This is a genomic window from Streptomyces sp. NPDC048751 (genome assembly GCF_043198595.1).
Classification (GTDB): domain Bacteria; phylum Actinomycetota; class Actinomycetes; order Streptomycetales; family Streptomycetaceae; genus Streptomyces.
On record NZ_JBICUX010000006.1, the window covers coordinates 337,565 to 395,235 of the forward strand.

Annotated in this window: 53 protein-coding genes (1 of these 53 cut by a window edge); 13 read left to right on the forward strand and 40 right to left on the reverse strand. The window is 70.8% G+C overall.

Going from position 1 to position 57,671, the window contains the following annotated elements:
• The 3 genes from ACGFNV_RS21315 to hisI form a co-directional block, all read right to left on the reverse strand.
• On the reverse strand, positions 1-173 hold the 5' portion of the coding sequence (locus ACGFNV_RS21315) for a TIGR02234 family membrane protein (protein ID WP_393624521.1). The gene continues 478 nt to the left of window position 1, outside the view; the window shows 173 of its 651 coding nt (coding positions 1-173); the start codon lies at positions 171-173; the stop codon falls past the left edge of the window.
• Positions 174-253: 80 nt separating this feature from the next.
• Positions 254-1,732 carry an anthranilate synthase component I gene (locus ACGFNV_RS21320; RefSeq protein ID WP_393624522.1) on the reverse strand — a complete coding sequence of 493 codons (1,479 nt, stop codon included), beginning with the start codon at positions 1,730-1,732 and terminating at the stop codon, positions 254-256.
• Positions 1,733-1,743: 11 nt separating this feature from the next.
• A complete protein-coding gene (gene hisI / locus ACGFNV_RS21325) occupies positions 1,744-2,139 on the reverse strand; it encodes a phosphoribosyl-AMP cyclohydrolase (protein WP_393624523.1) in 396 nt (131 codons plus the stop codon).
• Positions 2,140-2,280: 141 nt separating this feature from the next.
• Between hisI and ACGFNV_RS21330 the strand changes: the two genes are divergently transcribed.
• Complete coding sequence (locus ACGFNV_RS21330) at positions 2,281-2,916, forward strand: TIGR03085 family metal-binding protein (RefSeq protein WP_393624524.1); 636 nt, start codon at positions 2,281-2,283, stop codon at positions 2,914-2,916.
• Between the two features lie 28 nt (positions 2,917-2,944).
• On the opposite strand, the gene ACGFNV_RS21335 is transcribed toward ACGFNV_RS21330, so the two are convergent.
• From ACGFNV_RS21335 to hisD, 10 genes are all read right to left on the reverse strand, one after another.
• Positions 2,945-4,198: an MFS transporter gene (locus ACGFNV_RS21335; RefSeq protein WP_393624525.1), complete on the reverse strand. Its 1,254-nt coding sequence runs from the start codon at positions 4,196-4,198 to the stop codon at positions 2,945-2,947.
• Between the two features lie 22 nt (positions 4,199-4,220).
• Positions 4,221-4,811 (reverse strand): ArsR/SmtB family transcription factor, encoded by a 591-nt coding sequence (locus ACGFNV_RS21340; RefSeq protein ID WP_393624526.1) that lies wholly within the window; start codon positions 4,809-4,811, stop codon positions 4,221-4,223.
• 127 nt (positions 4,812-4,938) lie between these two features.
• Entirely contained in the window at positions 4,939-5,694 is a 756-nt protein-coding gene (gene hisF / locus ACGFNV_RS21345) for an imidazole glycerol phosphate synthase subunit HisF (RefSeq protein WP_393624527.1), read from the reverse strand.
• Positions 5,691-6,086: a RidA family protein gene (locus ACGFNV_RS21350; protein ID WP_393624528.1), complete on the reverse strand. Its 396-nt coding sequence runs from the start codon at positions 6,084-6,086 to the stop codon at positions 5,691-5,693. The genes hisF and ACGFNV_RS21350 overlap by 4 nt, the downstream gene beginning before the upstream one ends.
• The gene (priA, locus tag ACGFNV_RS21355) at positions 6,083-6,808 is read right to left on the reverse strand and encodes a bifunctional 1-(5-phosphoribosyl)-5-((5-phosphoribosylamino)methylideneamino)imidazole-4-carboxamide isomerase/phosphoribosylanthranilate isomerase PriA (protein WP_393624529.1); all 726 of its coding nucleotides are present in this window, start codon (positions 6,806-6,808) and stop codon (positions 6,083-6,085) included. Before priA ends, ACGFNV_RS21350 begins: the two co-directional genes overlap by 4 nt.
• The gene (hisH, locus tag ACGFNV_RS21360; protein ID WP_393624530.1) at positions 6,805-7,446 is read right to left on the reverse strand and encodes an imidazole glycerol phosphate synthase subunit HisH; all 642 of its coding nucleotides are present in this window, start codon (positions 7,444-7,446) and stop codon (positions 6,805-6,807) included. Before hisH ends, priA begins: the two co-directional genes overlap by 4 nt.
• Positions 7,443-7,607 carry a hypothetical protein gene (locus ACGFNV_RS21365; RefSeq protein WP_166662469.1) on the reverse strand — a complete coding sequence of 55 codons (165 nt, stop codon included), beginning with the start codon at positions 7,605-7,607 and terminating at the stop codon, positions 7,443-7,445. Before ACGFNV_RS21365 ends, hisH begins: the two co-directional genes overlap by 4 nt.
• 4 nt (positions 7,608-7,611) lie before the next feature.
• Entirely contained in the window at positions 7,612-8,205 is a 594-nt protein-coding gene (gene hisB / locus ACGFNV_RS21370; protein WP_015661105.1) for an imidazoleglycerol-phosphate dehydratase HisB, read from the reverse strand.
• Positions 8,202-9,341 (reverse strand): histidinol-phosphate transaminase, encoded by a 1,140-nt coding sequence (locus tag ACGFNV_RS21375; RefSeq protein ID WP_393624531.1) that lies wholly within the window; start codon positions 9,339-9,341, stop codon positions 8,202-8,204. Before ACGFNV_RS21375 ends, hisB begins: the two co-directional genes overlap by 4 nt.
• Entirely contained in the window at positions 9,338-10,663 is a 1,326-nt protein-coding gene (gene hisD, locus ACGFNV_RS21380; protein WP_393624532.1) for a histidinol dehydrogenase, read from the reverse strand. Before hisD ends, ACGFNV_RS21375 begins: the two co-directional genes overlap by 4 nt.
• Positions 10,664-10,831: 168 nt before the next feature.
• On the opposite strand from hisD, the gene ACGFNV_RS21385 reads away from it, so the two are divergent.
• The 4 genes from ACGFNV_RS21385 (at position 10,832) to ybaK (ending at position 14,878) form a co-directional block, all read left to right on the forward strand.
• Entirely contained in the window at positions 10,832-12,409 is a 1,578-nt protein-coding gene (locus ACGFNV_RS21385) for an oxidoreductase (RefSeq protein ID WP_393624533.1), read from the forward strand.
• 159 nt (positions 12,410-12,568) lie between these two features.
• A complete protein-coding gene (locus ACGFNV_RS21390; protein ID WP_393624534.1) occupies positions 12,569-13,612 on the forward strand; it encodes a hypothetical protein in 1,044 nt (347 codons plus the stop codon).
• 11 nt (positions 13,613-13,623) lie between these two features.
• Positions 13,624-14,364 carry an LON peptidase substrate-binding domain-containing protein gene (locus ACGFNV_RS21395; protein ID WP_393624535.1) on the forward strand — a complete coding sequence of 247 codons (741 nt, stop codon included), beginning with the start codon at positions 13,624-13,626 and terminating at the stop codon, positions 14,362-14,364.
• A gap of 16 nt (positions 14,365-14,380) precedes the next feature.
• On the forward strand, positions 14,381-14,878 hold the full coding sequence (ybaK, locus tag ACGFNV_RS21400; RefSeq protein WP_393624536.1) for a Cys-tRNA(Pro) deacylase: 498 nt from the start codon (positions 14,381-14,383) through the stop codon (positions 14,876-14,878).
• Between the two features lie 130 nt (positions 14,879-15,008).
• On the opposite strand, the gene ACGFNV_RS21405 is transcribed toward ybaK, so the two are convergent.
• From ACGFNV_RS21405 to ACGFNV_RS21420, 4 genes are all read right to left on the reverse strand, one after another.
• Complete coding sequence (locus ACGFNV_RS21405; protein ID WP_393624537.1) at positions 15,009-15,701, reverse strand: AAA family ATPase; 693 nt, start codon at positions 15,699-15,701, stop codon at positions 15,009-15,011.
• A gap of 34 nt (positions 15,702-15,735) precedes the next feature.
• Positions 15,736-16,557: an ABC transporter permease gene (locus ACGFNV_RS21410; RefSeq protein WP_393624538.1), complete on the reverse strand. Its 822-nt coding sequence runs from the start codon at positions 16,555-16,557 to the stop codon at positions 15,736-15,738.
• 64 nt (positions 16,558-16,621) lie between these two features.
• The gene (locus tag ACGFNV_RS21415) at positions 16,622-17,593 is read right to left on the reverse strand and encodes an ABC transporter ATP-binding protein (RefSeq protein WP_393624729.1); all 972 of its coding nucleotides are present in this window, start codon (positions 17,591-17,593) and stop codon (positions 16,622-16,624) included.
• Positions 17,594-17,696: 103 nt separating this feature from the next.
• Complete coding sequence (locus tag ACGFNV_RS21420) at positions 17,697-18,929, reverse strand: NYN domain-containing protein (RefSeq protein ID WP_393624539.1); 1,233 nt, start codon at positions 18,927-18,929, stop codon at positions 17,697-17,699.
• 224 nt (positions 18,930-19,153) lie between these two features.
• Here ACGFNV_RS21420 and ACGFNV_RS21425 point away from each other — a divergent pair, with 224 nt between their 5' ends.
• On the forward strand, positions 19,154-19,315 hold the full coding sequence (locus tag ACGFNV_RS21425) for a hypothetical protein (RefSeq protein WP_393624540.1): 162 nt from the start codon (positions 19,154-19,156) through the stop codon (positions 19,313-19,315).
• Between the two features lie 84 nt (positions 19,316-19,399).
• Here the strand turns inward: ACGFNV_RS21425 and dnaE are convergent, their stop codons facing one another.
• On the reverse strand, positions 19,400-22,939 hold the full coding sequence (gene dnaE / locus ACGFNV_RS21430; protein WP_393624541.1) for a DNA polymerase III subunit alpha: 3,540 nt from the start codon (positions 22,937-22,939) through the stop codon (positions 19,400-19,402).
• A gap of 181 nt (positions 22,940-23,120) precedes the next feature.
• Here dnaE and ACGFNV_RS21435 point away from each other — a divergent pair, with 181 nt between their 5' ends.
• The 4 genes from ACGFNV_RS21435 to ACGFNV_RS21450 all read left to right on the forward strand — a co-directional run bounded on the left by ACGFNV_RS21435 (position 23,121) and on the right by ACGFNV_RS21450 (position 27,875).
• A complete protein-coding gene (locus tag ACGFNV_RS21435; RefSeq protein ID WP_133926943.1) occupies positions 23,121-24,446 on the forward strand; it encodes a DUF2252 domain-containing protein in 1,326 nt (441 codons plus the stop codon).
• A gap of 68 nt (positions 24,447-24,514) precedes the next feature.
• A complete protein-coding gene (locus ACGFNV_RS21440; RefSeq protein WP_393624542.1) occupies positions 24,515-25,207 on the forward strand; it encodes a hypothetical protein in 693 nt (230 codons plus the stop codon).
• A gap of 75 nt (positions 25,208-25,282) precedes the next feature.
• Positions 25,283-26,095 (forward strand): thioredoxin domain-containing protein, encoded by an 813-nt coding sequence (locus ACGFNV_RS21445; protein ID WP_393624543.1) that lies wholly within the window; start codon positions 25,283-25,285, stop codon positions 26,093-26,095.
• A gap of 112 nt (positions 26,096-26,207) precedes the next feature.
• Positions 26,208-27,875, forward strand: a complete 1,668-nt coding sequence (locus ACGFNV_RS21450; protein ID WP_393624544.1) for an alkaline phosphatase D family protein — start codon at positions 26,208-26,210, stop codon at positions 27,873-27,875.
• A 34-nt stretch (positions 27,876-27,909) separates the two neighbouring features.
• Here the strand turns inward: ACGFNV_RS21450 and ACGFNV_RS21455 are convergent, their stop codons facing one another.
• Entirely contained in the window at positions 27,910-28,479 is a 570-nt protein-coding gene (locus tag ACGFNV_RS21455; protein WP_393624545.1) for a dienelactone hydrolase family protein, read from the reverse strand.
• Positions 28,480-28,601: 122 nt separating this feature from the next.
• On the opposite strand from ACGFNV_RS21455, the gene ACGFNV_RS21460 reads away from it, so the two are divergent.
• A complete protein-coding gene (locus ACGFNV_RS21460; RefSeq protein WP_393624546.1) occupies positions 28,602-29,756 on the forward strand; it encodes a mechanosensitive ion channel family protein in 1,155 nt (384 codons plus the stop codon).
• Positions 29,757-29,843: 87 nt separating this feature from the next.
• Here ACGFNV_RS21460 and ACGFNV_RS21465 read toward each other — a convergent pair whose 3' ends face one another.
• The 5 genes from ACGFNV_RS21465 to ACGFNV_RS21485 form a co-directional block, all read right to left on the reverse strand.
• Entirely contained in the window at positions 29,844-31,430 is a 1,587-nt protein-coding gene (locus ACGFNV_RS21465) for a Na+/H+ antiporter (protein ID WP_393624547.1), read from the reverse strand.
• Between the two features lie 82 nt (positions 31,431-31,512).
• Positions 31,513-31,983 carry a GNAT family N-acetyltransferase gene (locus tag ACGFNV_RS21470; protein ID WP_393624548.1) on the reverse strand — a complete coding sequence of 157 codons (471 nt, stop codon included), beginning with the start codon at positions 31,981-31,983 and terminating at the stop codon, positions 31,513-31,515.
• Positions 31,980-32,924 (reverse strand): RluA family pseudouridine synthase, encoded by a 945-nt coding sequence (locus ACGFNV_RS21475; protein ID WP_133926935.1) that lies wholly within the window; start codon positions 32,922-32,924, stop codon positions 31,980-31,982. The genes ACGFNV_RS21470 and ACGFNV_RS21475 overlap by 4 nt, the downstream gene beginning before the upstream one ends.
• Positions 32,925-33,017: 93 nt before the next feature.
• Positions 33,018-33,707, reverse strand: coding sequence for a signal peptidase II (lspA, locus tag ACGFNV_RS21480; protein WP_393624549.1), 690 nt, complete (start codon positions 33,705-33,707; stop codon positions 33,018-33,020).
• Between the two features lie 79 nt (positions 33,708-33,786).
• Entirely contained in the window at positions 33,787-34,998 is a 1,212-nt protein-coding gene (locus ACGFNV_RS21485) for a TraR/DksA family transcriptional regulator (RefSeq protein ID WP_393624550.1), read from the reverse strand.
• A 615-nt stretch (positions 34,999-35,613) separates the two neighbouring features.
• Here ACGFNV_RS21485 and ileS point away from each other — a divergent pair.
• Positions 35,614-38,751 carry an isoleucine--tRNA ligase gene (ileS, locus tag ACGFNV_RS21490; protein ID WP_393624551.1) on the forward strand — a complete coding sequence of 1,046 codons (3,138 nt, stop codon included), beginning with the start codon at positions 35,614-35,616 and terminating at the stop codon, positions 38,749-38,751.
• A 181-nt stretch (positions 38,752-38,932) separates the two neighbouring features.
• Here ileS and ACGFNV_RS21495 read toward each other — a convergent pair whose 3' ends face one another.
• The 16 genes from ACGFNV_RS21495 to rsmH all read right to left on the reverse strand — a co-directional run bounded on the left by ACGFNV_RS21495 (position 38,933) and on the right by rsmH (position 56,734).
• Positions 38,933-40,123, reverse strand: a complete 1,191-nt coding sequence (locus ACGFNV_RS21495; protein ID WP_393624552.1) for a DivIVA domain-containing protein — start codon at positions 40,121-40,123, stop codon at positions 38,933-38,935.
• Between the two features lie 53 nt (positions 40,124-40,176).
• Positions 40,177-40,461, reverse strand: coding sequence for a YggT family protein (locus tag ACGFNV_RS21500; protein WP_393624553.1), 285 nt, complete (start codon positions 40,459-40,461; stop codon positions 40,177-40,179).
• Between the two features lie 74 nt (positions 40,462-40,535).
• Positions 40,536-41,177 (reverse strand): cell division protein SepF, encoded by a 642-nt coding sequence (locus tag ACGFNV_RS21505; protein ID WP_393624554.1) that lies wholly within the window; start codon positions 41,175-41,177, stop codon positions 40,536-40,538.
• A 128-nt stretch (positions 41,178-41,305) separates the two neighbouring features.
• Positions 41,306-42,025, reverse strand: coding sequence for a YggS family pyridoxal phosphate-dependent enzyme (locus tag ACGFNV_RS21510; RefSeq protein WP_393624555.1), 720 nt, complete (start codon positions 42,023-42,025; stop codon positions 41,306-41,308).
• Between the two features lie 6 nt (positions 42,026-42,031).
• Positions 42,032-42,760, reverse strand: a complete 729-nt coding sequence (gene pgeF / locus ACGFNV_RS21515) for a peptidoglycan editing factor PgeF (protein WP_393624556.1) — start codon at positions 42,758-42,760, stop codon at positions 42,032-42,034.
• Positions 42,757-43,950: a cell division protein FtsZ gene (ftsZ, locus tag ACGFNV_RS21520; RefSeq protein WP_393624557.1), complete on the reverse strand. Its 1,194-nt coding sequence runs from the start codon at positions 43,948-43,950 to the stop codon at positions 42,757-42,759. The genes pgeF and ftsZ overlap by 4 nt, the downstream gene beginning before the upstream one ends.
• Positions 43,951-44,237: 287 nt before the next feature.
• The gene (locus ACGFNV_RS21525; protein ID WP_393624558.1) at positions 44,238-45,032 is read right to left on the reverse strand and encodes a cell division protein FtsQ/DivIB; all 795 of its coding nucleotides are present in this window, start codon (positions 45,030-45,032) and stop codon (positions 44,238-44,240) included.
• 26 nt (positions 45,033-45,058) lie between these two features.
• A complete protein-coding gene (gene murG / locus ACGFNV_RS21530; RefSeq protein ID WP_133926925.1) occupies positions 45,059-46,147 on the reverse strand; it encodes an undecaprenyldiphospho-muramoylpentapeptide beta-N-acetylglucosaminyltransferase in 1,089 nt (362 codons plus the stop codon).
• Between the two features lie 6 nt (positions 46,148-46,153).
• Positions 46,154-47,527, reverse strand: a complete 1,374-nt coding sequence (gene ftsW, locus ACGFNV_RS21535) for a putative lipid II flippase FtsW (RefSeq protein ID WP_393624559.1) — start codon at positions 47,525-47,527, stop codon at positions 46,154-46,156.
• A 150-nt stretch (positions 47,528-47,677) separates the two neighbouring features.
• Entirely contained in the window at positions 47,678-49,102 is a 1,425-nt protein-coding gene (gene murD, locus ACGFNV_RS21540) for a UDP-N-acetylmuramoyl-L-alanine--D-glutamate ligase (protein WP_393624560.1), read from the reverse strand.
• Complete coding sequence (gene mraY, locus ACGFNV_RS21545) at positions 49,084-50,157, reverse strand: phospho-N-acetylmuramoyl-pentapeptide-transferase (protein WP_133926922.1); 1,074 nt, start codon at positions 50,155-50,157, stop codon at positions 49,084-49,086. Before mraY ends, murD begins: the two co-directional genes overlap by 19 nt.
• On the reverse strand, positions 50,154-51,569 hold the full coding sequence (gene murF, locus ACGFNV_RS21550) for a UDP-N-acetylmuramoyl-tripeptide--D-alanyl-D-alanine ligase (RefSeq protein WP_393624561.1): 1,416 nt from the start codon (positions 51,567-51,569) through the stop codon (positions 50,154-50,156). Before murF ends, mraY begins: the two co-directional genes overlap by 4 nt.
• Before the next feature lie 4 nt (positions 51,570-51,573).
• On the reverse strand, positions 51,574-53,265 hold the full coding sequence (locus ACGFNV_RS21555; RefSeq protein ID WP_393624562.1) for a UDP-N-acetylmuramoyl-L-alanyl-D-glutamate--2,6-diaminopimelate ligase: 1,692 nt from the start codon (positions 53,263-53,265) through the stop codon (positions 51,574-51,576).
• Positions 53,266-53,291: 26 nt separating this feature from the next.
• Positions 53,292-55,241: a peptidoglycan D,D-transpeptidase FtsI family protein gene (locus tag ACGFNV_RS21560; RefSeq protein WP_393624563.1), complete on the reverse strand. Its 1,950-nt coding sequence runs from the start codon at positions 55,239-55,241 to the stop codon at positions 53,292-53,294.
• 5 nt (positions 55,242-55,246) lie between these two features.
• The gene (locus tag ACGFNV_RS21565) at positions 55,247-55,723 is read right to left on the reverse strand and encodes a hypothetical protein (protein ID WP_393624564.1); all 477 of its coding nucleotides are present in this window, start codon (positions 55,721-55,723) and stop codon (positions 55,247-55,249) included.
• A 54-nt stretch (positions 55,724-55,777) separates the two neighbouring features.
• On the reverse strand, positions 55,778-56,734 hold the full coding sequence (rsmH, locus tag ACGFNV_RS21570) for a 16S rRNA (cytosine(1402)-N(4))-methyltransferase RsmH (RefSeq protein ID WP_393624565.1): 957 nt from the start codon (positions 56,732-56,734) through the stop codon (positions 55,778-55,780).
• 285 nt (positions 56,735-57,019) lie between these two features.
• Between rsmH and ACGFNV_RS21575 the strand changes: the two genes are divergently transcribed.
• On the forward strand, positions 57,020-57,628 hold the full coding sequence (locus tag ACGFNV_RS21575; protein ID WP_393624566.1) for a beta-class carbonic anhydrase: 609 nt from the start codon (positions 57,020-57,022) through the stop codon (positions 57,626-57,628).
• Positions 57,629-57,671 lie beyond the last annotated feature (43 nt).

The following is a 57,671-nucleotide window of genomic DNA, read 5'->3' on the forward strand; positions in this document are numbered from 1 at the left end:
GATCCGCCGGCCACCGTCGCCGTGCCCTCCGACCAGCGCTGCCGGGTCGAGAGCAGGGCCACGGCCGCGCCCAGCGCACCGCACATCAGGGCGAGGGCGAGACTCCGGCGGCCGGACCGGGCGGGGGCGGCGGCTTCGGAACGGGGGTCAGGTACAGCAGTCACGTACCCCACTATCGCCTGAACCCCGGGCGAACCATCACCCGGGGCTCACGTGAGAAGCGCCCCACTTTCCCCGAAGCGCCGCAAGCGCCCTACTTGCCCAGCCGGTTGGCCGTGTGGACGGCGCGCAGGACCGCCGCCGCCTTGTTACGGCACTCGGTGTCCTCGGCGACCGGGTCGGAGTCGGCGACGATGCCGGCGCCGGCCTGGACGTAGGCGGTGCCGTCCCGCAGCAGGGCCGTACGGATGGCGATGGCGGTGTCGGAGTCGCCCGCGAAGTCGAGGTAGCCGACGCAGCCGCCGTACAGACCGCGCCGGGAGGGCTCGAGTTCGTCGATGATCTGCATCGCGCGGGGCTTGGGCGCGCCGGAGAGGGTGCCGGCCGGGAAGCAGGCGGTCAGGACGTCGAAGGCCGTGCGGCCCGCCGCCACCTTGCCGGTGACGGTCGAGACGATGTGCATCACGTGCGAGTACCGCTCGACGGACATGAAGTCGACGACCTCCACCGAGCCGGGCTCGCAGACCCGGCCGAGGTCGTTGCGGCCGAGGTCGACGAGCATGAGGTGCTCGGCGCGTTCCTTGGGGTCGGCGAGGAGTTCGTCGGCGAGGGCCTGGTCCTCCTGCGGGGTGGCTCCGCGCCACCGCGTACCGGCGATGGGGTGGACCATCGCCTGCCCGTCCTCGACCTTGACGAGGGCCTCGGGGGACGAGCCGACGACGTCGAAGCCGTCGAAGCGGAACAGGTACATGTACGGCGACGGGTTGGTCGCGCGCAGCACCCGGTAGACGTCCAACGCGCTCGCGGTGCACGGCGTTTCGAAGCGCTGGGAGGGGACGACCTGGAAGGCCTCGCCCGCGCGGATGCGCTCCTTGATGTCCTCGACGGCCTCCTGGAAGTCGGGGCCGCCCCAGAGCGCGGTGTACTCGGGGAGTTCGGAGGGCGGGAGGACGGCCGGGGGCTGCGCGACCGCGCGCGAGAGGTCCGCCTCCATGGCGTCGAGGCGGGCGACCGCGTCCGCGTAGGCCTCGTCGACGCCCGTGTCGAGGTCGTTGTGGTTGATCGCGTTGGCGATCAGCAGGACCGAGCCCTCCCAGTGGTCCATCACAGCGAGGTCGCTGGTCAGGAGCATGGTCAGCTCGGGCAGCTTCAGGTCGTCGCGCTCGCCGGGGCCGATCTTCTCCAGGCGGCGCACGATGTCGTAGCCGAGGTAGCCGACCATGCCGCCGGTGAAGGGCGGCAGGCCCTCCTGGTGAGGGGTGTGGAGGGCCTCGATGGTGGCGCGCAGGGCGGCGAGGGGGTCGCCGTCGACGGGGACGCCGACGGGCGGGACGCCGAGCCAGTGGGCCTGGCCGTCGCGCGCGGTGAGGGTGGCGGCCGAGCGGACGCCGACGAAGGAGTACCGGGACCAGGACCGGCCGTTCTCGGCGGACTCCAGCAGGAACGTGCCGGGGCGTTCGGCGGCGAGCTTGCGGTAGAGGGCGACCGGGGTGTCGCCGTCGGCGAGGAGCTTGCGGGTGACCGGGATGACCCGTCGGTCGGTGGCCAGCTTGCGGAACGTCTCGAGATCCATGGCGGCTGACCTTACTGATCCGAGGGGGTGGCACTGGAATCAGCGCCGTCCTTGAGGAGCACGTCCTCGTCGAAGCAGGTCCGCGCGCCGGTGTGGCAGGCGGCGCCGACCTGGTCGACCTTGACCAGCACGGTGTCGGCGTCGCAGTCGAGGGCGACGGACTTGACCCACTGGAAGTGGCCGGAGGTGTCGCCCTTGACCCAGTACTCCCGGCGGCTGCGCGACCAGTAGGTGCAGCGGCCGGTGGTGAGCGTGCGGTGCAGCGCCTCGTCGTCCATCCAGCCGAGCATGAGCACCTCACCGGTGTCGTACTGCTGGGCGATGGCGGGGAGGAGCCCGTCGGCGCTGCGCTTGAGGCGCGCGGCGATCTCGGGGTCCAGGCTCGGCTGGGCGGGCATGCTGGTCATGGGTGCCATTGTGCCGCGCGCCACTGACAGTTCCGGCGTGGTGTCCACCGATTGGAAGGGGGCGGCGCAAATGCGCCCCGGTGAGGGGTGGTGGCCGGGCGACGGGTGGGCGGATCATGGAGCCGGTCGTAGGCTGGCCGCATGTCGACCTTCGCCAAGCGTGAACGGCTCCTTCTCGCGGACCTCTTGGAGACCTCCGGCCCCGACGCCCCCACCCTGTGCGAGGGCTGGCGGACCCGCGAGCTCGCCGCGCACGTGGTGGTGCGCGAGCGCCGCCCCGACGCGGCCGGCGGGATACTGATCAAGCAGCTCGCCTCCCGCCTGGACAAGGTGATGGAGGAGTTCACGGACAAGCCGTACGAGGAGCTGATCCAGCTGATCCGTACCGGCCCGCCGCGCTTCTCGCCCTTCCAGCTCAAGCAGATCGACGAGGCGTCCAACATCATCGAGTTCTACGTCCACACCGAGGACGTGCGCCGCGCCCAGCCCGAGTGGTCGCCGCGCGAGCTGGACCCGGTCTTCCAGGACGCCCTGTGGTCGCGCCTGGAGCGCACCGCCCGGCTGATGGGCCGCGGCTCCCCGACCGGGCTGGTGCTGCGCCGCCCGGACGGCCGTACGGCGGTCGCCCATCGCGGTACGCCGGTCGTGACGGTGACGGGTGAGCCGTCGGAGCTGCTGCTGTTCCTCTACGGCCGGCAGAGCGCCGCGAAGGTGGGGCTCGACGGCGACGAGGACGCCATCGCCAAGGTGCACGAGGCGAAGCAGCTCGGGATCTGAGGGCTGCTCCCGCGTACCGTGCCTACGCTCAGCGGGGCAGTTCCGCGCGGCGCAGCGGGGCCGAGACGAGGGCCACGACGCCGCTGAGGGCGCAGATCGCGGCGCAGGCCGTGAAGACCGGGCCGGTGCCGTACGAGGCGATCGCCCAGCCGACGACCGGGAAGGTGAGCGGGGCGACGCCGAAGCTGACCAGGGTGGAGACCGAGGTGACGCGGCCTACGTAGGCGGCACCCGCTCTGCCCTGCACCAGCGCTCCGGCCAGGGCACCGCCCAGTCCCGCGACAAGTCCGACGAGCAGGGCCACGCAGGCCGCTCCGGCGACGGACGGCACCCGGGCGAGGGCGCCGATGGCCACGGCTCCGGCGATGCTCGCCACGGCCATCACGCGTCCCGCGCGGGGCACCCGGCCGCGCCAGGCGAGCAGCGACGAGGCGGCCGCGGCGCCCACGCCGAAGCCGGCGAGCACCCACCCCATCCCGGCGGAGCCCCAGCCGCGCTCCTGCGCGAGGAGGGTCAGCCCGAGGTTCATGGGCCCGACGAAGCCGAGGTCGCCGAGCGCGATGGCGACGATCAGCGGGAGCAGTACCCGGTCGTGCCGGATGTGCCGCAGGCCGTCCCGCAGTTCGGCGAACGCGGCACCGCGCGTCTTGTCGTCGTCGTGCGGCAGCTGTCCGACCCGCACGGTCAGCAGCACCGGCAAGGACGCTCCGATCAGCAGCGCGGCGAGGCCGAAGGCACCCGCGGTGCCGCCCAGGGCGACGCCGATGCCGCCCAGGGGGCCGCCGAGGACGCTGGAGAGTCGCACCGCGAGGCCGCGCATGCCCTGGACGCGGGCGAGCTGGCCGCGGCCGGTGATACGGGCGGGCAGGGCGCCGGCGGCGGGCAGGAAGACGGCGTCGACGACACCGAAGAGGACGGCCACCGCGCCCAGCGCCCACAGGCCGGGGCTGGTGACGAGGAGGAGTAACGCGGCGACGATCACGAGGGCGCAGCGCACGCCGGTGCTGCCGACGACCACCCGGCGCGGCCCGAAGCGGTCGGCGACCACTCCCCCGCCGAGCATCAGCAGGGCGCGCGGCACGGCGCTCGCGGCCGTCACCAGGCCGGCCTGCGTGGGGGTGCCGGCCTGGACGGCGGCCCAGGACAGGGCCATGTAGTAGACGTTGTCGCCGATCGCGGACGAGGTGTACCCGCCGAGCCAGCGCAGGACGTTGGGGTCCCGGTGGGCGGGGCGCTCGGCCGTCTCGGCGACGGGGGCCGTGGGCTGCAGGGTCGACGTCATGGGGAGCCTCTCGTACACGGGATCAGATCCGGAACGGGAACGCGTACGTGTGCACCGCGACGTTCTCGCGGCCCTCGGTGTCACCGGCGGCGTCGGCGGCCGCGCCCTGCTCGTCGTAACGGCGGATCAGGGCGAGCATCTCCCTGGTCAGCTCGCCGAGTTCGGCCGGTGTGAGCCGCAGGGTGGCCTCGCTGGACTCGGCCGCGGTGTTCCAGGCCTCGCCCCAGTGGCCGCGCTCGTCGAGGAAGCGGCGGTACATGTCGGCCCGCTGTTCGAAGAAGAGCCGGCTCGCCGCCGTGTGCGCCGCCGCCTTCTCCGGGGCGTCGCGGAAGTCCTCGTCGCGGATGCTCACCCCGTCGGAGGCGGGCTGCCACCAGCGCTCCCGGCCGTCGGCGCTCTGCGGTTCCGCCTCCTCGACGAGTCCGTGCTCGGCGAGCTTGCGGAGGTGGTAGCTCACCAGGGAGACGGCCTCGTCGACCTGTTCGGCGAGCTGGGAGGCGGTGGCGACGCGGGCGATGGTCAGGCCGCGGTACAGCTTCATCCGCAGGGGGTGGGCGAGGGCCTTGAGCGTGCCCAGGTCCGTGATCCGGCGGTCTCTTTCCTTGCCTGTCATGTCCCCACCCTAGTTACGAAAGAAAAGTTGCACAATATTTTTTGCGCAACTTCTCTTTCGTATCTGCTCATGAGAAAGCCCCGGCCGCTCACCGGCCGGGGCTCCGCGAGACGTCTTCGGGGAGACGTCAGCGCACGGCGTGTCCCGCCTCCCGCAGCGTCTCCTTCACCTGCCCGATCCGCAGATCGCCGAAGTGGAACACGGAGGCCGCGAGCACCGCGTCCGCGCCCGCGGTGATGGCCGGCGGGAAGTCGGCGAGCTTGCCGGCGCCGCCGGAGGCGATCACCGGGACCGTCACGTGCTTGCGGACGGCGGCGATCATCTCGAGGTCGTAGCCGTCCTTGGTGCCGTCCGCGTCCATCGAGTTGAGCAGGATCTCCCCGGCGCCCAGTTCGGCGGCCCGGTGGGCCCACTCGACGGCGTCGATGCCGGTGCCCCGGCGGCCGCCGTGCGTGGTGACCTCGAAGGAGCCGGACTCGGTGCGCCGGGCGTCCACCGACAGCACCAGGACCTGACGGCCGAAGCGCTCCGCGATCTCCTTGATCAGCTCCGGGCGGGCGATCGCGGCCGTGTTGACGCCCACCTTGTCCGCGCCCGCGCGCAGCAGCTTGTCCACGTCCTCGGGGGTGCGCACACCGCCGCCGACGGTGAGCGGGATGAACACCTGCTCGGCCGTGCGGCGCACCACGTCGTAGGTGGTCTCCCGGTTGCCCGAGGAGGCGGTGATGTCCAGGAACGTCAGCTCATCGGCGCCCTCGGCGTCGTACACCTTCGCCATCTCGACGGGGTCGCCCGCGTCGCGCAGGTTCTGGAAGTTGACGCCCTTGACGACCCGGCCGTTGTCCACGTCCAGGCAGGGGATGACGCGTACGGCCAGGGTCATGCGGGTGCCCCTCGGAACGCCTCCACCTCGACCTCGACGACCAGGCTGGGGTCGACGAAGCCGGAGACGATGACCAGCGACGTGGCCGGCCGGACGGACTCGAACAGCTCCTTGTGAGCGCGCCCGATGTCGTCCACGTCCCGGGCGTGGGTGATGTACATGCGCGTGCGCACGACGTCGTCGCGGCCGAGACCCAGTTGCTCCAGCGCCGCGAACGCGACGTTGAAGGCGTTGATCGCCTGCTCGTACGGACCGCCTCCGGCGATCTCGCCGTCCACTATCGAGGTGCAGCCGGACACCAGCACCAGACCGTTCGGCAGCTCCACCGCGCGGGAGTAGCCGAAGGCGTCCTCCCAGGGCGCGCCGGTCGTCACACGTCGTACGTCGCTCACTGGGCTACCGCCTCCAAGGCCTCTTCAAGGGTGAACGCCTTCGCGTACAGCGCCTTCCCGACGATGGCGCCCTCGACACCGAGAGGTACCAACTCGGCGAGGGCCCGCAGGTCGTCGAGCGACGACACGCCACCGGAGGCCACGACCGGGCGATCGGTCGCCGCGCACACGTTCCTGAGCAGCTCCAGGTTGGGGCCCTGGAGGGTGCCGTCCTTGGCGATGTCCGTCACCACGTACCGGGCGCAGCCCTCGTTGTCGAGGCGCTCCAGCGTCTCGTAGAGGTCGCCGCCGTCGCGGGTCCAGCCGCGGCCGCGCAGGGTGGTGCCGCGGACGTCGAGACCGACGGCGATCTTGTCACCGTGCTCGGCGATGACCTTGGCGACCCACTCGGGGGTCTCCAGGGCGGCCGTGCCGAGGTTCACGCGCCTGCAGCCGGTGGCGAGGGCCGCCGCCAGCGAGGCGTCGTCGCGGATCCCGCCGGACAGCTCCACCTTGATGTCCATCGCCTCGGCCACCTCGGCGATCAGCGCCCGGTTGTCGCCCGTCCCGAACGCGGCGTCCAGGTCCACCAGGTGCAGCCACTCGGCGCCCGCCCGCTGCCAGGCGAGGGCGGCCTCCAACGGGGAGCCGTACGACGTCTCGGTCCCGGACTCGCCGTGCACGAGGCGGACGGCCTGGCCGTCGCGGACGTCGACGGCGGGAAGGAGTTCGAGCTTGCTCACAGTGTTCCGATCCAGTTGGTGAGGAGCTGGGCTCCGGCGTCGCCGGACTTCTCGGGGTGGAACTGCGTGGCCCACAGGGCGCCGTTCTCGACGGCGGCCACGAAGGGCTTGCCGTGGGTGGACCAGGTGACCTTCGGGGCCGCCATCGCCGCGTTGTGCGTCTCCAGGTGCCAGTCGTGGACGGCGTAGGAGTGCACGAAGTAGAAGCGCGCGTCCGCGTCCAGGCCGGCGAACAGCTGGGAGTCGGCCGGTGCCTCGACGGTGTTCCAGCCCATGTGGGGCACGACGTCGGCCTGGAGCGGCTCGACGGCGCCGGGCCACTCGTCGAGGCCCTCGGACTCGACGCCGTGCTCGATGCCGCGCGCGAACAGGATCTGCATGCCGACGCAGATGCCCATCACGGGACGGCCCCCGGACAGCCTGCGGTCGATGATCCAGTGCCCGCGGGCGTCGAGCAGCCCCTTCATGCAGGAGGCGAACGCGCCGACGCCGGGCACCAGCAGGCCGTCGGCGTTCATGGCCTTGTCGTAGTCACGCGTGATCTCGACATCGGCCCCCGCGCGCGCGAGGGCACGTTCGGCGGAGCGGACGTTGCCGAAGCCGTAGTCAAAGACGACGACCTTTTTGGGTGCGCTCAATTCCACACCTCCAGCCTCAGGACGCCGGCGACGAGACACATCGCCGCGCCGATCGACAGCAGCACGATCAGGCTCTTGGGCATCTGCTGCTTGACGAAGGAGTAGATGCCGCCGGCCAGGAAGAGGCCGACGACGATCAGGATGGTCGAGAGTCCGGTCATGGCTTTACAGCGCGCCCTTCGTGGAGGGGAGGATGCCGGCCGCGCGCGGGTCGCGCTCGCTGGCGTAGCGCAGAGCTCGCGCCAGCGCCTTGAACTGGCACTCCACGATGTGGTGCGCGTTGCGTCCGTACGGCACGTGCACGTGCAGGGCGATCTGGGCCTGGGCGACGAAGGACTCCAGGATGTGCCGGGTCATCGTGGTGTCGTACTCGCCGATCATCGGCGCCATGTTCTCGGGCTCGGTGTGCACCAGGTAGGGGCGGCCACTCAGGTCCACCGTCACCTGGGCGAGGGACTCGTCCAGCGGGACCGTGCAGTTGCCGAAGCGGTAGATGCCCACCTTGTCGCCGAGGGCCTGCTTGAAGGCGGCGCCGAGCGCGAGGGCAGTGTCCTCGATGGTGTGGTGCGAGTCGATGTGCAGGTCGCCCTCGGTCTTCACGGTCAGGTCGAACAGACCGTGCCTTCCGAGCTGGTCGAGCATGTGGTCGTAGAAGCCGACGCCGGTCGACACGTCGACCTTGCCGCTGCCGTCGAGGTCGATCTCGACGAGGACCGAGGTCTCCTTGGTGACTCGCTCCACGCGTCCTACGCGGTTCATGCGCTCTGCTCCTTCGGGGGTGTGGGGATGTCCCCCACAAGACACTTCACGTCACGTACCGCATCGAGGAACGCGTCGTTCTCTTCGGGGGTTCCGGCGGTGACCCGCAGCCAGCCGGGCACGCCGTTGTCCCGGACCAGGACACCCCGGTCGAGGATCTGCTGCCACACGGTGTGGGCGTCGTCGAACCTGCCGAACTGTACGAAGTTGGCGTCGGAGGCGGTGACCTCGTAGCCGATCGCCCGCAGCTCGGTGACCAGCCGGTCGCGCTCCGCCTTCAGCTGCTCCACGTACTTCAGCAGCGTGTCGGTGTGTTCCAGCGCGGCCAGCGCGGTCGCCTGGGTGACGGCCGACAGGTGGTACGGCAGCCGTACGAGCTGGACCGCGTCCACCACCGCCGGGTGCGCGGCGAGGTAGCCGAGGCGCAGGCCCGCCGCGCCGAACGCCTTGGACATCGTGCGCGAGACGACGAGATTCGGCCGGCCTTCGAGCAGCGGCAGCAGCGAGGCGCCGTGGCTGAACTCGATGTACGCCTCGTCGACCACGACCATCGACGGCTTGGCGGCCTGGGCCGCCTCGTACAGCGCGACGACGGTCTCGCGGGGAACCGCGGTACCAGTGGGGTTGTTGGGGGTGGTGATGAAGACGACGTCCGGCCGGTTCTCCGAGATCGCCTTCTCGGCGGCCGCCAGGTCGATGGTGAAGTCGTCGTGGCGGGGGCCGGAGATCCAGCCCGTGCCCGTGCCGCGCGCGATGAGCCCGTGCATCGAGTACGACGGTTCGAAGCCGATCGCCGTACGGCCCGGCCCGCCGAAGGTCTGCAGCAGCTGCTGGATGACCTCGTTGGAGCCGTTGGCGGCCCACACGTTGGGCAGGCCCACCTCGTACCCGGAGGTGTCGGTCAGGTAGGCGGCGAGCCGGGTGCGCAGCTCCACCGCGTCCCGGTCCGGGTAGCGGTTGAGGTCCCGGGCCGCCTCACGGACGCGCTCGGCGATCCGCTCGACCAGGGGTTCGGGCAGCGGGTAGGGGTTCTCGTTGGTGTTCAGTCGTACGGGGACGTCCAGCTGGGGCGCGCCGTAGGGGGACTTGCCGCGCAGCTCGTCCCGTACGGGGAGATCGTCGATTCCGAAGTTCACTTGGTCGTCGGTACCTTCCACCCGAACCTTGCCTTGATCGCCGCGCCGTGCGCGGGCAGGTCCTCCGCCTCGGCCAGCGTCACCACGTGGTGCGCGACCTCGGCCAGCGCGTCCTTCGTGTAGTCGACGATGTGGATGCCGCGCAGGAAGGACTGGACGGACAGGCCCGAGGAGTGGCAGGCGCAGCCGCCGGTGGGCAGGACGTGGTTGGAGCCGGCCGCGTAGTCGCCGAGCGAGACGGGAGCCCAGGGGCCGATGAAGATCGCGCCGGCGTTCTTCACCCGGTCGGCCACTCGGGCGGCCTGCGCGGTCTGGATCTCCAGGTGCTCGGCGCCGTACGCGTCGACCACCCTGAGGCCCTCGTCGACGCCGTCGACCAGGACGATCGCGGACTGCCTGCCCTTGAGGGCCGGGACGATCCGGTCGTCGATGTGCTTGCTGGCCGCGACCTGGGACTGAAGCTCCTTCTCGACCGCGTCGGCGAGCTCGGTCGAGTCGGTGACGAGGACGGCGGCCGCGAGCGGGTCGTGCTCGGCCTGGCTGATCAGGTCGGAGGCGACGTGCACGGGGTCGGCGGTGGAGTCCGCGAGGATCGCGATCTCGGTCGGTCCGGCCTCCGCGTCGATGCCGATCTTGCCGGTGTAGTAGCGCTTGGCGGCGGCGACCCAGATGTTGCCGGGGCCGGTGACCATGTTGGCGGGCGCGCAGGACTCGGTGCCGTGCGCGAACATCGCGACGGCGGTGGCGCCGCCGGCCGCGTAGACCTCGTCGACGCCGAGCAGCGCGCACGCGGCGAGGATCGTCGGGTGCGGCAGTCCGGCGAACTCGGCCTGCGCCGGGGAGGCGAGCGCGATCGACTCGACACCGGCCTCCTGGGCCGGTACGACGTTCATCACCACGGAGGACGGGTAGACCGAGCGGCCGCCGGGGGCGTAGAGCCCGACCCGCTCGACCGGCACCCATTTCTCGGTCACCGATCCGCCCGGCACGACCTGGGTCGTGTGGGTCGTACGGCGCTGCTCGCGGTGGACGAGGCGGGCGCGGCGGATGGACTCCTCCAGGGCCGCGCGGACGGCCGGGTCGAGCTCCTGGAGGGCCTTGGCCAGGGCCTCGGCCGGGACCCGTACGGATTCCAGCCGTACTCCGTCGAACTTCTCGGCGAAGTCGATCAGCGCCGCGTCGCCCCGATGATGCACGGCTTCGCAGATCGGACGCACCTTCTCCAGGGCGGCCTGAACGTCGAAGTCGGCTCGGGGCAGCAGGTCGCGCAGGGCGGGTCCCTCGGGAAGGGCGTCGCCGCGCAGATCGATTCGGGAGATCACGGACTCAATTCTCTCAGAACCCGGATGCGGGTCGTCCGCGCGTATCAATGGCTGATACAGAACGTGGCCGGAACCCGGAAGATCCGCTTCACCTCGTGCGTTCAGGGCGTCACCCAGTGGGCATGAACGAGTGTACGAACACAATGAGTGACTGAAGAGGTGGAAAAGGTGACTGTGGGTGTCGGCGTCCGGGACGGGGAGCTGCCCGGCGAGTTGACCGCCACCGAGGCCGGCATGTGGCAGGCGTTCCGCGACGGCACGGTGTACGACCTGAGCAGCGGGGACACGATCGTCGACGATCCGCACGGCGGGCATCCGTGGGGACCGGTCCGGACCGTGCGGGCCCGCATCGTCGCCTGGCTGCTGCTCGACGGCCCGCCCGCGCTCGCCGGGCGCGTGTCGTCGCTGAAGCTCACCGGCGTACAGATCAGCGACACCCTGGACCTGGCGGGCGGCACGGTGGTGCCGTACGTCGAGTTCAAGCGCTGCCGGTTCGAGCGGGAGGTGCTGCTGCCGGAGGCCCGGTTCACCACCGCGCGGCTGGTGGACTGCTCGGTGCCGCGTCTGGAGGCCGCCCGGGTGCACACGGAGGGCGATCTGCATCTGCCGCGCTGCCGCTTCCACAACGGCGTACGGCTGACCGACGCGCACATCGGTACGGATCTGCTGCTCAACCAGGCGATCGTGTACCGCGACCGCAGCGGCCGCTCGATCGCCGCCGACGGCCTGACCGTGGGGCAGGATCTCCAGGCGGAGCTCCTGGAGTCGCACGGCGAGCTGAGCCTGCGCGGCGCCACCGTCGGGGTCTCGCTGAGCCTGCGCGGCGCCAAGCTCGCCAACCCGTACTCGCGGCTCGCGCTGAACGCCCCGCAGCTCACGGTGGAACGCACGCTGTACCTGACCCCGGCGGGCGTCGGCGGGCAGACCCCCAGCGGGACGACCCCGGCGCGCGGCACGCGGATCCAGCGCTTCGAGTGCCAGGGCGGGGTGCGCCTGGACGACGGGCGGTTCGGCGACGCCGTGGACCTCCAGCAGGCCCGGTTCACTTTCACCGACGAGCAGGAGCTGTCGCTGCGCCGGGTGCAGACGCCCGAGCTGCGCTTCCTCGGCGAGCAGCCGCGACGCGGGAGCGTCGTGCTGTCGGGGGCGCGGGTGGTCAACCTCGTCGACCGGGCGGCGAGCTGGCCGGGCCCCGGAAGTCTGCACATGGGCGGCTTCACCTACGAGAACCTGGTGCCGCGGGGGCCGTTCCCGCTGGCCGAGCGGCTGGAGTGGGTGGCCGCGGCGACCGCCGAGTACAACCCGGAGCCGTACGAACGGCTCGCCGCCGTGCTGCGGGCGGGCGGCGAGGACGAGGACGCCCGCGAGGTGCTGCTGGCCAAGCAGCGCCGCCGCCGCGAGACGCTGCCGCCGGCCGCGAAGCTGTGGGGGTACGTGCAGGACTGGACGGTGGCCTACGGGTACCGGCCGGGCCGGGCCGCGGTGTGGATGGCGGTGCTGTGGGCGGCCGCCTCGCTGGCCTTCGCACACGCCGCGCATCCTCCCGTGAACGGCGACGGGCATCCGCCGTGGAACCCGGCCCTGCTGGCCCTCGACCTGCTCCTGCCGGTCATCGACCTGGGCCAGGTCGGCCAGTGGGAACTGCGCGGCGGCTGGCAGTGGCTGGCGGCGGCGCTGATCCTGCTCGGCTGGATTCTGGCGACGACGGTGGCGGCGGGGGCGACGCGGTTGCTGCGGCGCAGCTGAGAGCCCGAAGAACGCGTTGAAACCCGGGGAACGTGAAGAGAACCAGGAGGGGTCAACACATGAGGAACACTCACCTTTTACTCTCCCTTGACTGGTTCGTGTACAACTTTCGACAGGTTGTGTGAACCCTCTGGCGCCTGCCCGACCTGCGGCTTTTCAATGGGCAGCACCATGGCTCTGCTGCCCCCGTTCATCCGGGCCTCCCGGATGACCAGGACCCTCGCGCACCCCGCCGTCGTGCCCGCCCCGGCCGACGACGAGGTGCTCCTCGACGCACCCGACAGCCGCCTCGGGCCCGCCCTGGTGGCGGCCGGGCAGGGCGCGTACGAGCCCGCCGCCGAACTGCTCGCCGTCACCCGCGAGAGAGCCCAGTGGGAGGCGCGCGACCGGTACGCGTCCCGGCTCGCCGCCTTCGCGGGCTCGCGCGCCGAGTGGCTCGACCGCTGGCGCGCCGCCGCCCCGCACAGTCCCGACCACCTGGTCGTCGCCGCCCAGCTGGCCGTGGACCGCGCCTGGGAGTCGCCGGCGCGGGCCGAGCTGCTGCGCGAGGTGAGCCCCCTGATCACGGCAGCCGCCCAGAGCGACCACCGCGACCCCGTGCCGTGGCGGATCGCGCTGGACCACGCGCGCGGGACCCGGGCGGGCCACCCGTACTTCGAGGAGCTGTGGGAGGCAGCGGTCCGCCGCGCCCCGCACCACTTCGGCTGCCATGTGGCGGCCCTGCGATATCTGGCGACCGCCTGGCACGGCTCGCACCGCGAGTGCATGAACTTCGCCGACCGGGCCGCCCAGGACGCGCCGCCCGACGCGCTCGTGCAGGCGCTGCCGGCGCTGGCGGCCTTCTCCTACCTCAGCGACGGCTGCGGGCCGGGCGTGCCGCGCGCACGGCTGGACGCGGCGGCCGACCGGGCGGTCGCGCTGTCCGCCCGGTTCCCGGCGGCGGACCCGTGGTCGGCCGAGCTGCGTAACTTGTTGATGTACGTCCTGGCCCGGCTGAACCGCTGGTCGGACGCCCTGGAGCAACTGCGTCTGACGGGTCCGTACGCCACCTCGTTCCCCTGGGACCTGGAGTCCGACGACCCGTTGGGCCGCTTCCTGACGGTCCAGAAGGAGCTGCGCGACGTGGTCGCGCACGGCCTCACACCCGCCCCGTGGCCACCGAGGAGTGGGCACGGCGGACACGCTCGCCCGCCGGGCCATTAGGCTCTTGCGTCGTGACCACCGTCCGGCTGCCGCTCTTTCCCCTCAACTCGGTGCTCTTCCCGGGGCTCGTGCTCCCGCTGAACGTCTTCGAGGAGCGCTATCGCGCCATGATGCGCGAGCTCCTGAAGGCGCCCGAGGACGACCCACGCCGGTTCGCCGTCGTGGCGATCCGGGACGGCCACGAGGTCGCGCCCGCCTCGCCCGGCATGCCGGACCAGACGGCGCTGCCCGAACGCGGTCCGGCCGCCGGTTTCGGCGCGGACCCGGCCAAGGCGTTCCACGGCGTGGGCTGCATCGCCGACGCGGCGACGATCCGGGAGCGCGCCGACGGCTCCTTCGAGGTGCTGGCGACCGGGACGACCCGGGTGCGGCTGGTGTCGGTGGACGCGTCGGGCGCGTTCCTGACGGCGGAGCTGGAGGAGCTGCCGGAGGAGCCGGGCGACGAGGCCGGGGCGATCGCGGAGGGCGTGCTGCGCCAGTTCCGCCAGTACCAGAAGCGCCTCGCGGGTGCGCGGGAGCGGTCGCTGGCGGGCGGCACGGAGCTGCCCGACGAGCCGTCCGTGGTGTCGTACCTGGTCGCGGCCGCGATGATGCTGGACACCCCGACGAAGCAGCGGCTGCTCCAGGCCCCGGACACCGCGTCCCGCCTGCGCGACGAGCTGAAACTCCTTCGCTCGGAGACGGCGATCATCCGTAATCTGCCGTCGTTGCCCGCGTCGGACCTGACGCGCGGCCCGACGAGCATGAACTGAGGCCGGGGACCCCTCGATGGCGAAGAAGGCGAAGAAGCAGCAGCCGGGCGGCACGCCCGCGACGGTTGCCCTCACGGCGGCGGGCGCGGAGTACACCGTCCACGCCTACGAGCACGACCCCTCCCACCCCTCCTACGGCGAGGAGGCGGCCGAGGCGATGGGCGTCTCCCCCGACCGCGTCTTCAAGACCCTCGTCGCGGACGTCGACGGCACCCTCACCGTGGCCGTCGTCCCCGTCGCGGGCTCCCTCGACCTCAAGGCACTGGCATCGGCGGTGGGCGGCAAACGGGCCACCATGGCCGACCCCACCCTCGCCGAACGCACCACGGGCTACGTCCGCGGCGGCATCTCCCCCCTGGGCCAACGCAAGAAGCTCCCCACGGTCCTGGACGCGTCGGCCTCCACCCACCCCACGATCTGCGTCTCGGCGGGCCGCCGCGGCCTGGAGGTGGAGCTGTCCCCGGACACCTTGGCGAAGCTGACGAACGCGGTACTGGCGCCGATCGGCCGTTGATCAAGCCCGTCCGGCGTTTGAGGACGAGGCCGCAGGCCGAAGCGGGGGTCTGGGGGCGCAGCCCCCAGGGACGGGAAGGGCAGGGGCGGCGGGGGCGAAAAACTCCTGCCGCAACCACTGCGCACCGGCACTAGGCAGGCGGCGCCCCGTGAGGGAGCTGCTCCGGCTCCGGATCCCGCGGCCCGAACAACGCCGTCAACCCCACATGCACCAGCAACCCCGCCAGCGACCAGGCCAACAACGCCCCCTTCGCCCCGAGCCGCAACGGCGCGGAGAACGTCACGCCCTTGCCCACCTGCTTCGCATGGGCGATCACATCCGACGTGGGCCCGAGCCACACCCCGACCCGCCACGCCAGCACCGACCCGAGCAGCCCCCCGACGGCCAGCGCCACCACCAGCGGCACTCCCCCACGCCGCCGCCACAGGAACACGGCCACCGCGCTCACCGCCCCGAACGCCAGCGCCAGCAGAGTGAACGTTCCATCGACGCCCACCGCCTGCTCGCCCTCGGTGTCCTTGACCAGGACGACCCAGCCGCCCTCCACCATCGCGCCGACCAGCTGCACCTGAGGCGCCAGCCACCACCACAGCACCCCGAGCAGCGCCCCGCAGAGCGCCACCACCACGGTGACCACGGCGGCCTCTCGCACTTCGGTCTTCATCCCGGGCCCGTCCTGTCCGTACACGGATTCATGCGGCGTGGAAGCCACTCCCGTATACCCGGCGGGCGCCGGCGGCGACGCCTGCTGCGACGAGGACTGCGCGGGGTGCGCGGCCTGGGAGGACGGTTCGTGCGGAGGCGGAGTCAGTGGTGCGGTCACCCTGACATCGTGCCAGGCGCGCCTGTGCGGCGCGTCACCGGACGGCAGCCCGGCGGTAGGCCCAGGTCGCGACGGCCAGCGAGACGACCCCGACCCCGGCGCACACGGCGAGGTCCCCGAGCACGAACGCCCAGTCGGGATGCGGCCCGAAGGTCCGCGCCAGGGCCTCCACGCCGTACGTCGACGGCAGCAGGTCCCGCGCGAGGCGCACCACCTCGGGCATCCGGTCGGCCGGCAGCACCCCGAGGAGCAGCGCCGCCGACATGCCCAGCTGTCCGAGCAGCGTGGCCAGCTCCGGACGCGGCGCGAGCAGTCCGAAGGCCGCGCCGAGGCCGGACAGTGCGGCGCCCGCGAGCGGGATCACCGCGAGGAGCACCCACAGGTGCGTCAGCGGCAGCCCGAACAGCACGCACCCGAACACGGCGGTCACCACGGTCCCGGGCACCGTGAAGGAGGCGTACGCCCCCGCCGCGCCCAGCACCACCGCGGCCGGCGGCACGGGCAGGGTGGCGTAGTGGTCGAGGCCGCCGCTCGCCCGGAGCTGCCCGAAGTACTGCGCGAGCAGGTTCAGCGCGACGAACGCGACGACGAGGACCGCCGACCCGGCCACCACGGCCTCGGCCTCGCTCCCGCCGTCCACGACGCCGCGCATCATGATCAGGATGCCGACCGACTGGAAGGTCGCCACGAACAGCAGCGGAATGCGCGCCACCCGCGCCCGGGACAGCTGCGCCCGGTACACGGCCACCAGCGCCGGCCACAGCCGCGCACGCGGCCCGAGCTCGGCCGCGGCCGGCGCCGTCGACTGCACGGCCCGGGCACCACCCGGCAGAACCTCGGCGGGTACGACACTCACGTCGCGCAGCTCCTCTTCGGTTCGGTCATCGCCCTGTCCCGTACGGAAACGGCGGCTCGCGTGCTCAAGCCCTCACCAGCCCCTGTCGTGCGGCGCCGCCGAGCGCCAGGTAGACGTCCTCGAGGCTCGGCGTGGCCAGGGTGAAGTCGTCGAGCGCGGCGAACGCGGCCCCGCCGGTGACGGTGGCGACGACCGTACGGGCCTCCTCGGGCGCCAGCCGCAGCGTCCAGCGGCGCCCGGCGGCGACGGCACGGTCCCGCAGCGCGGCGACCTCCGGCACGTCCAGCGGCGGCCGCTCGCGCCACACCAGCTCCACCCGCACCTCGTCGGCGACCTGTTCCTTGAGCCCCGCGGGCGTGTCGCAGGCGATGACCCGCCCCCGGTCCAGGACGGCGACCCGGTCGAGGACGGTCTCCGCCTCGATGACGTTGTGGGTGACGAGCAGTACGGTCGTCCCGCGTTCCGCCCGTCGCCGGTCGACGGCGGCCCACACGGCCCGCCGCGCCACCGGGTCCATGCCGGTGGTGGGTTCGTCGAGCACGAGCAGGGGCCGCTCGCCGACCAGCGCGGTGGCGAAGCAGGCCAGCCGCCGCTGCCCGCCGGACAGCTTCTTCAGCGGCCGTCCGGCGATCGGCGTGAGCCCCAGCTCGTCCAGTACGGCGTCCCGCTCGGCGCGCGCCTGCCGTACGTCGAGGCCGCGCAGCCGCCCGGTCGTCTCGGCGGCCAGGGCCACGGTCAGCTCGTCGAGGGCGGTGGACTCCTGTCCGAGGTAGGCGAGGATCCGCGCGGCCCGCTCCGGGTGCCGCACGATGTCGTGCCCGAGGATCTCCACCGTGCCGGTGTCGGGCCGCATCAGCCCGGTCAGCTGCCGGACGACGGTGGTCTTGCCGGCCCCGTTCGGACCGAGCAGCCCGAAGATCTCGCCGCGCCGGACCTCCAGCCGCACATCGTCGGTGGCCCGTACCTCGGGTGTCCCGGGGGCCCCGCGCCGGCCGCGTACCGCCGGATAGGTCTTCGTCAGCCCGCGCGCGCACACGACCTCGTCACTGTGCCGGATCACCGGTGCCGCGCGCGTACTCACAAGCAACGAGACTACGGGGTCGGCGGGCTTTGCTCGTCCTTGGGGCGCCGCAACCGGTTCACTGCTCCCCCGCGGGCACCCGCTCCGCCGCCGTCCGTACGTCGACCTCGCGCCAGAAGCCGGCCCGGATCGCGTAGCGGTCGTGCTCGTCGATCTGGTCGTCCTTGTGCGCGAGCAGTCCGAACCGTGCCGCGTACCTGAGCAGCTCACCGTCGACGCGGTGCGGGATCCGGGGGTACATGGTCGACAGCTTCTGCAGATGGCCCTGGTCGCCGAGCCGCTCCATCCACCGGCGCGCGAACACCTGTCCCACCTCGTACGGATCTCCGCCGACGGTGGTGATGTCCTCCTCCCGGTCGGCCCACCGCTGCTCCGCCGTGGTCAGCTGGGCGAGCGTCGGCATGGAGGCGACCTCGGGCGGTTCCGCGGCGCCGCCGGGCCGGTCGACCCAGCCCTTGTCGGAGGACCAGCGCAGGGTCGCCGTCGAGGGGTGCTGCACGGCCTGCGCGCCGGGGGCGCCCGGCGCGCGCAGGGCGGCCAGGTCCTTGGGTGTGGGCACACCCTTGGAGGCGGGCACGCGTTCCTGGGTGCCGTCCTCGGACCCCGCGGCGGCCGCGGGGTGCTCCCGCTCCTCGGCGGGCCGCTCGGCCGCCGGGGCGAGCGCGGAGTCGGGCAGCGGCGCGGAGAGGATCGCGGCGATCTCGGGGCGCGGCGCGGGCGGCGGTGCGCAGATGCCGCCCAGGTCCTTGGCCCGTACGGCCTTGGTGATCCACGCGCGGTCGAGCACGCGCCGTTCGTCGGCCTCGGCGACGAGGTCCTCGGACTGGTTGTAGTCGCCGTCGGCGGCCTGCACGGCCCACAGGTGTACGGCGACGCCGTGCTCCTTGGCGGCCATCATGCCCGGCAGCAGATCACCGTCGCCGGTGACGAGGACGACGTCGGAGCAGGCGCGGTTGCGGGCCAGCTCGGTCAGCTCGGCGTGCATGGCGGCGTCCACGCCCTTCTGCGCCCAGCGGCCGTCGCTGCGGGTCAGGGCGCCCAGCCGGACGGTGACCCGGGGCATGACGCGCAGCCGGCGGTGTTCGGGCTGAGGGACGCGGTCGGGGGCGCCGTCGAACCAGTAGATGCGCAGCAGCGGGCGCTGGGTGTCCGACTCGGCCTGCTCGCGCAGCCCCTGGATGAGGGCGGCGTGCTCGACGGTGATGCGGGAGCGCGAGGGCTCCCCGGCGAGGAGGCTGGCGGCGGCCCCCAGCAGATACCCGGCGTCCACCAGGACGATGCAGCGGTCCACACGACTCACCCTCTTCCCGGGAGGTTTGCTTCGGGCTTGCTTCGAGTCTGCCCGACCGCGCGGGGGTTAACGGCCGGAACTCGATCTTCGGCGTGGCGTTTCGGGGCCGCGCTCCCCGACCAAGCCTGTCACACACGGTAATTATCCGAAATGCGGCTCTTGTCGGCCTATGTGAATCTGGTCCCGGCCCTGGCCCCTAGATCCCCCACAGGAGGCAGATCACCATGGCCAAGAACAAGAACCGTGACCGCAAGCCGTCCCAGTCCGAGCGCGGGCGACAGGCCCCGCAGGGCGTGATGGAGCCGCAGAACGAGGAGCAGGCCACCCGAATGACTCCCGGTGACCTTCCGCACAAGGGCCGGCAGAAGCGCTTCGGTCACAACTGACATCTGAGTGGAGAGCTGTTGCAGCCCTGGCACGGCGAGGGGCGCATCCGATGCCGGATGCGCCCCTCTTGGTGTTCATGTCTGTCAGCCGGCCAGGCAGGACGGTCCGAGCAGCACCTTCAGGTCACCGAAGAGTGCCGGGTCGGGCTTGACCCGGTGCCGGTCCAGGCGCAGCACCGTCGTCTTGGTCGGCCCCTGGAGCTTGATGCGGACCTCGCTGTCGCCCTTGTGGTGGCTGAGGATCTCACCGAGCCGGCTGACCATCGGCGGGGTGACCCGCGTGGCCGGGATGGTGAGGACCACGGGCGCGTTGGTGCCCGCGTTGGACAGGTCGGGGACCTGGAGCTCCATCGCGACGAGCCTCGGCACGTCCTCGCGCTTGTCGAGGCGGCCCTTGACGAACACGACGGCGTCCTCGACGAGTTGGGTCGACACCAGCTGGTAGGTCGCCGGGAAGAACATGCACTCGATGGAGCCGGCGAGGTCCTCGACCGTGGCGATCGCCCAGGCGTTGCCCTGCTTGGTCATCTTGCGCTGGAGGCCGGAGATGATGCCGCCGATGGTCACCACGGCGCCGTCGGAGTGCTCACCTCCGGTGAGCTGGGCGATGCCCGCGTCGGCCTTGTCGGACAGCACGTGCTCCAGGCCGAACAGCGGGTGGTCGGAGACGTAGAGGCCGAGCATCTCGCGCTCCTGCGCGAGCAGATACGTCTTGTCCCACTCGTCGGTGGTGAACTCGACGTCGAGCCCGAACCCCGGCTCGCTGGTCTCCGCCTCGCCCATGCCGCCGAAGAGGTCGAACTGGCCCTCGGCCTCCTTGCGCTTGACCGCGACCACGTTGTCGATCATCGGCTCGTACTGCGCGGTGAGGCCCTTGCGGGTGTGCCCCATGGAGTCGAAGGCGCCGGCCTTGATCAGGGACTCCGTCGTGCGCTTGTTGCAGACCACCGCGTCGACCTTGTCGAGGTAGTCCGGGAAGGAGGCGTACTTCCCCTTGGAGTTACGGCACTTGATGATCGACTCGACGACGTTCGTACCGACGTTGCGGACGGCGGAGAGGCCGAAGAGGATCACGTCGTCACCCTGCGCGGCGAAGTTGGACATCGACTCGTTGACGTTCGGCGGGAGCACCTTGATGCCCATGCGGCGGCACTCGTTCAGATAGATCGCGGACTTGTCCTTGTCGTCCTTGACCGAGGTGAGCAGCGCGGCCATGTACTCGGCCGGGTAGTTGGCCTTGAGGTAGGCGGTCCAGTACGAGACCAGGCCGTACGCGGCGGAGTGCGCCTTGTTGAAGGCGTAGCCGGCGAAGGGGACCAGCACGTCCCACAGGGCCTGGATGGCCTCGTCGCTGTAGCCCTTCTTGCGGGCGCCCGCCTGGAAGAGGACGAAGTTCTTCGCCAGTTCCTCGGGCTTCTTCTTGCCCATCACGCGGCGGAGGATGTCGGCCTCGCCGAGCGAGTAGCCGGCGATGATCTGGGCGGCCTTCTGCACCTGCTCCTGGTAGACGATCAGGCCGTAGGTGACGGCCAGGACCTCCTCGAGGGGCTCCTCCAGCTCCTTGTGGATCGGGGTGATCTCCTGGAGCTTGTTCTTGCGCAGCGCGTAGTTGGTGTGCGAGTCCATGCCCATCGGGCCGGGACGGTAGAGCGCGGAGACGGCGGAGATGTCTTCGAAGTTGTCGGGCTTCATCAGCCGCAGCAGTGAACGCATGGGGCCGCCGTCGAACTGGAAGACGCCGAGGGTCTCGCCGCGCTGGAGCAGTTCGAAGGTCTTGGGGTCGTCCAGCGGCAGGCTCAGCAGCTCCAGGTCGATGCCCTTGTTGGACTTCACCATCTTGACGGCGTCGTCCATGATCGTCAGGTTGCGCAGGCCGAGGAAGTCCATCTTCAGCAGGCCGAGCGACTCACAGCTCGGGTAGTCCCACTGGGTGATGGTCACGCCGTCGGTGTGCCTCACCCACACCGGGACGTGCTCGGTGATGGTCTCGCTGGACATGATCACGCCGGCGGCGTGGACGCCCATCTGCCGGACCAGTCCCTCGACGCCCTTGGCGGTGTCGATGACCTTCTTCACGTCCGGCTCGTTCTCGTACATCGCGCGGATCTCGCCCGCCTCGCTGTAGCGCGGGTGCGAGGGGTCGGTGATGCCGTTGAGGTCGATGCCCTTACCGAGGACGTCGGCGGGCATCGCCTTGGTGAGACGGTCGCCCATCGCGTACGGGTAGCCCAGCACGCGCGCGGAGTCCTTGATGGCGTTCTTGGCCTTGATCTTGCCGTAGGTGCCGATCATGGCGACCTTGTCGGCGCCGTACTTCTCCGTCACGTACCGGATGACCTCGACGCGCCGACGCTCGTCGAAGTCGATGTCGACGTCGGGCATGGAGACGCGCTCGGGGTTGAGGAAGCGCTCGAAGATCAGGCCGTGCGGGATCGGGTCGAGGTCGGTGATGCCCATGGCGTAGGCGACGATCGAACCGGCCGCGGAGCCTCGGCCCGGGCCCACCGCGATGCCGTTGTTCTTGGCCCACATGATGAAGTCGGCGACGACGAGGAAGTACCCCGGGAACCCCATCTGGATGATGACGTCCATCTCGTACTCGACCTGCTTCTGCCGGTCCTCGGGGATTCCGCCGGGGAAGCGGCGCTCCATGCCGCGGCGGACCTCCTCCTTGAACCAGGTGATCTCCGTGTAGCCCTCGGGGATGTCGAACTTCGGCATGAGGTTCTTGGCCTCGAACATGCCCGTGGTGTCGATCTGCTCGGCCACCAGCAGGGTGTTGGCGCAGCCCTCCTGCCAGGCGTCCGAGGAGTCGATGGCGTACATCTCGTCCGTGGACTTCAGGTAGTAGCCGGTGCCGTCGAACCTGAAGCGGTCGGGGTCGGAGAGGTTCTTGCCGGTCTGGATGCACAGCAGGGCGTCGTGCGCGCTCGCCTCGTGCGCGTACGTGTAGTGCGAGTCATTGGTCACCAGGGGCGGGATGCCGAGCTTCTTGCCGATCTCCAGCAGACCGTCGCGGACCCGGTGCTCGATGTCGATGCCGTGGTCCATCAGCTCCAGGAAGTAACGGTCCTTGCCGAAGATGTCCTGGTAGTCGGCGGCCGCCTTCAGGGCCTCGTCGAAGTGGCCGAGGCGCAGCCGGGTCTGGACCTCGCCGGAGGGGCATCCCGTGGAGGCGATGAGGCCCTCGGACCACTGGGAGATGGTCTCCTTGTCCATCCGGGGCCACTTCTGCAGCCAGCCCTCGGCGTACGCGTCCGAGGAGAGCCGGAAGAGGTTGTGCAGGCCGGTCTGGTTCGCCGCCCAGATCGTCTTGTGGGTGTAACCACCGGAACCGGAGACGTCGTCCCTCTTCTGGTGCGGCTGGCCCCACTGGATCTTGCGCTTGTTGCGCCGGGACTCGGGCGCGACATACGCCTCGATCCCGATGATCGGGGTGACTCCGGCCTTCTTCGCGGAGTGGAAGAAGTCGTACGCCCCGTGGAGGTTGCCGTGGTCGGACATGGCGATGTGCGTCATGCCCATCTCGTTGCAGGCGTTGAACATGTCCTTCAGCCGCGCGGCACCGTCCAGCAGCGAGTACTGGGTGTGGACGTGCAGGTGCGTGAACGGCGGCTTCGACACGATTTCGGCCTCCAAGGAAAACGTACTTCTACGAATGTCCGACCGGCGGCGGACAGTCTGGGGGACAGCGTCGAAGTCTATGCCTCGGCACTGACACTCCGCGGGCACCTCCGCGTACCTTCATGCGTTGGAGACGGCAGAGACGCTGTCGTACATGCACTGCACCAGGAGGCACCCAGCGATGTCGGTTCCGCAGCTCAACGACGAGCACCGCGGCGAGGAGATCCTCGCCGTCTTCGACACCGCCTTCGGCGAGCTCCTGGCCGCCGACCCGGCCGCGTTCCGCGTGAAGTTCCGGAAGATGGCGGCCTCGGCCTTCGCGTTCTACCGGGGCACGGCCGGCCTCTTCTACCACGACCTGGACGCCGAGAAGCGGGGCGGTCCGTACCTGGACGAGCGCACCTCGCGCGTGTGGATCCACGGCGACCTGCACGCGGAGAACTTCGGCACCTACATGGATGCCAACGGCCGGCTGATCTTCAACGTCAACGACTTCGACGAGGCGTACGTCGGCCCCTTCACCTGGGACCTGAAGCGCCTCTCCGCCTCCCTCGCCCTCATCGGGTACGCGAAGGCGCTCAGCGACGACCAGATCACCGAGCTGGTGCAGGTGTACGCGGGCGCGTACCGGGAGCGCATCCACGCCCTGTCGACCGGCGCGAAGAGCGACGAGGTGCCGCCCTTCACCCTGGACACCGCCCAGGGGCCCCTCCTGGACGCGCTGCGTGACGCCCGCTCGCTCACCCGTTTCGGGCTGCTGGACTCGATGACGGAGATCCGTGACTTCGAGCGCCGGTTCGCCGCGGGCGGCGGCTCGATCGAGCTGGACGCGGCCACGCGCTACAAGGTCCTGGCCGCCTTCGACGGCTACCTGGAGACGCTCCCGGAGACCTCGCTGGCCCGCCCGGACTCGTACCGGGTGAAGGACGTCGTCGGCCGCCGCGGCATCGGCATCGGCTCCGCCGGCCTGCCGTCGTACAACATCCTCCTGGAGGGCCACAGCGACGCCCTGGAGAACGACGTCGTGATCTACATCAAGCAGGCCCAGACCCCGGCCGTCTCCCGGCACATCACGGACCCCGCGATCCGCGACTACTTCCAGCACGAGGGGCACCGCACGGTGATCTCCCAGCGCGCCCTGCAGGCGCACGCCGACCCGTGGCTGGGCTGGACCGAGCTGGACGGCGCGGGACAGCTCGTCGCCGAGGTCTCGCCGTACGCGGTCGACCTGGACTGGGGCGACATCGACGACCCGGAGGAGATCGCGGGCGTCGTCGCCGACCTCGGCCGGGCCACCGCCACGATGCACTCGGCCGCCGACGACCAGTCCGGCGAGTCCCTGGTGCCCTTCTCCACCGAGCGGGCCATCGACGCGGCGATCGCGGCCGACGAGGAGGGCTTCGCCCCGCTCCTGGTGGAGTTCGCGCACAGCTACGGCGCACGCGCGCGTGCCGACCACCAGATCTTCGTGGACCTGTTCCGCAACGGCCGGATTCCGGGTCTGTGACGGAACGGGTTCTCACAGCCACCCTTTAGGGGTCTCTTACAGGCCCCCATGACACACTCTCCTCCGCTATGGACATATCCGGGACCCACTTCAGAGCCGTACGCGCGGCGCTGTTCACGGCACTCGTCGTGACGCTCAGCACCGCGTCGCACGTGCTGCTGTCGCGGGCCCCGCTGCCGCTGAACACGGTGGCCGCGGTCGCGGTCGCCGTGTTCGCCCTGGCCTACGCCCTCGCGGGCCGCGAGCGCGGCTTCGGCCGGATCGCCGCCCTGCTCGTCCCGCTGGAGCTGGCGGCCGACACGGTCTTCACCACCGGCCAGCACGTCTGCTACGGCCGCGCGGGCGGCCCGGTCGCCGGCCCGCTGCGCTCGGTCGGCTGGGACGTGCTGTGCGGCAGCGGCACCGACGTCGGCACCCCGCTGGCCGCCGTGCCCGGCGCCGACGGCGACCGGCTCGCCGCGCTGCTCGCCCACGCCGACCCGGCGACCGCCTGGTTGCTGCTCGGCGCGCACGTCGGCGTCGGCCTGCTCGCCGCCGCCTGGCTGCGCCGGGGCGAGCGGGCGCTGGCCCAGTTGCTGCGGGCGGTGACCGCGACGACCTTCCGGCCGCTGCTGCTGGCCTTCGCCTCGGTGCGCGTGCGGCTCGCCCCGCGGGTCCGTCGCCTGCCGCGCCCGGTCCGCCGTACGGCGACCGCCCGCGAGCTGATCCTCGTGCACTCCCTGGGACGGCGTGGACCGCCGTGCTCGGCCGCTGTCGCCTGACAGCCCGCTGAGCACCGCCAGTCCCCCTTACGTATCCCGCACACGACGTGTGCGTTTCCTACGGAGATCACCACCATGAGCAAGCGGAACAGCCAGTCCGCCAAGACCGCCGCCCGTGAGCGGCTGCGCGAGGAGCGCGAGCGCCAGGCCAAGCGCGACAAGGTCAAGCGTCAGGTCATCGTGGCCTGCTCCATCGTCGGCGTCCTCGCGATAGCCGGCGGCATCAGCTACGCCGTCGTCCAGGGCAACAAGCCCGGTTACTGGGAGGCCGCGAAGGACGACAAGCTCGTCAAGCCGGCCAACACCACTGGCGCCGACGGCACCACCGTCGTGTACGGCAAGAGCACCGCCAAGAAGACCCTCGTGATGTACGAGGACCCGCGCTGCCCGGTCTGCGCCCAGTTCGAGCAGACCGTCGGTTCGACGGTCGAGAAGGACCTCGAGGCCGGCAAGTTCAAGATCCAGTACGTCGGCGCGACCTTCCTCGACAACGGCCTGGGCGGCGAGGGCTCCAAGAACGCCCTCAGTGCCATGGGCGCGGCGCTCAACGTCAGCTCCGACGCCTTCAAGGAGTACAAGACCGCGCTGTACTCGGCGAAGTGGCACCCCGACGAGAACGACGACAAGTTCAAGGACGACGCCTACCTCATCAAGGTGGCCGACACGGTCCCCGCGCTGAAGGGCAACGCGGCGTTCCAGAAGGCCGTGAAGGACGGCACCTACGACAAGTGGGCGCTGGAGATGTCCAAGGTCTTCGACAAGAGCGGTGTCAAGGGCACCCCGACGCTGAAGATGGACGGCAAGACGCTGACCGCCCCCGGCAGCGAGAACGCGCCGATGTCGGTCGCCGACTTCAACACCGCGCTCGAGGCGGCCCTCAAGGGCTGAGCCGGGCCCGGTCCGGTGTGAACCGACCCTGATCCGACCTCCAGCCGAAGAGCGGGCGAACTTTTGCGAGTTCGCCCGCTCTTTGTCGTACTGGTCAGTAATCTGATCGTCCGTGACCAGACGACACAGATCATCCGAGAGCGCCCACCCGGCCAACTCGCTTGCGCCGCGCCGCCGTACGGTCGTGAAGGCCGCGGCCGCCTCCGCGGCCCTCGTCGGCCCCCTTGCCGCCGCGCTGCCCGCCCGGGCGGCCACCACCCCCGCCTTCCTGCACGGACTCGCCTCCGGCGACCCGCTGCCCGACGGCGTCCTGCTGTGGACGCGGGTGACGCCGACCGCCGAGGCGGTACCCGGGTCGGGGCTCGGCCCGGACACCGAGGTGGGCTGGGTCGTCGCCAGGGACAAGGCACTGACGAACATCGTCGCCAAGGGCTCCGTCACGGCGACCGCAGCCTCCGACCACACCGTCAAGGCCGACGTCCGGGGCCTGGAACCGGCCACGGACTACTGGTTCCAGTTCTCGGCAGGCGGCACCAACTCGCCGGTGGCGCGCACCCGCACCGCGCCGGCGGCGACCGCCTCGGTGGCGAACCTCCGCTTCGGCGTGGTGTCCTGCGCCAACTGGGAGGCGGGCTACTTCTCCGCCTACCGCCATCTCGCCGCGCGCGGCGACCTGGACGCCTGGCTGCACCTCGGCGACTACATCTACGAGTACGGCACCGGTCAGTACGGCACCCGCGGCACCGTCGTACGGCAGCACGCTCCGACCCACGAGATCCTCACGCTCGCCGACTACCGGACCCGGCACGCCAAGTACAAGACCGACCCGGACCTCCAGTCCCTGCACGCGAAGGCGCCCGTCATCGCGATCTGGGACGACCACGAGTTCGCCAACGACGCCTGGTCGGGCGGCGCGGAGAACCACACCGAGGGCACGGAGGGCACCTGGGCGGCGCGTCAGGCGGCCGCCAGGCAGGCGTACTTCGAGTGGATGCCGGTCCGCACGGCCGTCGCGGGCACCACCTACCGCCGGCTGCGCTTCGGCAAACTCGCCGACCTCTCCCTGCTCGACCTGCGCTCCTTCCGCTCGCAGCAGGTCTCCGTCGGCAACGGCTCGGTCGACGACCCGGACCGTACGCTCACCGGGCGCGCCCAGCTCGACTGGCTGAAGGCGGGCCTGAAGTCGTCCGACACCACCTGGCGGCTGGTGGGCAACTCGGTGATGATCTCGCCGTTCGCGATCGGCTCCCTCTCCGCGGACCTGCTCAAGCCCCTCGCCAAACTGCTGGGGCTGCCGCAGGAGGGCCTGGCCCTCAACACCGACCAGTGGGACGGCTACACGGACGACCGCCGTGAACTCCTGGCCCATCTGCGCTCGAACGCCATCCGCAACACCGTCTTCCTGACCGGTGACATCCACATGGCGTGGGCCAACGACGTGCCGGTGGACGCCGGGACGTACCCGCTGTCGGCGTCCGCCGCCACGGAGTTCGTGGTCACCTCGGTGACCTCGGACAACCTCGACGACATAGTGAAGGTCCCCGAGGGCACGGTCTCCGCGGTCGCCGCGCCGATCATCCGGGCCGCCAACCGGCATGTGCACTGGGTCGACACCGACCGCCACGGCTACGGCGTCCTGGACCTCACCGCCGACCGCGCGCAGATGGACTACTACGTCCTGTCCGACCGCACGAAGGCCGACGCGACCTCCGCCTGGGCCCGTTCGTACCGTACGCGCAGCGGCACGCAGAAGGTGGAACGGACGTACGACCCCGTGTAGCCGCCGGCCGTCGGCCCGGGTGCAGGGGGCGCGGCTACAAGGTGTCGAGGAAGCCGAGTGCCACCCGCCAGGTGGCCTCGGCGGCCTCCTCGTCGTAGTCCGGCAGGTCGGGGTCGGTGTAGAGGTGACCCGCGCCCGCGTACCGGTAGACCTCCACGTCGGCGCCCGCTCTGCCCATCTGGAGATACCAGGCGCTCAGCCAGTCGTCCGTCTCGAACGGGTCGGGCTCGGCGACGTGCAGCTGCACCGGCAGCTCGTCGACGGAGGCGTTCGGCGCGAGGTCGGAGGTGCCGTGCAGGAGCAGCAGCCCGCGCGCCTTCTCGTCGCCGAGCGCCAGGGTCTGGGCGATGGAGGCGCCCAGTGAGAAGCCCGCGTACACGAGCCCGCGCTCCGAGTAGGGGGCGGCGGCCAGGACGGCCCGCTTGAGCAGCTCGTCCTTGCCGATCTCCGCGTTGAAGGCCATGCCCTCCTCGACCGTGTCGAAGGTGCGCCCCTCGAAGAGGTCCGGCGTCCACACCTCGTGCCCGGCGGCGCGCAGCCGGTCCGCCGCCGCGCGCACCGCGGGACGCAGTCCATGGGTCGAATGGAAGAGCATGATGTTCATGAGGCCATGGTGCCAGCCGCCACCGACAACGCCGTTCGGCGCCGACGGCACGGATCGGATGGTGTTCCTCTTCACAAAAGCCACATGTTCACGGCCCCGCTCGGCCGGTTACGTTCGAAGGCATGGAGAATCTACTCCGCCCCCTGATCGTGGTCGGCGGCTCGCTCGCCCTGACCCTGCTCATCGGCTGGGCCACCGACCGCCTGCTCTGCAAGGCCGACAACCGGCACCCCGAGACGCCCCTGTGGGGGCTGTTGCGCCGCGGCCGCATCCCGTACCAGCTCGTACTGTGCGCGGCGATGCTGAGAGGGTCGTACGACGAGGCGGAGCTGCAACAGGACCACGAGGCCGGTATCGGCCAGACCCTGACGTTGGTGCTGATCGGGTCGGCCGCGTGGCTGGTGATCCGGATCACGGCGGCGATCGTCGAGACGTCGTACTCGCGGTACGCGCGCATGCACCGTGACCCGGCCCGGGTCAGGCGTGTGCGGACCCAGGTGACGCTGATCATGCGCGTCGTCTCCGCCGTCGTCGGCGTGGTGGCGGCGGCCTCGATGCTGCTGACGTTCCCCGCGTTCCGCGCGGCGGGCGCCTCTCTGCTGGCCTCGGCCGGAATCCTCGGCATCGTCGCCGGTGTTGCCGCCCAGTCCACGCTGAGCAACCTGTTCGCCGGGCTGCAGATCGCCTTCGGTGACATGGTGCGCATCGGTGACACGGTCGTGGTGGACGGCGAGTGGGGCACCGTCGAGGAGATCACGCTGACCTTCCTGACGGTGCGGACGTGGGACGAGCGCCGGATCACCATGCCGGTCTCGTACTTCACCTCGAAGCCGTTCGAGAACTGGTCGCGCGGCACCCCGCAGATGACCGGCATCGTCTTCTGGCACGTCGACCACGCGGCACCGGTGCAGGCGATGCGCGACAAGCTGAAGGACATCCTGCGCGAGTGCCCGGCCTGGGACGGTCGCGCCTACGGACTCGACGTCACGGACACCACGCCGAACACCATGCAGGTGCGTGCGCTGGTGACGGCCAAGGACGCGGACGACATCTGGACGGTCCGGGTGAAGGTCCGCGAAGGGATGATCCGCTGGCTGACCGAGGAGCACCCGTACGCCCTCCCCCGCGTCAACACCGCGGACGCGCTCCTGCCACCGAGCCGAACCAACGGCGACCGGTCCAACGGCAACCGACCCAACGGCGACCGATCGCACGACGGCTCCCGCGACGGCGCGGTATCGCGTCGGGCGTACGAGCCACCACGCACGGGACGCTGACGGCGAACAGGCGAACAGGCGAACACCTGGGGCGTCGCACCACCGCAGGGTGGCGGCGACGCCCCAGACGTGTCGGCACAGGAGATCTCAGCGCAGGCTGCGCACGTCCAAATGCCGCAGCACCCGATCCACCACCTCCGGATCCGCCCCCGGCTCACTCCGCGCCGCCACCACCTCGTGCCGCGCGGCGCTCAGCATCTCGCCCTGAATCCGCCGGATCCGCTTCAGCCGCCGCGCCCGGTGCTCGTGCGCCTCCCGCCGCTCGTCCTCCCCCACGTCCGGGCTGATCCGCAGCCCGATGTCGAAGGCCCGCCGCAGCATCTGCTCGGACAGCTCCTCCGACAGTTCCTCCTCCGCCTCGATCTCCCGCAACCTCTGCTTCGCCGCCTTGGCGGCCCGCACCGCCAGCGCCTTCTCGAACTCCTTCTCGCGGTCGGTGTCGGCCCGCACGTTCAGCCGCCGCACCAGCCACGGCAACGTCAGTCCCTGCAGCACCAGCGTCGCCATGATCACCCCGAACGCGATGAAGACGATCTCGTCCCGATCGGGAAACGCCGCCCCCTCGTCGGTCTCCAACGGAACCGCCAGCGCCAGCGCCACCGAGGCGACCCCGCGCATCCCCGACCACCACATCACGACGGTCTCCCGCCAGCCCATCGGGATGTCCTCGTCGTGGTCCCTCTTGGCGTGCAGCCGCTTGGTCAGCCACGTCGCCGGCAGCAACCACGCCAACCGCACGAACACGACCACCCCGACGATCGCCGCCGCCCACCCGAGCATCTCGCCCCACCGCCCGGACGCCGTCCGGATCGCGTTGTGCAGCTCGAGACCGATCAGCCCGAACGCGACGCCCGTGACGAGCGTGTCGACGATGTCCCAGAAGGTGTGCCCGGCGAGCCGCGTCATCACGTCGTCGGGATCGGTGGCGTACTCGGCGAGGAACAGCGCGGTGGTGAGCACGGCGAGCACGCCGGACCCGTGGAACTCCTCCGCCATCACGTACGAGGCGTACGGCACCAGCAGGGTCAGACCGATCTGGAGGGTCGCGTCCCCCAGCAGGTCCATCAGCTTGTTGGCGCCCCACCCCAGCGCGATCCCGACCGCCACCGCCACCACGGCGGACAGCACCAGGTCCAGGCCCGCCCGCCACGGCGAGAAGGTTCCGCTCACGGCGGCGGTGATCGCCACGTGGTACAGCACGATGGCCGTCACGTCGTTGAAGAGCCCCTCGCCCTCCAGGATGGACACCAGCCGGCGCGGCAGCCCGAGCTGCCCGGCGACGGCGGTCGCGGCCACGGGGTCGGGCGGCGCGACCAGCGCCCCGAGCGCCACCGCCGCGGCGACGGGCAGCCCCGGCACGATCGCGCTCGCGACGGCCGCCACGCAGAACGTGGTGACGAACACCAGCGCCACGGCCAGCAGGAAGATCGGCCGCTTGTTGGCCGTGAACTGCCGCCAGGACGTGCGCCGTACGGCGGCGTACAGCAGCGGGGGCAGCAGCAGGGGCAGGATCAGGTCCGGCGGGATGCTCACGTTCGGCACGAAGTCGAGCACCGCGAGCACTATCCCGAGCAGGGTCATCAACACCGGCGCCGGCAGCCCGAAGCGGTCCCCCACCGGGACGCTCACCACGGCCCCGAGCAACAGGACGAACAACAGGGCCAGCTGATCCACGCTCAGCGCTCCACAAGGTCGACGTCACACAACAGACCCCAAGCCTGCCACGTCCCGCCCGAACGGCCCTGCGAACGGCCCCCTAGAGCGGGCGCCGCATCGCCCGGTGCGGTAGGCCGGCGTCCGAGAACTCCGGCCCGTACGCCAGGTACCCCAACCGCTCGTAGAATCCCAGCGCCTGCGTCTGCGCGTGCAGGTCCACCGCGGTCAGCCCACGCGCGCGTGCCGCGTCCTCGACGGCCCGTACGAGTGCGGCTCCGACGCCCAGCCCGCGTGCCGCCCGGGTGACGGCGAGCCGTCCCAGGGATCCCACCGACGGGTCGCCGTCGGTCTTCGCCGCGGCGGCCTCCCCGTACAGCAGGCGCCCGGTGCCGAGCGGAAGCCCGTCCTCCCGGACCGCCAGCACGTGCACCGCGCCGGCGTCGTACGCGTCGTACTCGATCTCCTGCGGAACGCCCTGCTCCGCGACGAAGACCTCCTTGCGCACCGCGAAGCACGCCTCGCGGTCGGCGGGATCCTCGGCCACGCGCACCACGTACGACGGCCGGTTCACGCGTACGTCTCCTCGCGGACCTGGTCGAGGGCCTTCTGGAGGTCGGCGGGATAGTCGCTCTCGAACTCGGCCCACCGCCCGTCCCCGGGGTGCTCGAAGCCCAGCCGGACGGCGTGCAGCCACTGGCGGGTCAGGCGCAGCCGCTTGGCGAGGGTCGGGTCGGCGCCGTAGGTGAGGTCGCCGACGCAGGGGTGGCGGTGAGCCGCCATGTGCACGCGGATCTGGTGCGTACGGCCGGTCTCCAGCTTCACGTCGAGCAGGGAGGCCGCGCGGAACGCCTCGATGAGGTCGTAGTGCGTGACGGACGGCTTGCCCTCGGCCGTGACCGCCCACTTGTAGTCGTGCTGCGGGTGGCGGCCGATGGGCGCGTCGATGGTGCCGCTGGTCGGGTCGGGGTGGCCCTGGACGAGCGTGTGGTAGCGCTTGTCGACGGTGCGCTCCTTGAACTGGCGCTTGAGCGACGTGTACGCGTACTCCGACTTGGCCACCACCATCAGGCCGGACGTGCCCACGTCCAGGCGGTGCACGATGCCCTGGCGCTCGGCGGCTCCCGAGGTGGAGATGCGGTACCCGGCGGCGGCGAGGCCGCCGATGACGGTGGGGCCGCTCCAGCCGGGCGACGGGTGCGCGGCGACGCCGACCGGCTTGACGATCACGACCACGTCATCGTCGTCGTGCACGATCTCCATGCCCTCGACCGGCTCCGCGACGATCTGCACGGGCGCGGGCGCCTGCGGCATCTCGACCTCGAGCCAGGCCCCGCCGTGCACCCGCTCGGACTTCCCGACCACCGAGCCGTCGACCGTGACCTTCCCCGCCGCGGCGAGCTCGGCGGCCTTCGTACGGGAGAAGCCGAACATGCGGGAGATGGCGGCGTCGACGCGCTCGCCCTCCAGGCCGTCCGGCACGGGCAGGGTACGGATCTCGGGAATCGTGCTCACCCGTCGAGTATGCCGGACGGGCCCGACAGCCCCGTACGGAGCCTGTGGACAACCCGGACACGGACAACCCGCGCGGGCTCAGTCCTTGCGGGCTCAGTCCTTGTGGACGGTTCCGTCCGGGTCGAGGCCGCGGAAGGACAGCAACACGATCAGGATGCCGCCGCAGACGATCGCCGAGTCGGCGAGGTTGAACACCGCGAAGTGCTTGGGCGCGATGAAGTCGACGACCGCGCCCTCGAAGACGCCCGGCGAGCGGAAGATCCGGTCGGTCAGGTTGCCGAGCGCGCCGCCGAGCAGCAGGCCGAGCGCGATCGCCCAGGGCAGGCTGTAGAGCTTGCGGGCGAGCCGGGCGATCACCACGATCACCGCCGCCGCGATCACCGTGAAGATCACGGTGAAGGCCTCGCCGACGCCGAACGCGGCGCCCGCGTTGCGGATCGCCTCGAACTTCAGCCAGTCCCCGATGATCTCGATCGGCGCGTGGTGCTCCAGCTTGGCGACCACGATCATCTTGCTGACCAGGTCCAGGACGTATGCGAAGGCCGCCACCGCGAAGAGCACGGCGACGCGCCGCCCGCCCCGGGGACGCTCGGCAGGGGTCTCCTGCTCCCCGGCGCCGGTCGTCGCCGACGACCCGTCGGTGCCGGAGCCCCCGGCCGGGGCCGCGGTCCCCTCGGCATCGGCCCGCTCGCCCGACGCCGCGTCGTCGCCGGGCCGCTCCTGATCGGCCCGCGCCGCGTCCGGGGTGTCCGGCGTACCGATGATGCGCTCCGCCTCTGCCACGTGAGTCCCTCAACCTAGGTGCCTGACTGAGGACGAGGGTACGGCACACCCCGCGCGAGGACCCGCCGGGCGGCGCAGGTCAGTACCGGCGCTCCTGCTTCTGCTTGCACTCGACGCACAGCGTGGCCCGCGGGAAGGCCTGCATCCTGGCCTTGCCGATGGGATTGCCGCAGTTCTCGCACAGGCCGTACGTGCCCGCGTCCAGCCGTTCCAGGGCACGCTCGGTCTGGATCAGCATCTCGCGCGCGTTGGCGGCCAGCGCCATCTCGTGCTCGCGCGTGATGTTCTTGGTGCCGGTGTCCGCCTGGTCGTCGCCCGCTCCGTCGCCGGAGTCGCGCATGAGGCCCACCAGGGACGCCTCGGACGAGGCGATCTCCTCGCCCAGCCGCTTCCCCTCGGACATCAGCTCGGTCCGCGCTTCCTCGACCTCCTCCGGCGTCCAGGGGTCCTCTCCGGGGCGCACCGCGAGCTCGCCCGGCTCCACCGCGGAGACCCGTGCCTTGGGTACCGCGCTCTGTGCCGCCGTGGCCGTGCCAGGAGTCTTCTTCGCAACCACGTTCGTGGCTCCCGTCTGCTTCGCGGCCTGGGCCGCGCCCACCTTCTTGGACGTCCTCTTCTTGGCCGCACTCTTCGTGGAGCCGCCCTTGCCCGCGCCGCCCTTTCCCACGGCGCCCTTCACCCCGACTGCCGCACCCGCTGTGGCGACCTCTTCCCCGCCGGCCGCCTTCGAAGCGCCGGCCTTCTTCGCCGCCGTACCCCTCTTCCGGGCCACCGCCTTCTCCGCCTTCTCCTCCATGACCTCCACGGCCGCCCGCTTCTCGGCGACGGTGGCCTTCTTCCCACCCGCCGCCTTCTTCGCGGTCACCTTCTTGGCAGCGGCCTTCGTGGCGGCGGGCGCCTTGGCGGCGGATGCCTTGGCAGTGGACGCCTTCGCTCCTGCGGCCTTCGCTCCGGAAGTCTTGGCGGTGGCGGTCTTGGCGGTGGCCGCCTTCTTCGCCGCAGCCGTCTTCGCCTCAGCCTTGTCCGCCGCAGCCGTCTTAGTGGCGGCCGTCTCCGTGGCAGCCGTCTTCGCGGCCTTCCTGGCCGCCGTCCTCACGCTCTTCACCGGCCTCGCCGCCTTCACCGCACGAGCCGCACCGGCCACATCAACAGCAGCAGCACCAGTCGCCCCGGCGCCTTCCCGGGTGGTGCTCTTCTTCCCGCCGACGTCCTTGGCCGCACCGCCGGAGGCCTTGGCACGCGTGGACCTGCCCGACGCCGACTGCTGTACGGCGGTCTTCTTACCCACCATGCCGCGGCCCCTTCACATATTGTGATCTTGCACGCGAATCGTGCTGGGACGATAAATCGACTTGAGTCCCGCGGCAACGGGGCACGCCGCCCGATTCGCCCGCCCCGCGAGTGCCACGCGAGTGCCACGCGACAAGCCTGCCTGCGTTGTGCCCAGCTCCCCGCCGGGTAACCCGCCGAGCTCAGGGTCCCCGAATCCGAACAGGCGTACCACTCCATTCGGGGCACCCCGGCCTCCCGGACGCCCCCGGGGCCCGGGCCCGGGAAAACCGGTCCGCCCCCGTCCGTGCGGCGCCGTACACTGGGCGGAGCGAAAAGCGTGGATGGGGACGAGTAGCGGCGTACGCAGCCCAGAGCGACCCGGGGACGGTGGAAGCCCGGGGGCGAGCGCGACGTGAAGATCACCCCGGAGCCGCCGGAGGAAAGCCACAGCCGCAGGGCGGGGGCGAGTAGAACCGGCATCGCGACCCCAATGAGGGGGCTCACCGGCGTGCAGGCCGCACCGGAGGGCCAAGGAGGGTGGTACCGCGGGAGCGCGCCGCACACGGCGTAGACAGGAAAGAAAGCTCTCGTCCCTCCGACGGAAGGCAGTAAGTCCGCCGGAGGAAGCTCGCTGATGACAACGCCGACGTACCGCCAGGTGCCCGCCCAGGTCGACCTGCCCGCGCTCGAGCACGCGGTGCTCGAATTCTGGCGCGAGCAGAAGATCTTCGCCAAGAGCCTGGAGCAGTCCGAGGGCCGCCCCGAGTGGGTGTTCTACGAGGGCCCGCCCACCGCCAACGGCATGCCCGGCGCCCACCACATCGAGGCCCGCGTCTTCAAGGACGTCTTCCCCCGCTTCCGCACCATGCGCGGCTACCACGTGGCCCGCAAGGCCGGCTGGGACTGTCACGGCCTCCCGGTGGAGCTCACCGTGGAGAAGGAGCTCGGCTTCAGCGGCAAGAAGGACATCGAGGCCTACGGCATCGCCGAGTTCAACGCCAAGTGCCGCGACTCCGTGCTGCGCCACACCGACGCCTTCGAGGAGCTCACGACCCGCATGGGTTACTGGGTCGACCTCAACGACGCCTACGTCACGATGGACCCCGAGTACATCGAGTCGGTCTGGTGGTCGCTGAAGGAGATCTTCAACAAGGGCCTGCTGGTCCAGGACCACCGCGTCGCCCCCTGGTGCCCGCGCTGCGGCACCGGCCTGTCGGACCACGAGCTGGCGCAGGGCTACGAGACGGTCGTCGACCCGTCCGTGTACGTCCGTTTCCCGCTCACCTCCGGTCCGCTCGCCGGCGAGGCCGCCCTCCTGGTCTGGACGACCACGCCCTGGACGCTGGTCTCCAACACGGCGGTCGCCGCGCACCCCGAGGTGACCTACGCCGTCGCGACCAACGGCGACGAGAAGCTCGTCGTCGCCGAGCCGCTCGTCGAGAAGGCACTCGGCGAGGGCTGGGAGACCACCGGGCAGACCTTCACCGGCGCCGAAATGGAGCGCTGGACCTATCAACGTCCGTTCCAGCTCGTCGAGTTCCCGGCAGAGGCGCACTTCGTCGTCAACGCCGACTACGTCACCACCGAAGACGGTACGGGCCTGGTCCACCAGTCCCCCGCCTTCGGTGAGGACGACCTCAAGGTGTGCCGCGCGTACGGCCTGCCCGTGGTGAACCCGGTCCTCCCGGACGGCACCTTCGCCGAGGACGTCCCCCTCGTGGGCGGCGTCTTCTTCAAGAAGGCGGACGAAAAGCTCACCGAGGACCTCCAGCAGCGCGGCCTCCTCTTCAAGCACATCCCGTACGAGCACAGCTACCCGCACTGCTGGCGCTGCCACACCGCGCTCCTCTACTACGCGCAGCCGTCCTGGTACATCCGCACCACCGCCATCAAGGACCGCCTCCTCCAGGAGAACGAGAACACCAACTGGTTCCCGGAGAACGTCAAGCACGGCCGGTACGGCGACTGGCTGAACAACAACATCGACTGGGCCCTGTCCCGCAACCGCTACTGGGGCACCCCGCTGCCGATCTGGCGCTGTGAGGACGACCACCTCACCGTCGTCGGCTCCCGCGCGGAGCTGACCGAGCTGACCGGCACCGACCAGTCCGAGTTGGACCCGCACCGCCCGTTCATCGACGACGTCACCTTCGCCTGCCCGAAGTGCCGGAAGACGGCCACGCGCGTGCCGGAGGTCATCGACGCCTGGTACGACTCGGGTTCGATGCCGTTCGCGCAGTGGGGCTACCCGTACAAGAACAAGGAACTCTTCGAGTCCCGCTACCCGGCGCAGTTCATCAGCGAGGCCATCGACCAGACCCGCGGCTGGTTCTACACGCTGATGGCGATCGGCACCCTGGTCTTCGACAAGACGTCGTACGAGAACGTCGTGTGCCTGGGCCACATCCTCGCCGAGGACGGCCGCAAGATGTCCAAGCACCTGGGCAACATCCTGCAGCCGATCCCGCTCATGGACCAGCACGGCGCCGACGCGGTCCGCTGGTTCATGGCGGCCGGCGGCTCCCCCTGGGCGGCCCGCCGCGTCGGCCACGGCACGATCCAGGAGGTCGTCCGCAAGACGCTCCTCACCTACTGGAACACGCTCGCCTTCCAGGCCCTCTACGCCCGCACCTCCGGCTGGGCCCCGTCCGAGGCCGACCCCGCCCCGGCCGACCGCCCGCTGCTGGACCGCTGGCTGCTGTCCGAACTGCACGCGCTGTCCGACCAGGTCACCCAGTCCCTGGAGGCCTACGACACCCAGCGCGCGGGCAAGCTGCTGTCCGCGTTCGTCGACGATCTGTCGAACTGGTACGTCCGTCGTTCCCGGCGCCGGTTCTGGCAGGGCGACAAGGCGGCGCTGCGCACTCTGCACGAGGTCGTGGAGACGGTCACCAAGCTGATGGCCCCGCTGACCCCGTTCATCACCGAGCGGGTCTGGCAGGACCTGATCGTGCCGGTCACCCCGGGCGCCCCGGAGTCGGTACACCTGGCGTCCTGGCCCGAGGCGGACCTGACCGCGATCGACCCGGAACTGTCGAGGCAGATGGTGCTGGTGCGCCGCCTGGTGGAGCTGGGCCGGGCCACCCGCGCGGAGTCGGGCGTGAAGACCCGCCAGCCGCTCCGGCGCGCCCTGGTCGCGGTCGCCGGCTTCGACACCCTCTCCCCCGAACTGCACACGCAGATCACGGAGGAGCTCAACGTCGAGTCGTTGGCCTCGCTCTCGGAGGTGGGCGGCTCCCTGGTCGACACGACGGCGAAGGCCAACTTCCGCGCCCTGGGCAAGCGTTTCGGCAAGCGCGTCCAGGACGTGGCCAAGGCCGTCGCGAACGCGGACGCGGCGGCGCTGTCCCTGGCCCTGCGCGAGGGCACGGCGTCGGTGGAGGTCGACGGTGAGACGATCACCCTCGCCCCGGACGAGGTGATCATCACCGAGACCCCGCGCGAGGGTTGGTCCGTCGCCTCCGACTCGGGTGCGACCGTCGCCCTGGACCTGGAGATCACGGAGGACCTGCGGCGCGCGGGTCTCGCCCGTGACGCGATCCGCCTGATCCAGGAGGCCCGCAAGAACAGCGGCCTCGACGTCGCCGACCGCATCGCACTGCGCTGGACGGCGACCGACCCGGCCGTCAGCGAGGCGCTGACCGAGCACGCCGGCCTGATCGCCGACGAGGTCCTCGGCACGGACTTCGCCCAGGGCGAGGCGGACGACACCTACGGCACCCCGTTCACCGACGAGGGCCTGACGCTGACCTTCCGCCTGCGGAAGGCGTAAGCAGAAACGACGAAGGCCCGGCTCCCCGAGATGGGGCGCCGGGCCTTCGTCGTGCCTGGTCTTCGCCGGTCGGACGCAACGCGCGTAAAAAGGGCGAGGCCCCGGATGAAATTCCGGGGCCTCGCCCTGAACGCTGCCGACGCCTACGGCGTACTACCAACCGTCAGTGGTACTCCAACCGTCAGTTGTCGTCCTCGTCGATCAGGAACCCACGCATCGGCGAGGGAGCCTGGCCCATCGGCGACGGACCCTGCGGCCGCACCGGCGCCATGGGCTGGGTCATGGCGGGCGTCATCTGCTGCTGACCGCCGTAGGACGGCGCGGCGGGAGACGGCGCACCACCCATGCCCTGGCCGCCGTAGGACGGGGCGCTCGCGCCGGCCGGGGCCATGGAAGGCGCCGGGGACGGCGGGAGGGAAGCCGTGGCCGGAGTACGCGGCGGGGCGAGCGAGTCGTCGGCCTGGGTCTCCAGCTGGCGCAGCTGCGACTCGAGGTACGACTTAAGGCGCGTGCGGTACTCGCGCTCGAAGCCGCGCAGGTCCTCGACCTTGCGCTCCAGCGTGGCGCGCGCGGACTCCAGGGAGCCCATGGCGACGCGGTGCTTCTCCTGTGCGTCCCGCTCCAGGGCGTCGGCCTTGGCACGGGCGTCACGCTCGAGGCCCTCGGCACGCGAACGCGCCTCGCCCACGATCTTGTTGGCTTCGGAGCGGGCCTCGGCGATCGCCTGGTCGGCGGTCTGCTGGGCCAGCGAGAGGACACGGGCGGCGCTGTCGCCACCGGGGCCCTGACCGGGGCCGCCCATCGGACCGCCCATGGGGCCGCCCATGGGGCCACCCATCTGCTGCTGCATGGGCGGCTGGCCACCCATCGGGCCCTGGCCCATCGGACCCTGACCCATCGGGCCGGGACCCTGCGGACCGCCCTGACCGCCGGGACCGGCGGGCAGCTGCGGGGCACCGCTCGGCAGCTGGGGCGGGCCACCCATGGGGCCACCCATCTGCTGCTGCGGCGGGCCCGATATGCCGGCGGGCACCGGAGCGCCGGGACCTCGCATGCCCTGCTGGGGCATACCCTGCTGAGGCATTCCACCCTGCTGCGGCATTCCGCCCTGCTGGGGCATTCCACCCTGCTGAGGCATCCCACCCTGCTGCTGGTCCTGCTCCGGCGGCTTGCGCATGTTCTGCTGGTTCTGGGCAGCAGCACGCGTGGCCGCGGCCAGTTTGGCGCGCAGGTCCTCGTTCTCGCGGAGCAGGCGGGTCAGTTCGGCTTCGACCTCATCGAGGAAGGCATCGACCTCGTCCTCGTCATAGCCTTCTCGGAGGCGGACGGTCGTGAACTGCTTGTTCCGCACGTCCTCGGGGGTCAACGGCATCTCTTCACCTCAACGTAGTCGTCGGCATTCGGCAAGACGGTAGTTCACATCGCTCACACCTGACTCACGATCGTGATCAGGATGTAGACGATGATCATCAGTACGAAGAAGGACAGGTCGAGCGCCACGCCCCCGAGACGCAGCGGCGGGATGACCCGCCGCAGAAGCTTGAGCGGTGGATCGGTGACAGTGTAGGTGGCCTCCAGAACGACCACCATCGCCTTGCCGGGTTGCCACGAACGGGCGAACTGGAAGACGTAGTCCATGACCAACCGGAAGATGAGCACGATGAGGAACACCATCAGCGCGATGTAGATGACATCCAGGACCACGCTCATGATCGGTGCGAACCTCTCCCCTGCTCACTACTACTGCCGTCTTGCTGCCGTGTACTGCTGTTCGGTCGTGCGTCTCAGCTCTGGTTGAAGAACCCGCCCTCTGCGATGCGGGCCTTGTCCTCCGCCGTGACATCGACGTTAGCAGGCGACAACAGGAACACCTTCTGCGTCACCCGCTCGATGCTGCCGTGAAGACCAAACACCAAACCAGCCGCAAAGTCGACAAGTCGCTTCGCATCTGTGTCATCCATCTCAGTCAGATTCATGATCACCGGCGTGCCTTCACGGAAGTGTTCCCCGATGGTACGGGCCTCGTTGTAGGTCCGAGGGTGAAGCGTGGTGATCCGGTACGGCTCTCGTTCCGACACGACCTTGGGCATGATCACCGGTGCGTTCTTCTCCAGGCTTGCGCGTTCTTGTGTGATGGATGCCACGGGCGCGATGCGCGCCGGGCGCCCGGATTCCGCGGCGAGCGAAGCGGAATGCGGCACGGGGTCGCGCGGCACCGATGGTTGTACCACTCGCACCGATTCGTCCCTTTGGGACTGATGTGCGCCGTGCGACTGGTGGGACGGCTCATGCCGCCGGTGGTCCCGCTCGGGCTCCGGGTCCAGTTCGGGTTCGAAGTCGTCGTCGGGGTCGAATCCTCGGCCGTCGTACCCATCGTCCTCCACGAGGCCGAGGTAGACCGCCATCTTGCGCATCGCGCCGGCCATGCTCTTGGTCCTCCGCTCTGTGGTGGATCGGCTGACAACTGCCAAGTCCCGCGATCCACGTGGTCCTTACGTCCGCCTTTCGACGGTAATGACCATATTTTCTGCTGTGGTCCGACTTCTTGGCGACGTTACCCGAGCCTGGGTCGGACTCCGAGTACCGCGGTGCCGATGCGCACATGTGTCGCTCCGGCCGCCACGGCCTGCTCGAGGTCCGCACTCATCCCTGCGGACACCATGTTCGCACCGGGATGGGTCCGGCGCAGGTCGGTCGACAAATCCATCAACCGCTCGAAAGCCGCCTGTTGGCGTCCCGCGTACTCACCGGTCAGCGGCGCGACCGTCATCAGCCCGTCGAGCCGCAGCCCCGGGGCCCCGGCCACCAGGTCGGCCAACTCCGCGATGCCGCCGGGCGCCACGCCACCCCGCTCACCCCGTGCGCTCTCGCCGGCGTCGAGCGCGACCTGGAGGAGGCAGCCGACCTCACGCCCGACCCGTACGGCCTCCTTCGACAGGGCCGTGACCAGCTTGGAACGGTCGACGGACTGCACAAGACCCGCGTAACCGACCACGGATCGCACCTTGTTGGTCTGCAACTGGCCGACGAAATGCCAAGTAAGCGGCAGATCCGAACATGCGGCGGCCTTCGGCGCAGCGTCCTGGTCACGATTCTCGGCGACGTGCCGCACACCGAGTTCGGAGAGGAGCCGCACATCGCTCGCCGGATAGGTCTTGGTGACCACGATGAGGGTCACTTCTTCCCGCTTGCGTCCGGCGGCCGCGCACGCGGCGGCGATGCGACGCTCCACGTGCGCCAGGTTTGTGGCGAGTTCGCCCTTACGGTCCGTCATGTCCCATCAGCCCAGCCAGACATATCCCGCGAGTCGCCCCGTGGCGCGGTCGCGGCGGTACGAGAAGTGATCACCCGACTCCAGCGTGCACACCGGGGACTGCTCCCGGTCGCGCACCCCGAGCCGGTCGAGCTGCGCGTGCACTCCGGCGGCGACGTCCACGGCGGGCGTGCCCCAACTCGTCTCGGCGTACGCCGCCGGCTCGACGGCGGCGACCTCGGCGCGCATCGCCTCCGGCACCTCGTAGCACCGGCCGCAGACGGTGGGCCCGGTCCGGACGACGATCCGGGCGGGGTCGGCGCCGAGCGACTCCATCGCGTCGAGGGTGGCGGGGACGATGCCCTTGACCATGCCGGGCCGGCCCGCGTGGGCCGCGGCGACCACCCCGGCGACCGGGTCGGCGAGCAGGACCGGAACGCAGTCCGCCGTCAGGACGGCGAGGGCGAGACCGCGGACCGCGGTCACCAGGCCGTCCACCGGCGGAGTGAGCCGGGTGGTCCACGGCCCGTCGACCTCGGCGACGTCGTTCCCGTGCACCTGGTTCATCCAGACCACGTTTCCAGGATCCAGCCCCAGCGACTTGGCGGCCAGCTCCCGGTTGGTCCGTACGGCTTCGGGGTCGTCGCCGACCGCGCCGCCGAGGTTGAGCTCCTCATACGGAGCGGCGCTCACCCCGCCCCACCGGTCGGTGAAGGCGAAGTGCGCGCCGCGCACGCTCTCGCGCTGTCCTATCACTTCAAGAAGTCCGGTACGTCCAGTTCCTCGGCCGCGCTGTCGTAGGTCCGCGAGGGCGGGACCGGCGGGCCGGAGGGGATGTCGGCCACCGGCTCGGGCGCGGGCTCCGGGTCTTCCTTCGGGGTCACGCTGCCGAGCGAGCCGAAGGACGGACGGCTCTCGGGCTGCCGTACCGGAGTGGGCTCGTCGCGGCGGGCCGAGGCGGAGGACGAGCCGAGGACGTTGTCGCGCTTGGCGGGCGGCTGGCCGCCGTCGAAGCCGGCCGCGATCACGGTGACCCGGACCTCGTCGCCGAGGGCGTCGTCGATGACCGCGCCGAAGATGATGTTGGCCTCGGGGTGGGCGGCCTCGCTGACCAGCTGGGCGGCCTCGTTGATCTCGAACAGGCCGAGGTCGGAGCCGCCGGAGATGGAGAGCAGCACGCCCCGGGCGCCGTCGATGGACGCCTCGAGCAGCGGCGAGGAGATCGCCATCTCGGCAGCGGCCACCGCGCGGTCGTCGCCGCGGGCCGAGCCGATGCCCATGAGGGCCGAACCGGCCTCCGACATGACCGACTTGACGTCGGCGAAGTCGAGGTTGATCAGACCGGGGGTGGTGATCAGGTCGGTGATGCCCTGGACACCGGAGAGCAGGACCTGGTCGGCCGACTTGAAGGCGTCGAGCACGGAGACCTGGCGGTCCGAGATCGACAGCAGTCGGTCGTTCGGGATCACGATGAGGGTGTCGACCTCTTCGCGGAGCTCGGCGATGCCGTCCTCGGCCTGGTTCGCGCGCCGGCGCCCCTCGAAGGTGAACGGGCGCGTGACCACGCCGATGGTGAGAGCGCCGAGGGAACGGGCGATGTTGGCCACGACGGGCGCGCCGCCGGTGCCGGTGCCGCCGCCTTCACCGGCCGTCACGAAGACCATGTCGGCCCCCTTGAGGACCTCCTCGATCTCCTCGCGGTGATCCTCGGCGGCCTTGCGGCCGACGGCCGGGTTGGCTCCGGCGCCGAGTCCGCGGGTGAGTTCACGACCGACGTCGAGCTTGACGTCGGCGTCGCTCATCAACAGCGCCTGCGCGTCGGTGTTGATGGCGATGAACTCGACGCCCTTGAGACCGACCTCGATCATCCGGTTGATGGCATTGACACCACCGCCGCCGACACCGATGACTTTGATGACTGCGAGGTAGTTCTGCGGTGCTGCCACGTCGAAGGCCTCTCGCCTCGAGTTACGGGTCGTCGGATCACAAGCACGCGCTGCGCTTCTGATGCGACGACTGATGCCGAATGGGACGGTCCGTAGCGCCGACCCGAACCCTAACGCTGAAGTTTAGGGTTACCAGTGTGTCTGTTCCCTGGAGTCTTCTGAACAGGACACTAAGTCGACAAGTGGCGCCCGTTCAACGAACACGCCGAACCTCCCGTTTTTCTTTTCACCCTATGTGATCAGCCGTGTCACTGCCCAACCAGGGTGCTGGCCTGCGCGGATGTGCGTCAACTCCCTGATGACGCCGGGGCGGTGGGAACGCTGACGTCGAAGTGCCGCGCATCCGGAGCCGCTTTCATGAGAGCGCGGAGCGTACGCGCCTTCGCGGCACCGTTCTCGCCGCTTCCCCAGTCGACGGTCCGCCCGCCGCTCAACTCCAGAGAGATGTCGTCGTAGGAGCGCACCTTGACGACCCCCGCCTGACGTGCAACGGCGGCCGGAAGGGCGTCGGCGACACGGACGGCCTCCCGCACCAGCCGGTCCTCACCGAAGCGCCGCAGGCTCGCGGTGGCCGAACCCGACGAGGGAATGGCCAATTCCAGCGTGGGCGCGCCTTTAGGAGCCTCGGAAACCGTGGCGAAACGGACACCTTCCTCGTCCACTTCGATGAACTTTCCACCCTTTTGGAGAATCAGAACCGGAGTGCGCTCGACCACTTTCAGTCCGATTCCATGAGGCCAGGAACGGGTCACGTCAATGGTGTCGATTCGGGGCAATTTCCGGCGCAACCGGGCCTCGATCGCCTCGAGGTCGACGGAAATCAACGGCTCTCCGACCGGAACGTCGGCGGCCTCGCGTACCTCCCCCGGGGTCAGGACGCGCGTGCCGGAGACGGACACCCGCTCCACGCGCAGCCACTGCGAGCCGTACAACACCCAGACGCTGCCCCCACCCAGGAGGACGATCGCCAGCGCGAGAATGATGATCGTACGAAGTCGTCGTGGCCGGAACCGGCGGACGAGGGGCGGGCCGGACGACTCCTGATGACGCTCACCGCGCTCCGCGGTAGCCGGTCCGGCCACGCTCCCTGTCCTTTCGTCATACGTTCCTAACGGCGCGAGGCGATCGCCTCGTACACCATGCCGACGAGCAGGTCGTCGGCGTCCCGGCGGCCGAACTCACCGGCGGCGCGGGACATCTCGTACAGCCGGTGCGGGTCGGCGAGCACGGGCAGGACGTTCTCCCGTACCCAGTCGGGCGTCAGTTCCGCGTCGTCGACGAGGAGGCCGCCGCCGGCCTTCACCACCGGCTGGGCGTTGAGCCGCTGCTCGCCGTTTCCGATGGGCAACGGAACGTAGGCGGCCGGGAGCCCGACGGCGGAGAGTTCGGCGACGGTCATCGCGCCCGCGCGGCAGAGCATCATGTCGGCCGCGGCGTACGCGAGATCCATCCGGTCCAGGTACGGTACCGGGATGTAGGGGGGCATTCCCGGCATCTGCTGGACGTGCGGCAGTTCGTTCTTGGGACCGACCGCGTGCAGGATCTGGATCCCGGCCTGCTGGAGCCAGGGGGCGACCTGCTGGACCACCTCGTTGAGGCGGCGGGCACCCTGGGAGCCGCCGGAGACGAGCAGCGTCGGCAGGTTGGGGTCGAGGCCGAACATGTGCCGGGCCTCGGGGCGGGCGGCGGCCCGGTCGAGCGTGGCGATGGAGCGGCGCAGCGGGATGCCGATGTAGCGGGCGTCGCGCAGCTTGCTGTCGGGGGTGGAGACGGCGACCCGGGCGGCGTACCGCGAGCCGATCTTGTTGGCGAGGCCGGGGCGGGCGTTCGCCTCGTGGATCACGATGGGCACACCGAGGCGCTTGGCGGCGAGGTAGCCGGGCAGGGCCACGTACCCGCCGAAGCCGACGACGGCGTCCGCCTTGGTGCGCTCCAGGATCTGCTCGGCGGCCTTGATCGTGCCGCGCAGCCGGCCCGGGACGGTGATGAGCTCAGGGGTGGGTTTGCGCGGCAGCGGGACCGCGGGGATCAGCGCGAGCTCGTAGCCCCGCTCGGGAACGAGCCGGGTCTCCAGGCCGCGTTCCGTGCCCAGGGCCGTGATCCCCACGGTCGGATCCTGCCTGCGCAGGGCGTCCGCGAGGGCGAGCGCGGGCTCGATGTGGCCGGCGGTCCCCCCACCAGCGAGTACGACATGCACCGAAATTCACCGCTCTCCGGACGAGCGCGCCGCCGAGGCACGTCGTCGCATCGTGTTCCATCTCCTAGGAGCCCCGGCCGACCCTTTGACAGGCGTCGAGCCTCCCGCCCGCTTTCTACCAAAGCGGGGTTGCCGCATCGCAAGCGCCGCCCGCGCAGCGGGCTCGTCGCGCGCGAAGGCGATCAGCAACCCGATGGCGAACATGGTCGGCAACAGGGCGGATCCCCCGTAGGAGAACAGCGGGAGGGGGACACCGGCGATCGGCAGCAGGCCGAGCACCGCACCGATGTTGATCACGGCCTGGGCCGTGATCCAGGTGGTCACGCCTCCCGCGGCATACCTCACGAAGGGGTCCTCCGTGCGTCCGGCCACGCGGATACCCGCATAGCCTAGAGCCGCGAAGAGGGCGAGCACCGACAGCGTCCCCGCCAGCCCCAGTTCCTCACCGGTGACGGCGAAGATGAAGTCGGTGTGCGCTTCCGGGAGTTGGCCCCATTTTTCCACACTGGCGCCGAGCCCCGAACCAAAGATTCCGCCGGAGGCCAGGGCGTAGATGCCGTGCACGGCCTGCCAGCAGTCGGCGGCGCCCGAGCGGGGTTCGGTGGCGCCGATGCAGGCGAGCCGGGCCATCCGGTTGTCGCTGGTCTTGATGAGGATCACGCCGATCACGGCGGCGATGGACAGCACACCGGCGAACAGCCTGGTCGGGGCGCCGGCCAGCCAGAGCAGGCCGAACAGGATCGCCGTCAGGATGATCGCCGTGCCCATGTCGCCGCCGAGCATGATCAGCCCGAGCAGCAGGAAGGAGACCGGCACGAGCGGCACCAGCATGTGCTTCCACTGGGTCAGCAGCCTCTTGTCCTGCTTGCGGGCGAGCAGGTCGGCGCTCCACAGCACGAGCGCGAGCTTGCCGAACTCGCTGGGCTGGATCTGGAAGGAGCCGCCGAGCGAGATCCAGTTCTGGTTGCCGTTGACCGCCATTCCTATCCCCGGCACCTGCACCAGGGCCATCAGGAAGACGGCTCCGGCGAGGATGGGGTAGGCCAGCGCCCGGTGCAGCTTCACGGGCATCCGGGAGGCGACCAGCAGCAGGACCGTGCCGATGGCGGCGGCCAGGAACTGCTTGCGGAAGAAGAACGAACCCGGCAGCGACATCTGCAGCGCCGTGATCTGGGAGGCCGAGTAGACCATCACCAGACCGAGCCCGGTGATCAGCAGACTGCCGCCCAGGATCAGGTAGTACGCGGTCAGCGGACGGTCCCAGGCGCGCCGGGCCCGCTGGTACAGGGTGACGAGGGGGTTCTCGCGCGGCGCGCGGGCGGCAGGGGGCCTGGGCACCCGCCGCTGCGCGGGCGGCCGCCCGGTACGACTACCGGGCATCAGCGGCTCCCGCACTGCCGTGCGTCGGGCCGGGGAGAGGCCGACACATCCCCGTGTCACCGGCGGTCACCCGCCGGTGACACCCGGGCCACATCGAAGTCACGCGTCCCTCCAAGGGTCCCGATGCACCCGTCGTGGCGACGACCGCCGTCAGGTGCCCGCGCCGAGTTCGCGGACGGCTTCCGCGAACGCGTCACCGCGCTTGTTGTAGTTGGCGAACATGTCCATGGAGGCACAGGCGGGGGCGAGAAGCACCGTGTCACCCGCGACCGCGAGCCGCTGCGCCTCCTGGACGGCCTGGAGCATCGCCCCAGTGTCGGTCCGGTCGAGGTCCACGACCGGTACTTCGGGGGCGTGTCGCGCCAGGGCTTCACGGATGAGCGCACGGTCGGCGCCGATGAGGACGACCCCGCGCAGCCGCTTCGCCGACTTGGCGACCAGTTCGTCGAAGGTCGCGCCCTTGGCGAGGCCGCCCGCGATCCACACGATCGACTCGTACGCCGCCAACGAGGCTTCCGCCGCGTGGGTGTTGGTGGCCTTGGAGTCGTCGACGTAGGCCACACCGTCCACGTCGGCCACGTGCGCGATGCGGTGCGCGTCCGGCGTGAAGGCCCGCAGACCGTCCCGTACGGCCCTGGCGGGCACCCCGAAGGCCCGGGCGAGGGCCGCCGCGGCGAGGGCGTTGGCGATGTTGTGCGGGGCGGGCGGGTTGACGTCGGAGACCTCCGCCAGCTCCTGGGCGTTCTGCTGCCGGTTCTCGACGAAGGCGCGGTCCACCAGGATGCCCTCCACGACGCCGAGTTGGGAGGGCCCCGGGGTGCCGAGGGTGAAGCCGATGGCCCGGCAGCCCTCCTCGACGTCCGCCTCGCGCACGAGGTCCTCGGTGGCCTTGTCGGCGGCGTTGTAGACGCAGGCGATGCGGTTGCCCTCGTAGATACGGCCCTTGTCGGCGGCGTACGCCTCCATGGAGCCGTGCCAGTCGAGGTGGTCGGGGGCGAGGTTGAGGACGGCGGCGGAGTGGGCGCGCAGGGAGGGCGCCCAGTGGAGCTGGTAGCTGGAGAGCTCCACCGCGAGAACGTCGTACCGCTCCTCGCCGAGGACCGCGTCAAGGAGCGAGACGCCGATGTTGCCGACGGCGGCCGTGCGCAGGCCCGCCGCCTTCAGGATGGAGGCGAGCATCTGGACGGTCGTGGTCTTGCCGTTGGTGCCGGTGACGGCCAGCCAGGGCGCGGCGTCCGGGCCCCGCAGCCGCCAGGCCAGTTCGACGTCGCCCCAGACCGGCACGCCGGCGTCGCGCGCCGCCGTGAACAGCGGCTTGTCCGGCTTCCAGCCGGGCGCGGTGACGATCAGCTCGGTGCCCTCGGGCAGGGTCGCTCCGTCGCCGAGACGCACGGTGATGCCGAGCGTCTCCAGTTCGGCGGCCTGCTCACGCGCGCGTGCGTCGTCGCCGTCGTTGACGACGGTGACCTTCGCGCCGAGCCCGTGCAGCACCTTGGCCGCCGGGATGCCGGAGACGCCGAGCCCGGCGACGGTGACGTGCTTTCCCTGCCAGTCGGTCACTTGTCCGCTGCCCATCCCGCGTAGAAGAGCCCCAGTCCGACAATCACACAGATGCCCTGGATGATCCAGAAGCGGACCACCACAAGGACTTCGGACCAGCCCTTGAGTTCGAAGTGATGCTGAAGTGGCGCCATACGGAAGACACGCTTGCCGGTCAGCCGGAAGGAGCCGACCTGGATGACCACCGACATGGTGATGAGCACGAACAGACCGCCGAGCAGCGCGAGCAGCAGCTCGGTGCGGGAGCAGATCGCGAGGCCGGCGAGCACACCGCCGAGCGCCAGCGAACCGGTGTCACCCATGAAGATCTTGGCGGGCGAGGTGTTCCACCACAGGAAGCCCAGGCAGGCGCCCATCAGCGCGGCGGAGACGACCGCGAGGTCGAGCGGGTCGCGCACCTCGTAGCAGGCGCTCGGGTTGGTCAGGGTCTCGCCGTTGGCGCAGGACTCCTGGTACTGCCACACGCCGATGAACGTGTAGGCGCCGAAGACCAGCACGGAGGCACCGGTGGCGAGGCCGTCCAGGCCGTCCGTCAGGTTCACGCCGTTGGACATCGCGAGGATCATGAACAGCGCCCAGACGACGAACAGCACGGGGCCGATCGTCCAGCCGAAGTCGGTGATGAACGACAGCTTCGTCGAGGCGGGGGTGTTGCCGCGGGAGTCCGCGAACTGGAGCGACAGCACGGCGAAGGCGATACCGCCGAGCAGCTGTCCGGCCATCTTCGCCTTGGCCCGCAGACCCAGCGAACGCCTCTTGACGATCTTGATGTAGTCGTCCAGGAAGCCGACCAGGCCCATGCCGACCATCAGGCCCAGCACCAGCACACCCGAGTAGGTCGGCGGCTTGCCCGTGATCACCTTGGACAGGAAGTACGCGGCGACCGTCGCCAGGATGAAGGCGATACCACCCATGGTCGGCGTACCGCGCTTGCTGGCGTGCTCGCGCGGGCCGTCGTCGCGGATGTACTGGCCGTAGCCCTTGCGGGCCAGGAGCTTGATCAGCAGCGGGGTGCCGACCAGGGTCAGAAACAGGCCAATGACTCCTGCGAACAGGATCTGCTTCATCATCGGGCAGCAACCTCACCCTCGGCACCGGTCTCGATGAGCGCCTGCGCCACGCTCTCGAGTCCGACCGAACGGGACGCCTTCACGAGTACGACGTCTCCCGGGCGCAACTCGCTGCGCAACAGGTCGACCGCCGCCTGTGCGTCGGACACGTGCACCGACTCCTCACCCCACGAACCCTCGTTATATGCGCCCAGTTGCAGCCAGGAGGCTTCGATCCCCCCGACCGCGACGAGCTTGCTGACGTTGAGTCGGACGGCGAGCCGCCCGACCGCGTCGTGCTCGGCGAGCGCCTCGTCCCCGAGCTCGGCCATCTTGCCGAGCACCGCCCAGGTCCGCCGTCCCTTGCCCATGGCTGCCAGCGCGCGCAGGGCGGCCCGCATGGACTCGGGGTTGGCGTTGTAGGCGTCGTTGACGATGGTCACGCCGTCCGGGCGCTCGGTGACCTCCATCCGCCAGCGGGAGAGGGAGCCCGCCTCGGAGAGCGCGGTGGCGATCTCTTCCGCGGACATGCCCAGCTCATGGGCGACGGCGGCCGCGGCGAGCGCGTTCGACACGTGGTGCTCACCGTACAGGCGCATGGTCACGTCACTGCACCCGGAGGGTGTGTGAAGGCTGAAGGCGGGCTGTCCGCTGTCCGTGAGTCGCACGTTCTCGGCGCGTACGTCCGCTTCGTCGGACTCTCCGAAAAGGACCACCTTCGCCTTCGTTCGGGAGGCCATGGCCCGTACCAACGGGTCGTCGGCGTTGAGGATCGCGGCACCGCCCTCCTCCGCCGGGGGAAGGGCCTCCACGAGTTCGCCCTTCGCCTGTGCGATCTGCTCGCGGCCGCCGAACTCGCCGATGTGGGCGGTCCCGACGTTGAGGACGAGGCCGACCTTCGGGGGCGTCAGACCGGTGAGGTAGCGGATGTGGCCGATGCCGCGGGCGCCCATCTCCAGGACGAGGAACCGGGTCTCCTCGGTGGCGCTGAGGGCGGTCAGGGGCAGCCCGATCTCGTTGTTGAACGAGCCGGGCGTCCACACCGTGGGGGCCTTGCGCTGGAGCACCTGCGCGATGAGGTCCTTGGTGCTGGTCTTGCCCGCGGAGCCGGTGAGGGCCACGAGGGTCGTGCCGAGGCGGGCGACGACGTGCCGGGCGAGGGCGCCGAGGGCCGTCTGCACGTCCTCGACGACGATCGCGGGCACGCCGACGGGGCGCGACGCCAGTACGGCTGCCGCGCCCGCCTGGACCACTGCCGGTGCGTAGTCGTGGCCGTCGACCCGCTCGCCGACGAAGGCGGCGAACAGGCTGCCGGGCACCACCTCACGGGAGTCCCGGACCACCGGCCCGGTGACCTGCACCGACGGGTCCGGTATGTCGTGCGTCTGCCCGCCGACGACTGCTGCGATCTCGGCGAGAGAGAGGGCGATCACAAGTTCATCCCTGGGTCTTCTGGATAGCTTCGCGAAGCACCTGGCGGTCGTCGAAGGGACGCACCACCCCGGCGATGTCCTGGCCCTGCTCATGGCCCTTGCCCGCGACCAGCACGGTGTCCCCGGGCTGCGCGCGGGCGACGACGGCTTCGATCGCCGCGGCCCGCTCCTCGAACAGCAGCACCTCGCCGCGCTCGTGGGAGGGCACGGAGGCCGCTCCCTCGAGCATGGTGGCGAGGATCGCCAGGGGGTCCTCGGAGCGGGGGTTGTCGGAGGTCAGTACGGCGGTGTCGGCGAGGCGCGCCGCGGCGGCGCCCATCGGGCCGCGCTTGGTCCGGTCGCGGTCGCCGCCGCAGCCGACCACGATGTGCACGCGGCCCTTGGTGACCTTGCGCAGGGCGCGCAGCACCGACTCGACGGCGTCCGTCTTGTGGGCGTAGTCGACGACCGCGAGGTACGGCTGCCCGACGTCCACGCGCTCCAGGCGCCCCGGTACGCCCGGCACGGCGGCGACGCCGTCGGCGGCGGTCTGCGGGTCGAGGCCGGCGCAGGCGAGGGCGACGACGGCGGCCAGGCTGTTGGCGACGTTGAAGGGGCCCGCCAGCGGCGACTTGGCGGCGATGCGCCGGCCGTCGGGGGCGACGATCGTGAACGTCGAGTCCAGGGGGCCGACCTCGACGTCCTCGGCGCGCCAGTCGGCGTCCGGGTGGCCCTCGGCGGAGAAGGTGACGACCGGGACGGTCGCCTCCCGGGCGAGCCGGCGGCCGTACTCGTCGTCGAAGTTGACCACGCCGAGTTTGCTGCGTTCCGGCGTGAACAGCTGCGCCTTGGCCCGGAAGTAGTCCTCCATGTCGGAGTGGAACTCCATGTGTTCCGGGCTGAGGTTGGTGAAGACGCCGATGTCGAAGACGCAGCCGTCGACCCGGCCGAGGACCAGGGCGTGGCTGGAGACCTCCATCGCGACCGCCTCGACGCCGCGCTCCCGCATGACCGCGAACAGGGCCTGCAGATCGGTGGCTTCGGGGGTGGTGCGCTCCGACTTGATGCGTTCGTCGCCGACGCGCATCTCGACCGTGCCGATGAGGCCGGTGGCACGCTCGCCCGCTCGCAGGCCGCCCTCGACGAGGTAGGCGGTGGTGGTCTTGCCGGAGGTTCCGGTGATGCCGATCTGGAGCAGATCGCGGCCGGGGTGGCCGTAGATCGTGGCGGCCAGCTCGCCCATCCGCGCGCGCGGGTCGTCGACGACCAGGACCGGCAGTCCGGTGGCCGCGGCGCGCTCGGCACCCGTCGGATCGGTCAGCACGGCGACCGCGCCCAGGCCGGCGGCCTGGGTGACGAAGTCGGCGCCGTGCAGGCGGGCGCCGGGCAGGGCGGCGTACAGATCGCCGGGGCGGACGGCGCGCGAGTCATGGGTGATGCCCGTGACCTCCGCGGTGTCCGCCGGGGTTTCCGGCTGCGCGGCACCCAGCTGATCGGCGAGCTCCGCGAGGGGTACGGCGGAGGTCTGGGCCGGCCTGGGCGGTCCCGGGTAGGTCACGGGGTGGCCCTTCTGGGTGGTTTGGGACTGATCAGCGTGTGGCACGGCGGTGAGCGTACCGGGCGCACCCGCTCCGGAGCGAAGCGAGGGCGTGGGCGAGGGCACGGGCAGGGGTGGGGACGAGGCGCGGTCCCCGGGATCGGGAGTGATCATGATCACGGATCGTTCCTGGCTGGTTGCGCTGATCAGGGTCGGTAGGTGACGGGCAGCTTGGCGGCCTTCGCTCCCGTGGGTGGGATCTGGAGCGACTTGAGCGCGAACTCCATCACCTGTTTGTAGACGGGGCCACAGATCTGGCCACCGAAGTAGCTGCCCGTGGTCGCGTTCTGGATGGCGCAGTAGACGGTGATGCGGGGCTTGTCGGCGGGGGCGAATCCGGCGAACGACGAGGTGTAGCCGTGGTACTTGCCGGTGGCCGGATCCACGCGGTTCGCCGTACCGGTCTTGCCCGCCACCCGGTAGCCGGGGATACGCGCCTTGGTCCCGGTGCCTTCCTCGTCGTCCACCACCGACTCCAGCATGTGGGCGAGGGTTTTCGCCGTCTTCGCGCTGACCACCCTTGTCTTCTTGGGCTTGGGGGCGGGTTCGAAGCGTCCGTCGGGTCCCTTGGTGCCGCGTACGAGCGTCGGTTCGACGCGTACGCCGTCGTTGGCGATGGTCGAGTAGACCGACGCGGCCTGCATCGCGTTGATGGACACACCCTGGCCGAAAGGAATCGTGTACTGCTGCGAGGTCGACCACTTGTCGGCCGGCGCGAGGATGCCCTTGGTCTCGCCGGGGAAGTCGAGGCCGGTGTAGTCGCCGATGCCGAACTTGCGGAGGTAGGAGTACAGGACCTGGTTGGCCTGGGCCTGGGTCTTGCCGAGCTGGCCGGTCGCCAGGATGGTGCCGATGTTGCTGGACTTGGCGAGCACGCCGTTGAGCGTGAGGTACCAGGTCGGGTGGTCGATGTCGTCCTTGAAGAGCCGGTCGCCGCGGTGCAGCCGGTTGGGCACGACGACGTGCGTCAGGGGTGTGGCGGCGTTCTCCTGGAGTACGGCGGCCATCGACATGACCTTGGCGGTGGAGCCGGGCTCGTAGGCGTCCTGGAGGGCCGCGTTGCCCATGGCGGCCGAGTTGGCCTGGGAGAGGTCGTTGGGGTCGAAGCCCGGTGAGTTGGCCATGGCCAGGACCTCCCCGGTCCGGGTGTCCTGGACGATCACGTAGCCGCGGTCCGCCTTGGACTCCTTCACCTGGTCGGTGATGGCGTTCTGCGCGGCCCACTGGATGTCGCGGTCGATGGTCAGTTCCACGTCGGAGCCGGACACGGCGGGCGTCTCGGTGGAGCCCGCGGTGGGGACCTGAAACCCGCCGGACTGGGCGTAGCGGATCTTGCCGTCCTTGCCGGCGAGGAGCCCGTTCAGCTGCTGCTCGACACCGCCACCGCCCTTGCCCTCGTCGTTGACCCAACCCAGTATCCCGGCGGCCAGGTCGCCGTTCGGGTAGACGCGTTTGCTGCTGGACACCGAGAAGACGCCCGCGAGGACGTTGACGGTGGAGGGGTCGGTCTCGCCCTTGGCGACGAGCGCGGTCCGCAGGTCCTTGATCTGCTTCCAGACCTGCGGGGTCTGCCGACGGGCGAGCATGACGTACTGCCCCTTCGTCTTCAGCTTCTTGGTCAGCGTCTCCTGGTCCTGGCCGAGGATGGGGGCGAGCAGGGCGGCCGCCTGCTCGGGGCCGTCGCCGACCTTCAGCTGCTTGCTCGTGAACATCGTGGGGTCGGCCGTGATGTCGTAGGCGTCGACGCTGGTGGCGAGGGCCACGCCGGAGCGGTCGGTGATCCCGCCGCGCTCGGCGGCGAGGACGTAGCCGACGTAGCGGTTGCGCTCGGCCTTGGCCGCGTACGTGCTCGCGTCGACCGCCTGGACCTGGAGCAGTCGCACGACGAAGGCGATCATCACCAGGGTCAGCGCCAGCCCGACCAGCCGCAGCCGGGGGCGGGGGCTGCCGAGCCGGATGACACGCGGCGCCGGGGACCGGGACTGACTCGGGCGCCGGGCCGGGCGGGCGCCGGGACCGGGGCGCCGCTGATGGCCGGGACGCGCGGGCCGGGCGGGGCCGGGCACCCGGCGGCGCGGCGGTTCCCTGTCGGACACTTCCGTCACCTGCCGGGGGTCGTGGTGGGCGTGGAGGGTTGGGCGGCGGCGGTCAGGGCCTCGGGGGCCAGGACCAGGGGGGCGCTCATGGAGGTCTGCGTGCCGCCGGCGGCGGGGGCGGGGCTGGGGACGCCCTTGACGGTGCCGTCGGGGTCGAGGAAGGCGGGGTCGCCGCCGGGCACCATGCCGAGCTCGCGGGCGCGCCGCTGGAGGGCGTCGGGGGCGGAGTAGGCGTCGATGTCCCGCTGGAGGGCCTGTTCCTCGTCGGTGAGGTTCTTGGTGTCCCGCTGGAGGTCGCCCATCTTGAACACACCTTCGCTGAGCGCGGAGTTCAGCACCAGCAGCCCGATGAGGCCGCCGCCGAGGAGCAGGACGACGAGGAGGACGAAGGGCGTACGGGCCGCCTGACCGGAGCCCGTCGCACTGGGGAAGAGCCGTGCGAGCCGGGCAGCCCTGCCTCTCAGTTCGGGTTTCCTACTCACCCGCCCTCCCCTGAGTTCGAGTTTCCAACCCGGCCGCCCGCCCCTTGGCCTGCGTCACTCCACGTCCTCCCTGATGCGCTGGGCCCCGCGCAGCCGCGCCGGGGCCGCCCGCCGGTTCTCGGCGACCTCTTCCTCGGTGGGAAGTTCGGCACCGCGCGTGAGCAGCTTGAGCCGGGGCTGGTAGCGCTCGGGGACCACCGGCAGCCCGGGCGGGGCGGTGGAGGCGGCGCCGGCCGCGAAGACCTGCTTGACCAGCCGGTCCTCCAGCGAGTGGTACGACAGCACCGCGATCCGCCCGCCGACGTCGAGCGTCTTCACGGCGGCCGGGATCGCGTCCTCCAGGACGCTGAGCTCCCCGTTGACCTCGATGCGCAGCGCCTGGAAGGTGCGCTTGGCGGGGTTGCCGCCGGTGCGCTTGGCGGCCTGCGGGAGCGCGTCCCGGATCAGCTCGACGAGCCGCGCGCTGTTGCTGAACGGCTCCTTCTCGCGCTCGCGCACGATGGCGCCCACGATGCGCTTGGCCTGCTTCTCCTCGCCGTAGGCGCGCAGGATCCGCACGAGTTCCCCGGGCGGGTAGGTGTTGAGGACCTCGGCCGCGCTGACGCCGGTCGTCTGGTCCATCCGCATGTCGAGGGGGGCGTCCTGCGCGTAGGCGAAGCCGCGGTCGGCCTCGTCGAGCTGCATGGAGGAGACGCCGAGGTCGAACAGAACGCCCCGCACGCGCGCGATGCCGAGCCGGTCGAGCACGTCGGGCAGCTCGTCGTAGACCGCGTGCACGAGGGTGGCGCGCTCCCCGTACCGGGCCAGGCGCTCGCCGGACAGCCGCAGGGCCTCCTTGTCGCGGTCGAGGGCGACGAGCCGGGCCTCGGGGAACCTCTCCAGCAGGGCCTCGCTGTGGCCGCCGAGGCCCAGGGTGCAGTCGACGACGACCGCTCCCGGTGCCTCCAGCGCGGGTGCCAGCAGGTCCAGGCACCGCTGGAGCATGACCGGGACGTGTCGACTCTGGCTCAAGGGGCCCTCTCAGGTCCGGCGCGGGCCGTACGCGAGGCCGAGCCGTCCGTACGCGCCGCGCACGTAAGGGGAGATCTCCGGCGGGCTCGCCGGGTCCCAGGGGGATTCAGTCCAGCAGGGAGAGCCTCGCCTCCCGCCTCGCGTCACTTTAGTGCACGGGGTCACGCGGTCAATCAACCGGCCTGCGCGTCGCGGACAGACCCTGTCAATACGCGATACACCAGGAGAAAGCACCCGTGTGGGCGCGCTCTCACCCTCCGTGTGGATTACCTCACACAGGCCGTCATGGCGGTTTTTTTCCCCTCTCACAACAGGCCCGGAACCGCCGTGACCAGTACCGTCATGAATATGACGACCTCCGCATCCGTTCCCACCACGTCCGAAGGCGCCATAAACGGCGGCACCGTCACCGACCGCCTCGTCGGGGCGAACGAGCGGTACGCCGCCGCGTTCACCGACCCCGGGATGGACGCCCGCCCCGTGCTGCGCGTCGCGGTCGTGGCCTGCATGGACGCCCGTATCGACCTGCACGCCGCCCTCGGCCTGCAGCTCGGCGACTGTCACACCATCCGCAACGCGGGCGGCGTGGTCACCGACGACGTGATCCGCTCACTCACCATCAGCCAGCGCAAGCTCGGCACGCGCAGCGTGGTCCTGATCCACCACACCGGCTGCGGACTGGAGGCGATCACCGAGGACTTCCGCACCGAGCTGGAGATGGAGGTCGGCCAGCGCCCCGCCTGGGCGGTGGAGGCGTTCCGGGACGTCGATCAGGACGTGCGGCAGTCGATGCAGCGGGTGCGCACCTCGCCGTTCATGCTGCACACCGACGACGTGCGCGGCTTCGTCTTCGACGTGAAGACGGGGCTGTTGCGCGAGGTCGACCCGGCGTAACCATCCCACGTCACGCTCGTTTCTCGGAAACCTCGCGCCCCTG

Coding starts and splice junctions, on each gene's coding strand:
- ACGFNV_RS21320 (WP_393624522.1), bottom strand. CDS start 1,732: ATGGATCTCGAGACGTTCCGCAAGCTGGCCACCGACCGACGGGTCATC.
- hisI (WP_393624523.1), bottom strand. CDS start 2,139: ATGACCAGCATGCCCGCCCAGCCGAGCCTGGACCCCGAGATCGCCGCG.
- ACGFNV_RS21330 (WP_393624524.1), top strand. CDS start 2,281: ATGTCGACCTTCGCCAAGCGTGAACGGCTCCTTCTCGCGGACCTCTTG.
- ACGFNV_RS21335 (WP_393624525.1), bottom strand. CDS start 4,198: ATGACGTCGACCCTGCAGCCCACGGCCCCCGTCGCCGAGACGGCCGAG.
- ACGFNV_RS21340 (WP_393624526.1), bottom strand. CDS start 4,811: ATGACAGGCAAGGAAAGAGACCGCCGGATCACGGACCTGGGCACGCTC.
- hisF (WP_393624527.1), bottom strand. CDS start 5,694: ATGACCCTGGCCGTACGCGTCATCCCCTGCCTGGACGTGGACAACGGC.
- ACGFNV_RS21365 (WP_166662469.1), bottom strand. CDS start 7,607: ATGACCGGACTCTCGACCATCCTGATCGTCGTCGGCCTCTTCCTGGCC.
- hisB (WP_015661105.1), bottom strand. CDS start 8,205: ATGAACCGCGTAGGACGCGTGGAGCGAGTCACCAAGGAGACCTCGGTC.
- ACGFNV_RS21390 (WP_393624534.1), top strand. CDS start 12,569: ATGGGCAGCACCATGGCTCTGCTGCCCCCGTTCATCCGGGCCTCCCGG.
- ybaK (WP_393624536.1), top strand. CDS start 14,381: ATGGCGAAGAAGGCGAAGAAGCAGCAGCCGGGCGGCACGCCCGCGACG.
- ACGFNV_RS21425 (WP_393624540.1), top strand. CDS start 19,154: ATGGCCAAGAACAAGAACCGTGACCGCAAGCCGTCCCAGTCCGAGCGC.
- ACGFNV_RS21435 (WP_133926943.1), top strand. CDS start 23,121: ATGTCGGTTCCGCAGCTCAACGACGAGCACCGCGGCGAGGAGATCCTC.
- ACGFNV_RS21440 (WP_393624542.1), top strand. CDS start 24,515: ATGGACATATCCGGGACCCACTTCAGAGCCGTACGCGCGGCGCTGTTC.
- ACGFNV_RS21445 (WP_393624543.1), top strand. CDS start 25,283: ATGAGCAAGCGGAACAGCCAGTCCGCCAAGACCGCCGCCCGTGAGCGG.
- ACGFNV_RS21455 (WP_393624545.1), bottom strand. CDS start 28,479: ATGAACATCATGCTCTTCCATTCGACCCATGGACTGCGTCCCGCGGTG.
- ACGFNV_RS21460 (WP_393624546.1), top strand. CDS start 28,602: ATGGAGAATCTACTCCGCCCCCTGATCGTGGTCGGCGGCTCGCTCGCC.
- ACGFNV_RS21485 (WP_393624550.1), bottom strand. CDS start 34,998: ATGGTGGGTAAGAAGACCGCCGTACAGCAGTCGGCGTCGGGCAGGTCC.
- ileS (WP_393624551.1), top strand. CDS start 35,614: ATGACAACGCCGACGTACCGCCAGGTGCCCGCCCAGGTCGACCTGCCC.
- ACGFNV_RS21495 (WP_393624552.1), bottom strand. CDS start 40,123: ATGCCGTTGACCCCCGAGGACGTGCGGAACAAGCAGTTCACGACCGTC.
- ACGFNV_RS21500 (WP_393624553.1), bottom strand. CDS start 40,461: ATGAGCGTGGTCCTGGATGTCATCTACATCGCGCTGATGGTGTTCCTC.
- ACGFNV_RS21505 (WP_393624554.1), bottom strand. CDS start 41,177: ATGGCCGGCGCGATGCGCAAGATGGCGGTCTACCTCGGCCTCGTGGAG.
- ACGFNV_RS21510 (WP_393624555.1), bottom strand. CDS start 42,025: ATGACGGACCGTAAGGGCGAACTCGCCACAAACCTGGCGCACGTGGAG.
- ftsW (WP_393624559.1), bottom strand. CDS start 47,527: ATGCCCGGTAGTCGTACCGGGCGGCCGCCCGCGCAGCGGCGGGTGCCC.
- murD (WP_393624560.1), bottom strand. CDS start 49,102: ATGGGCAGCGGACAAGTGACCGACTGGCAGGGAAAGCACGTCACCGTC.
- mraY (WP_133926922.1), bottom strand. CDS start 50,157: ATGATGAAGCAGATCCTGTTCGCAGGAGTCATTGGCCTGTTTCTGACC.
- ACGFNV_RS21575 (WP_393624566.1), top strand. CDS start 57,020: ATGGCGGTTTTTTTCCCCTCTCACAACAGGCCCGGAACCGCCGTGACC.